Below are 45,933 nucleotides of genomic sequence, written 5' to 3'. Positions count from 1 at the left end.
GATGCCGCCCACCGCCCCTTCGAAGCTGTCGGCCATCGCCCGCATCGCCGCCTGGCGCTGCGCTTCCGCCCCGGCCCGCGCCAGGACCGTCTCCGCCTCGAGCTTGCGGGTCTGGAGCAGGTTGTCCCGGAACACGCTCACGGCGGCGGCCATGTCGCCGATCTCGTCGCGGCGGGTCCGGGACGGAATCTCCACGCCGGTGTCACCTCCGGCCAGCCTGCCCATGGTGCGCGTCATGCGCTCGATCGGACGCGCGACGCCGAACAGGCTGAACAGCATCGCGCCGAGGGCCGCCACCACCGAGATCGCCATCGCGATCCAGGCCGTGAGCATGGCCGAGCCGGCGCTGGCCATGCTCAGCGCGGTGCTGCGCTGGGCGCCCTCCCGGTTGAAGTCGACCGCCCGCTGCAGGGCCCGGATGGCGCCGTTGTTCAGGTCGGCCATCGCGGCGCTGGTGGTGAGCGCCAGGGCGTCGGCCTGGCGGCCGGCCTTCATGAGTTCGATGACTTTCTGCTGGCCCTCGGTGTAGCGCGACCACAGGGGCGCGAAGGTGTCGTAAAGCGCCTTCTCCTCGGCGGAGCTGATCAGCGGCTCGTAGGTCCGGCGCAGGCCGTCGAGGGTCTTCAGGGCGGTGTTCAGGCCCGCCTCGTTCTCGGCCAGCGCCTGCGGCGTCTCGGAGGCCACGACGAAGCGGTACAGCTTCACCCGCACGTCGCGCGTCGCCGTGCTGATCGTGTTCACGACGTTGACGGAGGGAAGCCAGTTCGTCGCGACCTCGTTCACCTCGCGCTCGATCGCCCTGAGCTTCACGACGCTGACCACGCCTTGACCCGCCGCGGCGACGCCGAGCAGAGTTGCCGAACCGATCAGGATGGATTTCAGGGATACGCGCATCGTTGAGGGACCGTCCGGATTTGCATTCCGACCGGAGGAAACAACTGCGTGCTTAACACGACGTTATCGGATTGGCGCAGAGAGTAACGATAACTGTTTTGTTATGTTTCCGATGTCCGATGCCGCCTCGGCGATGGCGTACAGGGTTGTCCGTTCAACGCGCGATGAAACTCGCTATACGGTCCAGTGGCGCCCGGATACACGCGCCGCGTGAGATCAAATGCCCGCGTACCAGGGGAAGCCGAGCTCGGCGACCATGCTGCCGCGCCCCTTGCCGAGCACGTCAACCCGGTCCACGGCCTCGATGGCGCTGATGTATTTCAGGCTCTTGTAGCCGAGCTGGCGCTCGACCCGCAGGCGCACCGGCGCCCCGTGCGCCACCGGCAGGGCGTCGCCGTTCATGCCATAGGCGAGGATGGTCTGCGGGTGGAGGGCGTCGAACAGGTCGTAGCTGTCCCACCAGCCGTCGACGCTGCGCACCACGATGAAGCGCGCCTCCGGCCGCAACCCGACCTGCGCCAGCAGGTGGGCCAGGGGCACGCCGGTCCAGCCGCCGATGGCCGACCAGCCCTGCTCGCAGGCATGAAGCGTGATCTGGGTGCGGGCCGGCATCGCCTTCAGGTCGGCCAGGGAGAAGGCGCCCGGGCGCGCCACGAGGCCGGTGACCGGAAGCGTCCAGTCGGAAAAACCCAGCGCCTTCGAGCGCCGGTAATCGGGGTTGTCCGGGTCGGTGGTGTTGATGGTCGGGAACACCGCCGAGATCGCCTCCGGCCCGAACTCGCGCACCAGGGGCTGGTGGCGCTGGAGCCAGCGCTGGACCGCGAAGGTCAGGCCGTTGCTCCAGTCGTAGGGGGTGGCGAGCCGCGACAGCGCCGGGGCGTCGCAGCCGCCGAGGAGGCCGGCGCCGATCAGGCTGCCCGAGCCGGTGAGGAGGCGGCGGCGCGAGAGGTCACGCATCGGGGGGCTCCGCAAAGGTCGCCCGGACCCTCTCCGGGGGAACCCGGAAGCGTCCGGTGATCATCGACCGCATCAGGTTGCCGGCCCCGCCGACGAAGACCTGGGCCACGTGGATGACGAGGAAGAGCACGAGGAGGCAGGCGACGGCGAAGTGCAGGGTGCGCGCCGATTGCCGGCCGCCGAACAGGGCGAAGAGTTCCGGGTAGGCCGCCGTGACCCCCGGCGACATGGTCAACCCGGTCAGCACCATCAGCGGAAACAGCACGAACAGGACGACCAGATAGGCGAATTTCTGCAGGGCGTTGTAGCGCAGGGCCTCGCGCCCGCGCGCCGGCTTGAGGCGGGCGTGGTCGGCGATCTCGCGGGCGAGGTGGCCCGGGGCCAGCTGATCGCGATCCGGCACGAGGTCGCGGGCGAAGTGACCGCCAACGAAGGCCACGATGAGGTAGACGATCCCGTTGAGGACGAGCACCCAGGCCGCGAGGAAGTGCAGGTTGCGGCCCCAGCCCGTCTGCTCGAGGTTCACCGGCAGCGGCAGCTCGAGGGCGGCCGGCGCCCCGTTGGCCCCAGTCTCGCCCCAGAACAGCCGCGGCAGGGCCAGCAGGATCGCGATGCCGCTGGCCAGGAGGGCGAGGAACGCGACGGCGTTGAGCCAATGGGTCAGGCGCACCCAGGCGGCGTGCCGGTGAACCAGGGACGGGCCCGGCTCCTCCGCCATCGGGGGCCGGCTCACGCGGGCGCCCGCAGCACGTCGAGGCGATAGCGCTCGGTGCGGCCCCTGCGGTCGGGTTCGAGGGCGCCGCGGGTGAGATCGATCAGCGTCTCCACCGCCGCATCCGCACTCAAGGGGAAGTTCGTCTCACCGTGCCAGTGGACCAGGATGACCTCGCCCCCCGGTTTCAGGGCCGCCACCAGGCGCTCGGCGATGCGGGCCAGATCGTCCGGCGTGAAGAAGTACAGCACCTCCGAGAGCACCACGAGGTCGAACCGGCCGGGGGGCCACTCCGCCGGCACCGCGGCGCGCCGGAACGCGACGTGGGGGCACGCCGCACAACGGGCGCGGGCGGCATCGAGGGCCGTCTCGGCCACGTCGAGGGCGAGCAGCCCCGCGCAGCGGTCGGCCAGCCGGCGGGTCAGCACGCCGATCGAGCACCCGACCTCCAGGGCCTCCGGGTAGGTCTCGCGGCCCAGCGCCGCCAGGGTGGCATCGTACTTGGCGTGCTCGTAGGGACTGGTGGTGAAGTCCCACGGATCGGGGTTCGCGGCGTAGAGATCCGTGAAGTAATCCGGCGGCAGCGTCTGCGGGGAGCGTCTCATCACCGTCACCGCCTAAAGATCGGCCGGAACCTCGTCGGGGCTCGGCGCCCCGGCGAGGTCGCGCCAGAGCCGGTCCGCCGGTCGCACATCGCCGAGGACGTGAGCCGCCGCGCTGGTGAGGGCCCGGTCGGGCCCGGGCTGGCGCAGGTAGGTCGCCAGGTCCCGCGCCAGGCGCTCCAGGGGATGCGGACGGAGGAAGGCCGCCAGTCCCACGGAGCGATGGGCCCGCTCCAGCACGTCGAGGCCGGCCCGCTCCACCGCGAGGCGGGTGAGGTTGACGTAGGCGATCACCCGGTCCGGCTCCGCCTCGGGGTCGGCGGCGAGGCGGGCGGCCTGGGCCACGAAGAGGCGGGCGCTCTCCACCGCGATCGCGGCCTCGCCGAGGCGGGCCGCCTGATGCGGGTCGCCGCCGCGTCCGGTGGACCGCAGATGCCCCCGCAGGACGTCGAACACCGCCTCGATGCCGCCGAGCTGCACCGCGGCGAAGCGCCAAGCGCCGCCGGAGAAATGCGGCTCCGCGAAGTAGTCGTCCGGGTCACCGATGAAGCAACCGGGGCCGGCGGGCAGGCCGGTGAAGTCGAGGAGACCGGAGGTCGAGGCCCGCATGCCCTGCGCCTGCCAGCCGGACAGGTCGGCCCGGGTCCCGGCCTCGAGATCGGCGACCAGCATCTGCTGGCGGCCGTCGGGTCGGCGCGCCGTGACCAGGGGGCGGGTGACCGAGCCGGCTCCGGAGGCGAAGGATTTGACCCCCCTCAGCATCCAGGCATCCCCGGCGGGTGCGAGGCCGCCGGCGTTCTCCAGGCTGAGGCCGCCGGTGTTCTCGAGGCTGAGGCCGCCGACTTTCTCGAGGCTGAGGCCGCTGGCCTGGGGCTGGGTATTCCACACGCCGAACAGGTGTCCGGCACGGACATCCCCGGCCAGTCGCTCGATCACCGCCGGCGCCGCATAGCGCAGGACCAGGGAGAGGGCGTTGACGTGCCCTTCGTAGAGGCGACCCAGGGCGAGGCTGCCCCGCCCGATCTGCGCGAGGACATCGGCGAGAACCGGCGCCATCGCGGGGGCATCGAGGCCGGCACCGCCCAGGGCCACGGGCAGCGGCGCGGCGAGCAGCCCGGCCCGATGCGCGTGGGCGATATCCTCGGCCGGAAAGCCGCCGTCCCGGTCGAGGGCATCGGCGCGTTCGCCCGCGCGGTCCGCAACCGCGCGGGCCGCGGCCTGGATGCGGGCGGCGTGGGTCTCCGAACAATCCTGAAGATGCCGATGCGGTGGAATGAAGTTCATCTCCAGCACATGGATCACGCCTGCGCGATCTCCAGTCGGTGTTTGCACACAGACGGCCGATTTTTCCCGCGTCGAAGGGCGCTGGCGTACCCGGATCGATCCACCGCGGACATCCGTGCCCGCTTGCCGCGGCCGGCCCGCAGGTCGGTCAGCAGGGCCCGCAGGGTCCAGCCCACCGTGACCAGGGTGAAGGCGCCGATGGCCACCAGCGGGGCCGCTCCTACCAGCATCTGGGCGGTCTCGACATCCACGGTCCGGGTTTTCGAAGACCGTCGCGCTTCGTCGCATTTCGCGACGAAAACCATGAGGATGGTCTCGAAGACGCGCCTCGGGCCCGGAGCCGCGCAGGCCCGCCCGGCGAAACGCCGCCCTGCATCGCTCCGTGTCCGGCTGGTACGGCCTCACACGGGGGGGCGGACCCGCCGTCGAGGCCGGCGGGTCACGCCGACCGGAATCGCGGGGCGTGCGATCGTGCTGGGGAGAGAGGATATTGCTTGGGCGAGCGCCGCAGAGCAAGCTTCCCCCGGACACGGGTCGAGCGGCCCGGGCTGTTTCGTTAAAGGTCCGGCGGCACACCCTCCGGTAAAGGAAGGCCTCCGCGAGGCGTGTTGAATCAAGGCTGCTCTGATGTTCGTCCTCATCCTGGATGATGCGCCCCTCAACAACATGCTGATGGTGGAGGCCCTTCGCGACCTGCCCGGCGGCACGGCCCGTGATTTCCTCCAGCCCGCCGATGCCCTGGCGTTCGTCCGCGAGAATCCGGCCGCGATCGGCGTTGCCATCTCCGACTTCGAGATGCCGGGCATGAACGGCATCGAGTTCATCCGCGCCGCCCGCGACATCCCGGGCTTCGAGCACGTGCCGGTGATCATGGTGACGAGCCTGGACCAGCGCGCCTTGCGCCGGGACGCTCTGGCCGCCGGCGCCACCGATTTCCTCGCCAAGCCCTTCGATCCGGTCGAAGTGCGCGCCCGTGTCTCGAATCTGCTGGCCCTCAACCAGGCGCGCCTGGCGCAGATCGACCGCGCAGCCTGGCTCGATCGCGAGGTGAAGGCCGCCACCGCCCTCATCGTCGCCCGCGAGCGTGAGATCATCAGCCTGCTGATGAAGGCCGTCGAACATCGCGACTCGGAGACCGGCAACCACGTGGCGCGGGTCGCCGAATATGTGGCCCGGATCGCCGAGGGATTGGGCCTTGCCGCGGAGGACGTGGAACAGCTCAGCCTGGCCTCCACCATGCACGATATCGGCAAGCTCAGCGTTCCGGATTCCATCCTGCTGAAACCCGGACGCCTGTCCGCGGACGAGCGCCGGACGATGGAGGCGCATGCCGAGCGCGGTCGTCGCATCCTCGAAGGCAGCGACTCGCGCCTGGTCCGCCTCGCGGCGGAGATTGCGGCCACCCATCACGAGCGCTGGGACGGCGGCGGCTATCCGGCCGGCCTCCGCGGGGAGGCCATTCCCCTGTCGGGACGGATCGTGGCCGTGGCGGACGTCTACGATGCCCTGACCTCCGATCGGCCGTACAAGACGGCGTGGTCGCACGCGGAGGCGTTGGCCCATCTCCAGGCTGAGGCCGGGCGTCATTTCGATCCGGCCTGCGTGGAAGCCTTCCTGAAATCTCGTACGCGCTGAACCGGACAGGTCGTGGCGCGGCGCCGACCTTCAGGAAGACTCCGGGATTCTACTCCGTGACCTTAACCTTGATCCCGTCTTCGGCTGAACACGGTGATTTTTCCGGGACGGTTTCAGGAGGTCGGTAACCCGTCCCTTGTAAGCGTAGCGGCATGACTCCCCTCCACACCGCCCAGCTTGCTGCCGGTTTCCGCACGGACCAACGTGGCGGCGTCCTCGTTCTGGTCGCCCTCCTGTTTCCGATCCTGACCGGCCTGAGCGCCGTGGCGATCGATTACGCCTCCCTGGTCAAGCGGCGGGCCGAGCTCCAGCGTGCCGCTGACAGCGGCAGCATCGCGGGCGTCAACCAGTTCAAGCTCGCCAATGCCGACGACGCGGCGGCGCTCCGCACCGCCAAGGCCATGGCCCTGGCCCAGGCCCGCAGCGGCAGCGCGGCGCCCCCGGCCGTGACGGCGGAGGTGCTCAACAACCATTCCGGTGTCCGCCTCACGCTCACCGAGCAGGTCGCCCTGTCCTTCGGCAAGCTCCTCAACACCCCGAGCCTGGAGGTGAGCGTCACCTCGACGGCGAAGCTCGCCGGCACCACGCGGCTGTGCCTGCTCGCCCTCGATCGTCAGGCGATGGGCGCCTTCCACCTGGAGAGCGCGGCCCGCATCACCGCCACCGACTGCTCGCTCTACTCGAACTCCGCCAACCCGGAGGGCATCCAGGGCGAGAACGCGGCGGTGGCCACCGCCCTCTCCACCTGCTCGGCCGGGGGCTATTCCGGATCGGGCGCCAACTTCACGCCGCCGCCGGCCACCGGGTGCCCCGCCCTGCGCGATCCCCTGATCGACCGGCAGGGCCCGACGCCGGGCTCCTGCGTCAGCCTCGGGTTCTTCGTCGATCCGAAGAAGTTCGTCGACGGCATCGACGACCCGACCTACGGCGTCAACGTCGTGAGCGGGATCGTCACCCTGCAGCCCGGCACCTATTGCGGCGGCCTGCACCTCACCAAGGGCGCGACCGTGACGCTGCAGCCCGGGATCTACATCCTCAAGGACGGCCCCCTCGTCGTCGACAAGGGCGCCAGCCTGAGCGGCGTCAACACGGGCTTCTACTTCACCGGGGTGCGCGGCGGCCTGCTCTTCGATGAGAAGAGCGTCGTCAGCCTCACCGCGCCGAAGGACGGCCTCCTGGCGGGGCTGCTGTTCTTCGAGGACCGCAACGCGACCATTCCGGCCACCCTGCCCCCGCCCCTCAGCGGCAAGGGCAAGCCCAAGCCCGCGCCCGGCGGGTTCGTCGCCCTGCGCGAGTACCGCATCATCAGCGACAACGCCCGCACGCTCCTGGGGACCATCTACCTGCCCCTCGGACGCCTGATCATCGATTCCAAGAAGCCGGTGGCCGACCAGTCGGCCTACACGGTGATCATCGCCCGCACGATCAATCTCTATGACGGCCCGAACCTGATGCTGAACGCCCGCTACGGCAGCACCGACGTGCCCGTGCCGGCCGGCGTCGGACCGAGCTCGGCCGACACGCAGCTCACGCAGTAGGTCGAGCGCCATCGGCTCCCGGCCCCCGGCCCCCGGCTCCTGCACTCGACCGGGCCGGCCGCTCAGCGCGGCGGGCAGGAGGCGCCGTTGCCCAGGACGACCTCGGGGCTCATGCTCGCGTAGCGCCGTCCGTACCGGACCGGCCACAGGGTCCTGCGGGTGATGACGAAGCCTGGGCCGCCATCGCTGAACAGGGAGGAGCCGGTCACCGGCTTGTAGGGGACGCTGATCTCCACGAGCAGCAGGCGCGTCCCCTTCGGCTGCAGGCTGTCGGCGACGGCGACGGGGGCCGGCGCCCCGGCGGTGCGGACCGGCGATCCCGCCGTGGCCACGCTGGAACAGATCTGCAGCGGGCCCGTCTCGGTGTCGCCCACCACCCCGACCGCGCTCACCGTCATCTGCAGCCCGGTGCCATCGAAGGGAGCGAGCACGATGGGTCCCACCTGGAACACGTCGTTCACCTCATCCGCCGTCGGCATCGTGCGCTGGGAGAGCGTGTCACCGATGGTGCGGGACAGGATGTCGACCTTGCGCACGTTGCGCATCACGCTCGTGATCTCCACGGTCCCGAAGTAGATGAGCAGCAGCACCGGGACGATCAGGGCGAATTCGACGATCGCGACGCCGTCCTCGGCCCGCGCGAAGCCCGCGGCGGCTCGCACACCCATCGGACGGATCGCGATCGCGGAGCGGAGGCGCGTGGCCAGCATGGCTCAACAGCCGCTGCCGCCGGTGGAATTACCCTCCAGCTGCAGCACGGACGTGGCGTTGATGAGCCAGCTTCCGTCCTGAAACTGGGTCTTCACGACGCCGAACTTCTGGAACGTGTGCTGCGCGAAGGCGGCCTGGACCACCACCACGCTGCCCTTCGTGAGACAGCCGTGCTGGGTGCCGAAATTCGCCCGCCAGGTTCCCGAGGCGGGGTCGATGGGGCTGGTCCGGTCGATCCGGGTGAAGCTGTCGTAGACTCCGATGTCGATCTTCAGGTTCTCGCAGCGGACGAACGGATTGACCTGGCGGCAGACCTCGCTGCGCACGGCGTCGAGGAGCGAGGTCGCCGAGGCGCCGGACTGGACGTAGAACTGCCGCATCGAGGCATCGAGGCCGTTGTCCAGCGCGGACGTGACCCAGAACACCAGCGCGTTCTCGATGACGAAGAAGATCAGGATGCAGAGCGGAAACAGGACCAGGGCGAATTCGACCGCCATGGCGCCCGACTGATCCTGCCCGAACCGCTGCGGACCGGATCGTGCCGGGACGATGCGCAGGCGCCTCCCGCCTCCGTCGCCGGGTGAGCGGCCGGGACCCGCGACGACGCGATCGGGACTTGCGAGCTCGGGATTTGCGAGCTCGGGATTTGCGAGCTCAGGACTCGCGGGCTCAGGACTCGCGCGATCAGGACCTGCGAGTTCGACATTTGCGAGTTCGGAATTTGCAGGTTCGGGTTTCGCGGGATCGCACATGGGGAGGGGCGGCATACGGATCGGGCGGCCGATCGGAACGCGTTCGAGGGGGCGTCGGCAGCCCTGCCCTGGTCTAGCGCCGAGCCCTTAAGATTCCGGCAAGCCAGCCTAAAAGGTTTCCCGCCCTGAATGCATCGACGCATTCGCCGCCGCACCACCGGGAGTTTGTGAGGGATCGTCTCTCCCGATGACCGAATCCGGAAGCAGAGGTTCAGCGCCTGAGCGCTGCTGGACTTTCGGTGCTCGCACTGGTTGCGGATGGGGTTGGCCGAATTCGTGCCTCTGGGCCCGTTCCGGCCGTGACGTGACTGTGCGCTCGGTGGACGATTAAGACCCTTCCAACCAACAGCCGGTACGCTGGCGCGACCATGACCGATCCCCGGCACGCGCCCGACCCGTCCCGCGAAACCCGTCCGTCCGCCCGGCGTCCGGGTCGGCAGCGCACCCTGGCCGGACGCCTGGCCCTGGCGATGTGCGCTTCCGTGGCGATCGCCTTCCTGGCCGGAACGCTGCTCTCGCTCTGGCAGGAGGTGAACCGCTACGCCGACGACAAGCGGGATGCCCTCGTCGCCATCGCCAACGTGCTCGCGGCGGCGAGCGCGGGGGCCACGGCGGCCGGGGACGAGGCGGCGGCGGCCCGCGTCCTGAACGCCATCGGCAAGACCCGCGACGCCAGGATCCTCAACGGCGAGACGAACGACGGCGAGACCCCGGACGGCAGTCCCGGAGCGGCCGAGCGGAGCGAGCTGGTCTATGCGGCCATCGAGCGGCCCGACGGCTCGATCCTGGCGGACCGGGGCCTCACGGCCCGCCTCACCGATGATTTCGACCTGCGCAAGGGGCAGTCGCCCCTGGCCCTCCTCGCCAGCCGGACCGCCCTGGTGGCGGTGACCGTCGAGGAGGCGGGCCGGACGGTGGGCAATCTCATCCTCGTCTCCGACCTGGCCGACCTCAACGACCGCCTGCTGGCGCTGCTCCGGACCTCGGCCTTGATCTCGAGCCTCGTCATGGTCCTGGGCTTCGCGATCTCCTACGCGATCCAGCGGGGGATCACCCAGCCGATCGCGGCGCTCGCCGGCACCATGGACCGCGTCCGCATCGAGCAGGACTACACGCAAGGCGCGGTGATCGCGCGCGACGACGAGGTCGGCGTGCTGGCGCGCTCGTTCAACGCGCTCCTCGACACCGTGCGGGAGCGCGACGCCCGCCTGGCGCAGCACATGCAGCGCCTGGAGGCCGACGTGGCGGAACGGACCGCCGACCTGCACGAGGCCAAGCAGGCGGCCGAGGCCGCCAACGCCGCCAAGTCGACCTTCCTGGCCACCATGAGCCACGAGATCCGCACGCCGCTTAACGGCATGCTGGTGATGGCCGAACTCCTGGCGGCCTCCGACCTGCCGCAGCGGCAGCAGCGCTACGCCGAGGTGGTCGCCCGCTCCGGGCAGAGCCTGCTGGCGATCATCAACGACATCCTCGACTTCGCGAAGGTGGAGGCGGGCAAGCTCGATCTGGAGCGGATCGCCGTCGATCCGTCCGAGGTCGTCGACACGGTGATCTCGCTCTTCGCCGAGAAGGCCGTCGAGAACGGCCTCGACCTCGCCGCCTACGTGGCGCCGGACGTGCCGCGCCACGTGATCGGCGATCCGGTGCGCCTCGGCCAGATCCTCAGCAACTTCGTCAACAATGCCCTGAAGTTCACCCCGTCCGGCTCGGTCCTGGTGCGGCTGGAGCGCGGCGCGGCCGGCATGCTGCGCCTCAGCGTCCGGGATACCGGCGTCGGCATCCCGGCCGACAAGGTCGGCACCCTGTTCTCGGCCTTCGCGCAGGCCGATCAGTCGACCACCCGGCGCTTCGGCGGTACCGGCCTCGGCCTCTCGATCGCCCATCGCCTCGCCCTCGCCATGGGCGGCCGCATGGGCGTCGAGAGCGAGCTCGGCGCCGGCTCGACCTTCTGGGCCGAGCTGCCCCTGGAGGCGGGCGACGCCGATGCGCCGACCCTCGTCCGGCGCACCGACGCGGTCGGAGCCGGGATCGTGCTCGCGCTGTCGGGCGAGGCCACGCGGGAGTGCCTCGGGCTCCGCCTCGCCGAGGCCGGGTTCACCTGCCTTCCGGCGGAGGCCGCCGAGGCCGGGGCGGCGCACTGGATCGCGGATGCGGCCACGATCCTGGCCCTGGGCCGTCGCCCGAGCGGGCCGGGCCGGGTCCTGGCCCTGGCGCGCCTCGGCGATGCCGCCGCGGCGCCGGTCCTGGAGGCGGGCTGGGCCGACCACCTCCTCGGCTGGCCGGTCGTCCAGGAGGAGTGGCGCGGTGCCCTGGATTCTTTGGCCGGCGGGACGCCGTTCGTCTCCGGCCCCCGCCTGTCCGCCCGCACGCGCCTGCCGCAATTCCCCGCCGCGCGCATCCTCCTGGCCGACGACAGCCCGGTGAACCGCGAGGTCGCCCGCGAGGCCCTGGCTCGCTGCGGCGTCACCGCCCTCACCCTGGTCGAGGACGGCCGTGCGGCCCTCGAAGCCTGTCGCGACCGGGCGTTCGACCTCATCCTGATGGACGGCAGTATGCCGGTCCTCGACGGCTACGCGGCGGCCGAGGCCATTCGGGCCGAGGCCATCGCGCAGGGCCGCGTCCGCACGCCCATCGTGGCCCTCACGGCGCACGTGGTGGGGGCCGGCGCCGAGGCGTGGCGCGAGGCCGGCATGGATGCCAAGCTCGCCAAGCCCTTCACCCTGGCGGCCCTCGCCGACACGCTGGCGGCCTTCCTCGTGCCCGAGGCCGAGACTGAGACCGCGGTCGCGCCGCGACGTCCCTCGCCCGACGCCGCGCCCCAGCCGGAGGCGGACGGCCTCTTGGACGAGGACGTGCTCGCGGGGTTGATCGACATGGCGGCCCGGGCCGGCGGCGATTTCAGTGCCCGCGTGCTCGGCCTCTATCGGGACCACGCGCCCAAGGCCCTCGTGGACCTCCCGGCGGCGGCAAGCCGCGGCGATGCCGAGGCGATCGCGCGCGCGGCGCACAGCCTGAAGTCGATGAGCCTGAACATCGGTGGCCGGGCCCTGGGCCTGGTGCTGGGAGAGATCGAGAGCAGGGCTCGCTCCAGCGCCGTCCTCCCGACGGACGCGGAGATCGCCGGTCTGTCGCCGCTCCTGGACCGGACCCTCGAGGCCCTCGAGGCCCGCCTCGGGCGGGCGCCCGATCCGGAGGAAGGGGCCGCGGCGCGGCGCTCCGCCTGAGGGACCCCTCCCCTGGAGCGGACGATGTCCGCGATGGGGTGCCGGCGGGTTCCATGCATGCGGGGCGGGACACCCGGTGGAACCCGCGTCTCGGTCCGCGCTCCGGCGCACCGAATCGGGCGTCGGGGGGGCGTCGTCGAGGAGGGTGCGTGTCGGCGTCCCGCCTCAGCTCCACGCGTGGAAGGGCGGGTTCACCCCATTGAGCGCGTGGTTGCCGACGATCGCGTATTTCCAGCGCACGGGGTCGTGGAGCGTGTGGGTGCGGGCGTTGCGCCAGTGCCGGTCGAGATTGTGCTCGGCCAGCGTCGCGCGGGTGCCGGCGAGCTCGAACAGGGTGTTGCTGGCGCCGAGCGCCACCTCGGTGGTGAGCACCTTGGCTTCCGCTACCGCGAGCTGCGCGGCCGCCACCGTCTCGGCATCCGGCGCCGCCACGGCGGCGTCGAGGGCGAGGCCGGCCCGGTCGAGCAGCGCCTCGGCGGCGTGCAGGCGGATCGTGAGGTCGCCGACGATGCGGATGGTGTGGGGGTCGTCGGAGGCGCGCGCCAGGCCGCTGTCGACCCAGGGACGCGACTTGGTGCGCACGAAGTCGATGGTCTCGGCGAGCGCCGCCCGGGCGATGCCCGCATCCACGGCCGCCTGGATGATCTGGAAGATCGCCCCGTCGGCGCTCGGCTGCGCGTAGCCCTTCCAGGCCGGCACCAGGTGGGTTTTCGGCACGCGCACGCCGTCGATCCGCACGGTGCCGCTCGCGGTGGTGCGCTGGCCGAAGCTCGACCAGTCGTCGATCACCGTGAGTCCCGGCGCGTTGCGCTCGGCAATGGCGTACCAGGCCCGGCCCTCGCCATCGAGGGCCACGATGGGCACGAGGTGGGCCAGCAGCGCGCCGGTGGCGTAGAACTTGGTGCCGTGCACCACCACGTGGTCGCCGTCGTCCACGAAGTGGGTCTCGAAGTCGGCGGCGCGCGGCGTGCCGATCTCCGAGAAGGCGTTGCCGAACCGGGTGCCGGCCAGGACGAGGCCGAACAGCAGGGCCTTCTGGGCCTCGTCCGAGACCGTGTCGATCGCCGCCACGATGCCGAGGTGGTTCTGGGCGATCTGCCCGATCGACGGGTCGGCGGCCGAGACGATGGCGATGACCTGCGCCAAGGTCCCGTAGGACAGCCCCGGCCCGCCATGGGCCCGCGGCACGTTGATGGACCACAGGCCGCTCTGCGAGAACGCGTCGAGCTCGGCCAGGGGTCGGCGCCCCGTGCGGTCGCGCTCGGAGGCGCCGACCCGGAACGTCGCCGCCAGGGCGTGGGCGACGCGCAGGGCCTCGGCCGCGTCGCGGATGACGTGGGCCGGCGCGGCCGGGCGCTCGGGGCCGGGTGCCCCGGCGGGCCAGCGATCGGTGTCCCGCGGGGGCGGACTGACGGCGATGTTCATGGGGTGTCTCCGGATCAGGGGGCGCGTTCGGGGACCGGCTCGGCTCAGGCCGCCTGCGCCTGTTCGCGGCGCGCCGCCTCCAGGGCGCGGACGCGCGGAATGACGTGTTCGCCGAAATACGCGACCTCCTCCTGGAAGTGCAGGAAGGCCAGCAGGGCGAGGTCGACGCCGACCGCCTTCAGCGCCACGATGCGCTCGGCGATCTGATCCGGCGTGCCGATCAGATTGGTCTTGAAGCCGTCGTTGTACTGGACGAGGTCCGCGAAGCTCGATTTGGCCCAGTTGCCCTCGCCCTCCGGCGAGGCCTGGCCGGCGTTCTTCGCCTCGTGCCCGAAGGCCTTCACGGCGTCCGGGTCGGCCTGGTCGATGATCTCCTGGAGGACGGCGCGGGCCTCTTCCTCGGTGTCGCGGGCGATGACGAAGGCGTTGACGCCCACCTTCACCGCGTGGCCGTTGGCGCGCGCCTTGGCTTGGACGTCGTCGACTTGGGCCCGGATGCCCTCGGGCGTGTTGCCGTTGGTGAAGTACCAGTCCGAGACGCGGGCCGCCATGTCGCGCGCCGCCCGGGACGAGCCGCCCTGGAAGATCTCGGGCTGCGGATCGGCGGGTTTCGGCTTCAGGGTGTAGTCGCTGTAGCGGTAGAAATCGCCCCGGAAGGTGAAGTTGTCCTGGGACCAGATTCCCCGCAGGGCGCGGATGAACTCCTCCGAGCGGCGGTAGCGCTCGTCATGGTCGAGCCAGGGCTCGCCGATGGCGCGGAACTCGCCCGAGAACCAGCCCGAGACCACGTTGATGGCGATGCGCCCCTCCGTGATCTGGCTGATGGTGGCGATCTGCTTGGCGGCGAGCGTCGGGTTCCAGGGCCCGGGCAGAAGGGCGGCAATCACCTTCAGCCGGGAGGTGGCCGCCAGCAGGGCGTGGCTGAAGGCGACGGATTCGTGCTGGTACTCGGCACCGTAGCCGGCCGTGAAGCGGATCTGCGTGAGGGCGTAGTCGAACCCGGCCTCCTCCGCGATCTGCGCGAGGCGTCGGTTATAGGGCGCGTCCCAGCTCGTGCGCTGGGCGATCTTGCTGATGACGAGGCCCCCCGAGACGTTGGGCACCCAGTAGGCGAAGCGGATCGGCTCGCTGCCGTCGCGAGTTCCTGTTTGAAAGGCCATGTTCCCACCCCTGCGTTGATCGGGCCGCGTGTTCCGGCAGGGCGCACGGAGTGCGCCCGATGTCGATCGGTTGACGGACTGAATACAAAAACCAGAGCGTTCACATGCTCGTGAATGCTGGTCTTGCCCGGATCTGTGTTTGGGTTCGTCGTTCTGTTCTTAAGATTGCTTGGTATTGATCGCGCGTCAAAGGAAGCAAACGGCTTTTTTCGGCCCGGACGGAAAAGCTCCTTCCCCGATCGCGGGCGCTGGCCGAAGGTTTGCGTCGTGGGCCCGAGCGCGAGGCGGGATTGCCCGCCCGGCCCGGGTCTGGGGCAAGCGGAGGCCTGCGGAGAGCGGAGCCGTCCGGTTTTCACCCCGGCGATGCCCTGATTCCAGGCGGCCATCGGGTATAAAATCCAGTCGACGCGGCCGACCTGCTTGGGGCGCTATCTTTTCAGGCAGGTCGATGCTGATAAGGCGGGCATTTCCTCCAAATTGCCGAACTTGTGTGCTTGTCGAGCAAATCGATATTGCCTCGTGAAACCGGTCGTTTAAGGACGCGTTAATTGATCGATCCTACCGTCGAACCACCGTCCACTTGAAAGCCGAAGCGCGCGAGATCGGTTTACCCAGGAAGTTCACGCATGATGCCCGCGTTCCGCCAACCGCTCGTGGTTCTCCTTGCCGGAGACGAGTTGACCCGCTCCATCACCACGAGCTGCCTGGAGATGTCGGGCTACGCGGTGCTCGGCGCGCGCACGGCCGGCGAGGTCGAGAGCCTGCTCCTCGCCCAGACCGGCGAGCGCCGCGTCGACGTGCTGGTGACCGATGCCGACGTGCGCGACACGGTGGACGGCCTTTCGCTCGCCGGCGTGGCCCGCTGTCTCGATCCGGCGGTGGGCGTCGTCTACACCGCCCGCTCCCTGCGCCGGCTCGACGGCGAGGCCCTGGAGCCGGGGGCCCTGCGCCTGCGCACGCCCTATCACGGGCATCAACTCGTCGCCCTGGTCGCCGAGCTCCTGGCCTCGGCCGCCGACCGGACCGATTTCGACCGCGCCGCGGCCTGATCCGCCGGGATTCCACCGCGCCGCCCCGGGTCGGCGGCGCGAATTCAGGATGCGCGGCCCGGGCCCGGCGGTGTATCAGGCGGGGCGCCGCCTCCCGGCCGGCGCCCGCCCGCAGCGTGGAAGAGCGGTGGCGGCGTTCCTGCCCGGGCGTCGGTCCCATCCGGAACGCGAGAGCCGATGATCAGCGCCTTCGACCTCTTCAAGATCGGGATCGGCCCGTCGAGCTCGCACACCGTCGGCCCGATGCTGGCCGCGCTCCGCTTCCGCGCCCGGACCGCGGGGTTGCCCGGGCTCGCCCGCATCCAGGCGGAGATCTTCGGCTCCCTGGCCTGGACGGGACGCGGGCACGGCACCGACACGGCGATCTTCCTCGGGCTCCTCGGCCACGACCCCCGATCCGTCGACCCGGACGGGGTGGCCGGCCTCGTCGCGGCCCTCGGTGCGGAGAAGCGGCTGGCCCCCGCGGGCCCGGCCTTCGACCCGGCCGCGGACCTCGCCTTCAACTTTACCGACGTGCTGCCCCTGCACACCAACGGCCTGCGCTTTCGCGCCCTCGATGCCGCCGGGGCGATCCGCGACAGCGAGATCTACTATTCCATCGGCGGCGGCTTCGTGGTGACGGAGGCGGAGGCGCAAGGGGGGGCGGGCGCGGAGGCGGATTGCCCCCTGCCCTATGCCAGTGCCGCCGGCCTCCTCGCCCTCTGTGTCGCCGAGGGCCGGACCATCGCCGAGGTGCAGTTCGCCAACGAGTGCGGCACCCGCACGCCCGATGCCGTGGAGGCCGGCCTCGACGTCATCCGCGACGCGATGTTCGCCTGCATCGACCGGGGTCTGCGCCAGGACGGCGAGTTGCCCGGCGGCCTCAAGGTGCGCCGGCGGGCCAAGCGGCTACACGAGGACCTCACCGCCGGGCGCCTGCGCAATGCGCGCGCCGCCCACGAGATCGTGGACTGGATCAGCCTCTACGCGCTGGCGGTGAACGAGGAGAACGCGGCGGGCGGACGGGTGGTGACGGCGCCCACCAACGGCGCGGCGGGGATCGTGCCGGCCGTCCTGCGCTACGCCCGGGACTTCTGCCCCGACTGGTCGGAGGCCCGCGCCCGGGAATTCCTGCTCACGGCCGCGGCGGTGGGCGGCCTGATCAAGACCCGCGCGTCGATCTCGGGCGCCGAGGTCGGCTGCCAGGGGGAGGTCGGTTCGGCGGCCGCGATGGCGGCGGCGGGCCTCGCGGCCTTCCTCGGCGGCAGCCCGGCCCAGGTGGAGAACGCCGCCGAGATCGCGATGGAGCACCATCTCGGCATGACCTGCGATCCCATCGGCGGGCTGGTGCAGATCCCCTGCATCGAGCGCAACGCCTTCGGGGCCAACAAGGCGGTGGTGGCCGCGTCCCTGGCCCTGCGCGGCGATGGCATTCACCGCGTCAGCCTCGACGAGGTCATTGAGACCATGCGCCAGACCGGCCACGACATGCAGGCGAAGTACAAGGAGACCTCGCTGGGCGGCCTCGCGGTGAACGTCGCGGCCTGCTGAGGATGGCCGGGAAAAGGAACGATTGCGTTTCCTGATCGCGGCGGAAGGGCGCTCAGACCGGCACGGTGCTTGGCTTGGACGTCGGCTGACCTGTCGGGGTCCCGTCGCGCCTGCCCGCCTGCAGGCGTGAGCCTGGCCAACGTTCGCCGGTCCGGACCGGAGGCTCTGCGAAAACTATGGAACGCAGCGGTTCCGATCCGGTTGTAACGCCCGAGGGGTCTACCGGACGGCAGATGCGGCCAGCGCGTGCGGCCCGCGTCCGATCCGTCCTGCCAAGACGCGGGACCGTGACACCATGACCTTCGCATCGCCGACCATCGGAACCGCCGGGCCGGACCGCGTCCGGGCGCTCATCCGAGGCGCTCCCCCGACCTGAGCGCGTCGCATCCTGCCGCCTTCGGGCGCAGCCCCGCGCCCGCGTCCGCCCGATTCCATAGTCGGTGCCGCCACGCGTCCGGCGGGCTCGAACCCCGCGATTTCCCGACCCCATCCCCTGACCGGAGACCCGCCATGCGGACCCTGACGCTCGCCCTGCTTCTCGGAGCCTTCAGCCTCGCCACGCCCCTCGCCGCCCAGGACCTGACGGGTCCCGGTCAGACGCCGCGCCCGACCCTGCTCATGCACGGGCATTATTGCGGCCCCGGCAACGACGGCATGGATGTGGCTCCGATCGACGCGCTGGATGCCGCGTGCCGCAGGCACGATGCCTGCACGCCCGACGGAGGCCTGCCCTCCTGCGGCTGCAACCGCGCCCTCAAGCGCGATGCCGGCCGCGTGGCGGCGAGCCCGCGCGAGCCGCAGGACCTGCGCGCCGTCGCCGGTCTCGTGGCGGGCGCGACCGACCTGATGCTCTGCAGCGACGACGTCGCCGGGCTGCGGCCCTGAGGCCGGACGCGCTCCGCGCCGGGGCGCGGAGCGCGGACCGGGCCGCTAGCGGCCGTCGATGCGCTCGCCGAGCAGCGCGATGGCGCGCTGGTAGACGGAGGCGGCGTTCCAGCCCTGGATGGCGGCGAAGTTCGGCTCGCCCGGCTGGTAGCCGGCGCCCGCGCGCCAGCCATGGCCCTTGAGGAAGTTCGCGGTGGAGTTGAGGGCGTTGGCCGAGCTGTCGAGGCTGCCGCCGACGCCGTAGTTCAGGACGTTCTTGGGCAGGAACTGGGTGTGGCCGACCTCGCCGTGGGCCGCGCCCCGGGTACTCGCGGTCAGGACGCCGCGATCCACCAGGGTGAGGGCGGCGTAGAGCTGATCGGTGAAGTAGGCCGAGCGGCGGCAATCGTAGGCCAGCGTCGCGACCGCCGAGAGCGTGTTCACGTTGCCCTTCACCGCGCCGAAGCCCGTCTCCATGCCCCAGATCGCCAGGAGCGGACCCGGCGGCACGCCGTAGCGCTGCTCGATCGAGTTAAACAGGGCGGCGTTCTGGGCCTTGAGGGCGCGGCCGCGGGACACGATGGTGTTGCCGCCGCGCTTGGCCAGGAACTGGTCCAGCGAGAGCTTGAAGCTCTTCTGGCCGCGATCGGCCGAGATCGTCGCCGTCGAGTAGGACGTGCCCATCAGGGCGGCGAGGCTCGCGGCGCTGGCCCGGCCGCGCGCCTCCTCGGCGAATTCCCGCTTCCAGGCTTCGAAGCCGGCCGCGCTGTTGCCGCATTGCGCCGCGTTCGCCCCGCCCGTCGCACAGACGAGCGCCGCGAAGGCCGCCGCGAGCCACGGCGTCCGATACCCACGTCCGATCATGTCAAAACTCCCTGGCCGTGCGGCGCCGCCCCGGGGCCGCACGGATCGATGGTGACCCCTTGCGCGGAGCAAGGCGGCAAACGCGGCCGTGAGTCGAGCCACATTGCGGCAATTTTGCTTGTGAACCAGGCCACGGACATCACTTCCCCGCGTTTGGTTACGCAGAGATGTCCGAATACAGCGCCGCGCCGTCGCGTCGACCTCGCCGCCGGGACGGTCCGAACCCTGCAGTTCAGCCCTAGACGAACGTCGAACTGTCCCGGGCCGCATCGATCATGTTCCGCATCAAGACACGCCGTCCTGGTCCGAACCGGCGCCCGCCCCTGGCGCTGGTGCTCGTTTCCTGCGCGACGGCCCTACTTCTGTGGTGGCCGATCTTGGCGCTCAGCGAGACGGCGGTCTGGTTCTGGTGAGGCCGCCGCGTCGTCAGGGGTCGTCGGCGCGGACGCGCAGATAGGCGCCGAGCAGGTAGCCGCTTTGCAGGGCACTGAGATGGGCGAGCAGCACGAGGCCGCCGATGCCGGAGGCGTCGCCCCGGGCGATCCAGACCACGACCGACAGGACGACCACGAGACCGGACAATCCGACGGCGGTCATGACCCGGCTGCAGAAGCCGATCGCGATCCCGCCCACGACCAGTAGCAGCGCGATCAGCATCGGCCGCCTCGCGGGCGATCACGCCGGTTCCGGCAACGCATAACGATCCTCCCTCGCCCGATCGTGGACGCGCAGCGCCGGCTTCGCAACGGCCGGTGGGTGCCGCGGCCAGGCCGGCGCGTCCCGATCACGCGGCGGTCCGCGGGGAGCGAGGCGTCGCCAGGGACCGCTTCCGCCCTCCGATCGGCGACGCTAGGCTCCCGACGGAACGAGGAGAGGAGACGACCCGCATGTGGTGCCGCCAGCGACGCTCCGGGGTTTTGCGCGGGCCTGCCGCCGCGATCTCTCTCATGGCCGCCCTGTTCCTGCTTCCGGAGGCGGGCCGTACCGCGTCGGCCGAGACCGCGGCCCCCGCCGCGGGTGCCGCATCCGGGGGCGAGGCGCAACCCCGCGCCTTCGGGCTGTGCACCGGGGCGATCGCCGCCGAAGCGGAGGCGCGTGGCGTTCCTGCGCGGGTGGCGGACGGCTTGCGCGCCCTCTCCCTCGATTCCGAGGTGGCCGCCGCGCCGCAGGCCCAGGCGGAATTCGTGACGCCGATCTGGTCCTACCTCGATGCCAACCTCACCGAGGCGCGGATCGCCGAAGGCCGGCGCAAGCTGGCGGAATGGTCCGCGACCTTCGATGCCATCGAGGCCCGATACGGCGTCGACCGCTTCGTCCTGGCGGCCTTCTGGGGGGTCGAATCGACCTACGGCAGCGTGCTCGAGGATCCCGGGATCGTCCGTCCCGTCCTGCGCGCTCTGGCGACGCTGGCCTGCACCGAGACGGCGCGGGCGCCCTATTGGCGCGCGGAGCTGATCGCCGCCCTGGAAATCCAGGCCCAGGACAAGGCGCCCCCCGGGCCGCTCACGGGATCCTGGGCCGGGGCCATGGGCCACACCCAGTTCATGCCGACCGTCTACCAGGCCTATGCGGTGGATTTCGACGGGGACGGCCGGCGCGACATCTGGACCTCGGTGCCGGACGCCCTCGCCTCCACGGCCAACTACCTCGTGGCGATGGGCTGGCGCTCCGGCGCGCGCTGGGGCAGCGAGGCCCGGCTGCCGGAGGGGTTCGACCTCGCCCTGGCCGACGAGACCACGGAGCGCAGCCTCGCGGATTGGCGCGACCGCGGCGTGATCCCGGTCCAGCCGCTCGCGGAGGCGGGCGGCCCGGCGACGCTGGTTCTGCCGGCGGGCGCGCGCGGGCCGGCCTTCCTGCTCCAGCCCAACTTCCGGGTCATCCTGCGCTACAACACCGCCCTCGCCTACGCGCTCAGCGTGGCGCACCTGTCCGACCGCCTGCGCGGCGAGCCGGGCTTCATCCGGGACTGGCCGCGCGACGCGGTGATGCCCAGTACCGGCGACGTCCGGGCGCTGCAGCTGCGCCTCGCCGAGCGCGGGTTTCCGGCCGGCGGCGCCGACGGCAAGATCGGCCCCCGGACGCGGGCGGCGATCCGTGCCTACCAGGCCGCCAACGGCCTGCCCCCCGACGGTTACGCGGATGCCCCGTTGCGGGAGCGGATCCTGGCCTCCCCGTGATCCGGACCGGATTTAGCGGTGGTCGCGCCGGAGGGGCCGCGATAGAGCAGCCCCGGGGAACCGAGGCCGCGCGGCGGCGAGACGGAAGGGCATGAGAGGGAATGAGTCGATCCGCGGCCATGCCCGTTGCGCCCGAGCGAACGCCACCGAGGACCATCGTCACCTACTGGGAAGGGCCGGTGACCTGGCTCGAACGGCTCAGCGCCGCCTCGATCGTCGCGGCCGGACACCCGCTCCACATCTACGCGCACGATGTCGCCGCCCTGCGCGCGCAGGGGCTTCCCGGCACGGTGATCGATGCCCGCGAGGGGATCGGCCCCAACGTCATGGCGGATCTCTACCGCAGCCGCGGGGTCCTCGCCTTCTACGCCGACTACCTGCGCCTCAGCCTGATCCGCGACGGCAAGGGCATCTGGTCGGACCTCGACTGCGTCTTCCAGCGCCCCCTCGAGACGCCCGCCGGCGCGGCCGAGTACCTGTTCGGCTGGCTCAACGCGAGCCGCCTCAACAACGCGATCCTGTCGGCCCCCCCGGAGTCCGAGCTCGTCACCCGCTACTGGGACGCGATCTCGACGGTGCCGATCCGGGCGCCCTGGGCGACCGGACACATCCGGGTCAAGCGCCGCCTCGAACTGCTGGTCGGCAAGCGCATCCCGTTCCACCCGGAGCGCCTGGCGATCGGCCCGCGCGCCCTCACCTACTTCGTGCGCAAGCTCCGCCTGGAGGGCCATGCCCGGGCGCGGGCGGTGTTCTATCCCCTCGGCGACGACGACGCCCACCTCCTGACCGAGGCGGACGACCGGGCGGCGCGCACGCTCATCGGGCCCGAGACGGTTTCGGTGCATGCCTGGCGCGGCAAGCTCTGGTCGATCGGCCGGGACGCTCCCCCGCCGCCCACCTCCTGGCTCGGCCAGCAGGCCCGGAGCCTCGGCCTCTGACCGGCCGGACACGCGATCCCTGGAGATGTCGATGCGTCGGGTCCTGTTCATCTGCGCGACGCCGGTGGCCTTCGGCCTCGACACGCCGCCCGCGATCGGCCTCGGCGGGATCGAGAGCACGAACATCGCCCTCTCCCGCGCCCTGGCCCGACGGGGCTGGGCTGTGACCCTGGCCACCCGCCGGAGCGGGACGGTGGAGCGGGACGGCGTCCGCAACATCCCCCTCGGCGAGGCGGCGGCCTGCGAGGCCGACGCGGTGGTCACCAGCAACGACCCCCGCCCGCTCCGCGCCCATCCGGGCCGGCGCGGCATCGTCTGGGTCCACAATCCGCTGAACGTCGAGAAGTCCGTGCGGAAGGGCTACCTCCTGCCCTTCCTGTCCCTGCGGCCGGAGGCCGTCTTCGTCGGCACCCTCGCGGCGCGGAACATGTCGCCGCTCTATCCCTTCCGGCGACGCCACGTCGTCCCGCACGGCGTCTCGCCCGTCTTCCTGACGCCCGAGCCGACGCGGGGCCGGAGCCGGGACTTCGTCTACGCCTCCCAGCCCCAGCGCGGCCTCGACCGGATGCTGCGGCTTTGGCGCAGCGCCGCGCCCCTGATCGCCTCGGGCGCGAAGCTCCACGTCTTCGGATCCGAACAGCCCGACTCGCCCGACGATCGCGGACCGGTGGTGTTCCACCCCCGCCGTGGGGCCGCCGCCCTGGCGGCGTTCTACGGCACCGCGCGCGCCATGGTCTGCCCCGGTTCCCCCGACGAGACCTTCTGCCTTGCGGCGGCGGAGGCCCAGGCCATGGGGCTGCCGGTGGTGACCGCCGGTATCGGCGCCCTCGCCGAGCGGGTGCAGCACGGCGTGAACGGCTGGATCGCCGGGACGGATGCGGCCTTCGCCGAGGCCGTCGTGAGCCTCGCCACCCAGGACGACCTCTGGTCGGAGCTCAGCGCCGGCGCGCTCCTCCAGCGCCGGGCCCTGACCTGGGAGCGGGCGGCGATCCTGTGGGAGGCGGTCCTCCGGGGGGCGTCCCAGGAGGGGGGCCGACGCGCGCCGGCCGGGTGACAGATCCGAGTCGGCGACACGCCTCCGCCCAGGCGCGACTGGACGCCTCCCCGCCGGGCGCGAATACTGTGTGCAAGATCGGATCAGAAAGATCTGATCGGCAACAGCCGATCATCAAGAGACGGTCGCCAAGGCCGGACGACATCGGGAGGAAAGCATGAGGCTTCGGCTTGGTCTGGCCGCGCTCGCGGTCGCGTGGGCGGGTGTGGCGTGTGCGGATCCGCTGACCTTCCAGGTCGATCCGGCCTGGCCGAAACCGCTGCCCCATCAGTGGATCATGGGTCAGGCCTCGGGCGTCGCCGTCGACGCGCAGGACAACATCTGGGTGGTGCAGCGCCCGCGCACCCTCACCGATGACGAGAAGGCCGCAAGCCTCTCGCCTCCCCGCACCAAGTGCTGCCGCCCCGCGCCCCCCGTACTGGTGTTCGACCAGGCCGGCACCCTGATCCGCAGCTGGGGCGGCCCCGGCGAGGGCTACGACTGGCCGCAGAACGAGCACGGCATCCACATCGACCACAAGGGCTTCGTCTGGCTTGCCGGGAACGGCGACACGGACGGGCAGATCCTGAAATTCACCACCGAGGGCCGGTTCGTCCTGCAGATCGGCAAGCAGGGCCCGCAGACCAACAGCCTCGACACCTCGCGGCTCGGCAAGCCGGCCGCGATGCAGGTCGATCCCGAGACCAACGAGCTCTACGTCGCCGACGGCTACTTCAACCATCGGATCATCGTATTCGATGCCGAGACCGGCGCGTTCAAGCGGATGTGGGGCGCCTACGGCAAGCCGCCCACGGACGAGACCCTGCCGGCCTACGACCCGGTCGCGGCTCCGGCCCAGCAGTTCCGCAATCCCGTCCACTGCGTGCAGATCGCCCGCGACGGCCTGGTCTACGTCTGCGACCGCACCAACGACCGGGTCCAGGTCTTCCGCCGCGACGGCACCTTCGTGAAGGAGTTCTTCGTCGAGGCGAACACCCGCGCCAACGGCTCCGTCTGGGAGCTGGCGCTCTGGCCCGACGCCGAGCAGAGCTACCTCCTGAACGCGGACGGGGCCAACAACGAGGTCCGCACCCTGAGCCGCGAGACCGGCGAGGTGCTCGGCGCTTTCGGCCGCAACGGCCGGATGGCGGGCGACTTCCACTGGGTCCACAACCTTGCGGTGGACAGCCACGGCAACGTCTTTACCACCGAGGTCGACACCGGCAAGCGCACCCAGAAGTTCCTGTTCCGGGGTGACCTGATCCTGCGCAAGCGCGCCGCCCTGCCCTGACCCCTCGAACCCGATGCGTTCGATCCCTCGGGGTGGCGGATTCGGGCTTCGCTTGAGCGTCGCACGGGCTTGCCGATCCGGTCTCCGCTCTGATCGAGCGAAGCCCGTATCCGCCCCTGGTTCCGCCGGACCCGGCCGCCACCGTCGCCCGAAGGCGTTCGGCCGGCGGGCTCCGGGTGCGGCGCTCGGCATCACCCGATGCCGCATCGGCATTGGCTTCGCGGCCCTGGATCGGGTTCAGTCCCGCACCGCGTTTCCCGTTTGAACCCAGTCCCGCCGGAGCCCGAGAGCCGATCGATGCAGGCCCGCACCCTCTACGACAAGCTGGTGGACGCCCACACCGTGCGCCGTCTGGACGACGCCGAAGGCCCCGGGGCCAGCGTCCTGCTCTACGTCGACCGCACGGTGCTCAACGAGTACACCAGCCCGCAGGCCTTCAGCGGCCTGCGGGCCGCCGGGCGCCGGGTCTGGCGGCCGGACGCCGCCCTGGCGGTGGTCGATCACGTCAATCCCACGGCGGCGGAGCGCGTCGCCGCCATGCCCGATTCCGGCGGGGCGCGGCAGGTCGCGTATTTCGACGAGAACTGCCGGGATTTCGGGATCGAGCTCCTCGACGTGCTGCACCCGCTCCAGGGCATCGAGCACGTGGTCGCCCCCGAGCAGGGCTTCGTCCTGCCGGGCATGATCGTGGCGGCGGGCGACAGCCACACCACCACCTACGGGGCGTTGGGCGCCCTCGGCTTCGGCATCGGCACCTCGGACATCGAGCACTACCTCGCCACCCAGACCCTGGTGTACCGCCGGATGAAGACCCTGCGGGTCACGGTCTCGGGCACCCTGGCGCCGGGCGTCACCGCCAAGGACGTGGTCATGGCCCTGATCCGCCGCATCGGCGCCGACGGGGCGACGGGCTACGCCGTCGAGTTCGCCGGCCCCACCGTGGAGGCCCTGTCCGTCGAGGGCCGCATGACGATCTGCAACATGGCCGTCGAGTGCGGCGCCCGCGGCGTCGTCATGGCCCCCGACCGGACCGTGCTGGACTACCTGGCGGACAAGCCCCGCGCGCCGAAGGGCGCCCTCTGGGAGGCTGCCGCGGCCCATTGGCCGAGCTTGCGCAGCGACGACGGGGCCGTGTTCGACCGCGAGGTCGCCCTCGACGCCGCCGCGATCGAGCCGATGGTGACCTGGGGGACCAGCCCGGACCAGGCGGGCCCGGTCAACGGCCGCGTGCCCGATCCGGCGGCCGAGCCCGATCCGGCCCGTCGCCGGGACATGGTCCGGGCACTGTCCTACATGGACCTCGTCCCGGGCACGCCCCTCGAGGCCATCCCGATCCAGCGCGCCTTCATCGGCTCCTGCACCAACGCCCGGCTCTCCGACCTGCGCGAGGCCGCCGCCCTCGTGCGCGGCCGGCGGGTCGCGCACGGCGTCCAGGCCATGGTGGTGCCCGGCTCCTCCAGCGTGCGCCGGGCGGCCGAAGCGGAGGGGATCGACCGGGTCTTCCGCGATGCCGGCTTCGAGTGGCGCCAATCGGGCTGCTCGATGTGCCTGGCCATGAACGACGACGTGCTGGCGCCGGGCGAGCGCTGCGCCTCCAGCACCAACCGCAACTTCGAGGGCCGTCAGGGTGTGGGCGCGCGCACCCACCTGATGAGCCCCGCCATGGTGGCGGCCGCGGCCATTGCCGGCCACCTCACCGACAGCCGCCGCTTCGCGCCGGAAAACCGCCTCGCGCCGGAGACCTGACCATGCAGCCGTTCACGATCGTCGCGGGCCCGGCCGCCGGCCTGCCCGGGGCCAACATCGACACCGACGTCATCATGCCCAAGCAGTTCCTCAAGGGGATCGACCGCGCGGGCTTGGGGGCGGCCACCTTCCACGACCTGCGCTATGCCGGCCCCGGCCAGCCGCGCCCGGACTTCGTCCTCAACCGGCCCGCATGGCAGGGGGCCTGCATCCTGGTGGTCGGCCCGAATTTCGGCTGCGGCTCGTCGCGCGAGCACGCGGTCTGGGGCCTGCTCCAGGGCGGCATCCGCGCGGTCATCGGCACCAGCTTCGCCGGCATCTTTGCCGACAACGCCGCCAATAACGGCCTGCTGCTGATCGAGCTGGCGCCCGGACCCGTCGCGGAACTGTCGGCCCGGGCCGCAGACCCCGCCCGGAACCATATGACGATCGACCTGCCCGCCCAGACCATCACCACCGCGGACGGCGCGGTGCAGGGCTTCGCCATCCCGGCCCGGCGCAAGGATCACCTCGTCCGGGGCCTCGACGCGATCGGGGCCACCCTCGACCACGCGGAGGCGATCCGGGCGTTCCAAGCCCGGCACCTCGCGGCCCAGCCCTGGCTCGCCTGAGCCGGCTCGGGGCTGCCGGCGGCTCAGTACACCCGCGTGACCCACCCGTGGGGATCGGGGGCGTTGCCGCGCTGGATGTCCACGAGGGCCGAGCGCAGGCGCTTCGTCACCGGGCCGGCGACGTTGTCCGAGACCGAGAATTCCCCGTCCGCGCTGCGCACGGTCCCGACCGGGGTGATGACCGCGGCGGTGCCGCAGGCGAAGACCTCGCGCAGCCGTCCGCTGGCGGCGTCCGCCTTCCAGTCGTCGATGGAATAGGGCCGTTCGGCGACCGTGATGCCGTCGGCCTTCGCCAGGGTCAGGATCGAGTCGCGGGTGATGCCCGACAGGATGGTGTCGCTCAGGGGCGGGGTGACCATCGAGCCGTCGTCGAAGACGAAGAAGATGTTCATGCCGCCGAGTTCCTCGACCCAGCGGCGCTCGACCGCGTCGAGGAACACCACCTGGGCGCAGCCATGCTCCACCGCTGCCGCCTGGGCGCGCAGGCTGGCCGCGTAATTGCCGCCGCACTTGGCCGCACCGGTGCCGCCGGGGGCGGCGCGGGTCTGGTCCCGCGAGACCCAGACCGTCACGGTCTCGGAGCCGCCCTTGAAGTAGGCGCCCACCGCCGAGGCGATGACGAGGTAGAGGTATTCCGAGGACGGCTTGACCCCGAGGAACACCTCGCTGGCGATCATGAAGGGGCGCAGGTACAGGCTGCCGCCCTCGCTCGACGGGATCCAGTCGCGGTCGGCGCTGACCAGTTGCTTGACGGACTCGACGAAGACGGCGTCGGGCAGCGGCGGCATCGCCAGGCGCTCGGCCGAACGGCGGAAGCGCAGGGCGTTGGCCTCCGGCCGGAACAGGGCGGCGCCGCCGTCGGCGGTGCGGTAGGCCTTCAGCCCCTCGAAGATCTCCTGGGCGTAGTGCAGCACCGCCGCCGCCGGATCGAGGGCGATCGGCGCACGCGCCTCGACGCGGGCATCGTGCCAGCCGCGCCCCTCGACGTAGCGGATCGTCACCATGTGGTCGGTGAACACCCGCCCGAAGCCGGGATCGACGAGGAGCTCGGCCCGGCGCTCCGGCGAGACGGGCGAGGCGTGCGGCTGCGTGGTGAAGGAGAGGTCGTCGGGGGCGCTCATCGTCAGTCCTTACTTACGTCTCGTCGGATCAATCAAGGGCCGGTGCGGCGCGGGCCGCCGGGCGCATCCGGACGACGAGACGTGGGCTGGTGCCCTGATACGACGATGTCCGCTTGCGATCAAACGGATTGCATCCTAATAATACGCAAACGAAAAGAGAACCGGATCGTCCACCGGTCGGTGTCACAGGAGCCTCACGCGTGCCGCCCCGAAAACCGTCCGCGGATCCGGCGCCGGTCGATGTGCCGCCCGACCGCCGCCTGGACCAGCTCCGCCTCGCCTACACGCACACCCTGCTCCTGACGGGGCGGCACTGGCGCCGCGCCGCCAACGCCGTGATGGAGGCGCACGGCCTCTCGGACGCCACCGCCGTGCCGCTGATCATGATCGCCCGTCTCGACGGCGCTCCGCGTCAGAACGCCCTCGCGGAGGCCGTCGGCATCGAGGGCCCGTCGCTGGTCCGTCTCCTCGACCAGCTCTGCGAGGCCGGCCTCGCGCTCCGCCGCGAGGACCCCACCGACCGTCGGGCCAAGGTGCTCAGCCTGACGCCCGCCGGCACGGCTGTGGTCGCCCGCATGGAGGCCGACCTCGCCCACCTGCGCGCCACGGTCTTCGCCGAGGTCGGCACCGCCGATCTCGAGGCGAGCCTGCGCGTCTTCGCGGCTCTGCAGGCCTGCGCGCCCCGCTGAAGGCCGCGCAACCGGCGTAGGCGTTCGTTCCGCGCCCGGGCTGCTGCCGAACGCCGCGTCCCCGATGACTTGAACGCGCGACGCCGCGCGCTCTTTCGGGCCTATGTCGATCCCATCATCCGACCGCCCGGTCTTATATTGCCTTCATTATCTCGGCGGCAGTGCCGGGACTTTCGAGACGGTCGCGCAACACCTCGCGGATGCCGTGACCTGCGTCGCCCTCGACCTGCCGGGCTTCGGCGCGGACGGTGCCGACGCCGGCCGGGACGTCGCCGCGATGGCGGAGGGCGTGGCCGCCCGGATTCGCGCCGACGCGCCGGAACGGTGGATGCTGGCCGGCAACAGCATGGGCGCCAAGGTCGCCCTGGCGGTCGCCCGGCAGGCGGAGGACGGCGCGCCCGGCCTCGAAGGCCTGACCGGCCTCGTGCTCATGGCGGGTTCGCCACCCTCCCCCGAGCCCATGGGCGAGGACAAGCGCGCCGCCATGATCGCCTGGATCGGCGCCGATTCCGAGACCCGGCAGCGGGAGGCCGAGGCCTTCGTCGCCGCGAACATCGCCCGGCCCCTCGACCCGGACCGGATGGCGCGGACGGTGGCGGATGTGCTGCGTGCCAGCCCCGATGCCTGGACGCTCTGGCTCACCGCGGGCAGCCGCGAGGACTGGTGCGCGCGCATCGGCGTGCTGCGCAGCCCGGCGATCCTCCTGGCGGGGGCGGAGGATGCCGATCTCGGCCCCGCCGCCCAGGCCGCGCTGACGGCGCCGCACCTCGCCCATCATCGTCTGGTGTCTCTCGCAGGGACCGGGCACCTCATCCCCCTGGAGCGCCCCGAGGCGGTGGCCGAAGCGGTGCGGAGCCTCGCGGCCGGAGCGGTCTCGAACGAAGCCGAGGCGCCCGCGATCCCGGATCCCTACGCGGCCCTGATCCGGTCCGACCGTGTGAATTCCCGCCTGCGCGCGGCCCTGCTGCAGCGCGCCGAGCCCGACGATCCGGCCTATCAGCCCCGGGCCCTCGATCCGGTCGGCCTCGCCATCCTGCGGGCCGCCTGCGCCCGGGTGCTTCCGCTGGACGGCGCCGGGACCATCGATTTTGCCGCCCGCATCGACGCGCGGCTGGCGAGCGGGGCGGGGGATGGCTGGCGCTTCGCCCGGCTTCCCCCCGACCCGGAAGCCTACCGGCGCGCCCTTCGCACCCTGGACGCTGCCGCCCGCGCCGCCCACGACGCGCCCTTCGTCGCCCTCGGGGCCGAAGCGCAGGACGCGATGCTCGGAAGCCTGGAATCCGGTGCGGTCTCCGGTGATCTCGATGCGGAGCAGATGGGCTTCTGGTTCGAGGACCTGCGCGCGGACGTGGCCCGCACCTATCTCGCCCACCCCGTCGCCCTCGCCCGCATGAACTTCGGCGGCATCGGCGCCGGCGGCGATACCGCCCCCCTGCCCGGCTTCCACGCCGTCGGCATCGGCCAGCGCGAGGCCTGGGAACCGAACGCCCCCCTGGAGACCGCCCGATGAACCTCGATGCGATGCGTCGCTTTGCTACCTCCGAGACCGTCGATGCGGTGGTGATCGGCACCGGCGCCGGTGGTGCCCCCCTGCTGGCGCGCCTCGCCCAGGCCGGCCTCTCCTGTGTCGCCCTGGAAGCGGGTCCGAATTTTGACCCGAAGGGATTCGCCTTCGACGAGACCCTGGCCGACGAGATCTACTGGACCGAGGAGCGGATCAGCGGCGGCTCGACGCCCGAGGCCTTCGGCGGCAACAACAGCGGCACCGGTGTCGGCGGTTCCACCTTGCACTGGGGCGCCTTCACGCCCCGGGCCGATGCCCGCGACCTGCGCCTCCACACCGAGACCGGCGAGGGCGTCGACTGGCCCCTCGACTACGCCGAGCTGCTGCCCTTCTACGCGCGCGTCGAGGCCTTCATCGGCGTGTCCGGCCCGGCCTCGTATCCCTGGGACGATGCGCGCAGCTACCCGCTCGGCCCCGTCGCCCGCAACGCCCCGGCCCAGGCCATGGCCAGCGCCTGCGCGGCGCTCGGCGTGCGCTACGCCGATGCGCCGGCGGCCGTGGTCTCGCGCGCCTTCGCGCAGGAGCACGGCCCGACCCGGCCCGGCTGCATCAATTGCGGCTACTGCCATCAGGGCTGCCGCACCGGCGCCAAGACCAGCATGGACGTCACCTATCTGCCGCTCGCCGTCCATCACGGCGCCGAGATCCGGGCCGAGGCCCGGGTCCACGGCATCGAGCGCGCGAAGGACGGCCGGGTGACGGCCGTGATCTATCGCCAGGGCGGCATCGACCATCGTCAGCCCTGCCGCACCGTCTTCCTCTGCGCCGGCTCGGTGGAATCCGCGCGTCTCCTGCTGCATCTCGACCTCGCCAACGGCAGCGGCCAGGTCGGGCGCAACTACATGGGCCACGTCGCCACCCAGGTCTGGGGCACCTTCGAGCCCGAGATGCGCATGAACAAGGGCTACCCGTCCTCGCTCATCACCGAGGACATGATCCGCCCGGCCGATGCGGACTTCGCCGGCGGTTACCTCGTCCAGAGCCTCGGTGTGGTGCCCCTCACCTTCGCCAATTCCCTGGCGCGGGGCCGCAAGCTCTGGGGGCGGGCGCTGGCCGACCAACTGTCCCGCTACAACCACATGGCCGGGATCGGCATCAACGGCGAGACCCTGCCCTGCGACGCCAACGTCCTGACGCTGTCCGACGAGGTCGACGCTCTGGGCATGCGCAAGGCCGCGATCAGCTTCGGCTACAGCCGGAACGAGGAGCGCCTCAACGCTCACGCGACCCGCTTCCTGAATCAGGTCTGGGAGGCGGCCGGGGCCACGGATCTCTGGACCCTGGAGCGCGTCGCCCACACCATCGGCACCTGTCGCATGGGCCGCGACGGCGACACGGCGGTGGTCGACCCCGTCGGCCGCAGCTTCGAGGTCCCGAACCTCTGGATCTGCGACGGCTCGACTTTCCCGAGTTCGCTCGCCGCCAACCCGGCGCTGACGATCATGGCGCTGAGCCTGCGCAGCGCCGAGGCCTTCCTCAAGGCCGGACGCTGAGAGTCGACTCGGCTCAGGCCACCGCTTGAGCCACAATGTCCGGGTAGCGGCCGATCACCCTGACATAGGCGATGGCGAAATCCGGTGCGGTCGCACGTGCCTGTTCCCAGTCGCGTAGGGTGCCGACCGGAACCCGAAATCGGCTCGCGAACTCGGACTGCGACAGACCGAGGCCGGTCCGCGTTCGACGGATGAGCCGCGCGCGCTGGCCTCGGTCCAAGGCCTCGGACGTCGCGTCGAAATCCTGATCGTCGGTCGGATCAGTCGGAAGCGCGATAGGCTCGTTCTTCACCCGTGTTGCTCCTTCTAACCGAAATGAAGCGGGGCTGACCGGACCGGCGGACGAAAACGCCCGTAAAGAGCTTATCGCCGACGATCCCGATCACTTTGAATCGTTCCTCTCCATCGATCTCACGGATGGATGGAACGATCACATGATCGTCGTCCGCGAAAATCCGATCCCCGAGTGCGAGCGAGACCCGGTGTTTCTCCAGGTTGGCTGCGTTCTTGACAGGGTCATACCGCTCCCGCGTCATCAGCCGTGAACATACGGAATTTCCGTACGGTCTGTAAAGTCTCTCAGCGGTATTCGCCTGCACAGCCCCTCAATACATCGGCGTCCCGCCCGTGACCGGCACCAGCGCGCCGGTCATGTAGCTGCCCTCCCGCGAAGCGAGGAGCACGTAGGCGGGGGCGAGTTCGGCCGGCTGGCCGGCGCGGCCGAGGGGCGTGTCGGCGCCGAGGGAGGCGATCTGCTCGGGGCTCTTCACGATGGGTTGGATCGGGGTCCAGACCGGGCCCGGGGCGACGCAGTTCACCCGGATGCCCTTCGGCGCCAGCAGGTTGGACAGGCCGATGGTCAGGCTCGCGATGGCGCCCTTGGTGGCGGCGTAGACCAGCATGGTCTTGTCGGCGATCTTGGCCTGCTGGCTTGTGGAGTTCACGATGGCAGAGCCCGGCTTCATGTGCGGCACGGCGGCCTGGGCGAGGTAGAGCATCGCGAACACGTTGGCGCGGAACGAACCCTCGAGATCCTCCGGCGTCACGTCGTCGAGGTCCTCGTTGACCACCTGCGCGGCGGCGTTGTTCACGAGGATGTCGAGCCCGCCGAGTTCGGACACGGTGCGGGCGACGAGGTCGCGGCAATAGGTCGGGTCGCGCAGGTCGCCGGGCAGGAGCAGGACGCGCCGGCCCGCCTTGCGCACCCATTCGGCGGTGTCCTCGGCATCGGACTGCTCGACCGGCAGGTACGCGATCGCCACGTGGGCGCCCTCGCGGGCATACGCGATGGCCACGGCCCGGCCGATCCCGGAATCGCCGCCGGTCACCAGGGCGACGCGGTCGGTGAGGAGCCCCTTGCCGACGTAGCTCGTCTCGCCGTGGTCGGGGGCCGGACGCATCCGCGAGGTCAGGCCCGGCCGTTCCTGTTGCTGGTCGCCGGGAAAGGGCGGCCGCGGGCCGGCGTCGCGGGGATCGATGGTCATCGGCGTCTGAGGCCTTCCGGGGCTGTCTTCAACAAAAAGGGGCCCACCGGGCGGCGGGCCCCGGGACGATCAGGCGTCCGCGTCGTCGGCCTCGAGAATGGTCTCGAGGTCGCCCGTGAGGGCATCGAGCTGGTCGGGCGTCGCGCGGATCTTGAAGGTGGTTCCGTCCTCGGCCTCGACCGCGATCTCCACGTGATCGTCGACGCGTGCGGCCATGGCCTGCTTCAGGATGTAGGTCGTCACGTCCGGATTGGTCGTGTCCGTGGTCTTGTTCGTGGTCTTGGCCATGCTGCCGTCTCCTGATGGGCTCCCCGGCAACGCGGCAGGGCCCTGGTCGGATCTGCGACCAAAGCTCCCGCCGGGCGCCGCAGTCATCTACAGGCTCAGGCCCGACAGGGTGGCGGCGGCCTGGATCAGGGCCAGATGGGTCAGCCCCTGCGGCAGGTTGCCGAGATAGATGCCGCTGACCGGGTCGGCCATCTCCGAATAGGTGCCGGAATTCCGGTCGAGGGCCTTCACCAGGGCCTCGAACGCGGCTTGCGCTTCCGCCGTCTCCCCGAGCAGGGCCCTGGCCTCCACGAGCCAGAAGGTGCAGGCGAGGAAGCAGCCCTCCTCCGCCTCGGCGCCGGTGTAGCGGTAGTGATAGGGGCCGCGTCCGAGCTCCCGGTCGATGGCCCGGCAGGTGGCCGCGAGGCGCTCGGGGTTGCCGAAGCGGAAGCGAACGGCCAGCGTCAGGGAGGCATCGAGCTTCTCCGTGCCGGGATACATGACGTAGGATTGCTTGGCCTCCGACCAGCAGTTCCGGTCGATCCAGTCCGCGACGCGGTCGCGGGCCCGGGCCCAGCGCTCGCGGCAGGTGCCCGGTAGGTGGCCGCCATCGGCGAGTTCCACCGCCCGGGCCAGCGCCTGCCAGCAGCTGATCTTGGAGCCGGTGTAGTGCTCGGCCTCCGGCAACTCCCAGATGCCCGCATCCTTGAGCTTCCAGGATTCGGCGCATTGGTCGGCGAGCTGGGCGAGCAGCGTCCCGGTGCGCAGGTCAAGCATGTTGCCGTCGGCCACGAAGCGCTCGGCGGTCTCGAAGATGTCGCCGTAGATGCCGTGCTGGTGCTGGCCCGTGGCGGCGTTGCCGGTGCGCACGGGGCGCGAGCCGCGATAGCCCGGCAGATCGATGTCGCGCTCGCCGGGCACGCAGCCGCCGTCGAGGGTGTAGAGCACCTGCGCCCCGTGCTCGCCGATGTGGCGCATCAGCCAGGACAGGGCCGCGTTGGCCTCGGCCTGGGCACCCAGGCGCAGGAAGGCCTTGATGACGTAGCCGGCATCGCGGATCCAGGCGTAGCGGTAATCGTAGTTCTTGGAGCCGCCGATGCCCTCGGGCAGGGAACTCGTGGCCGCCGCCGCGATGGCGCCGGTGGGCGAGTAGAGCAGCAGCTTCAGCGCGAGGGCGCTGCGCTCGACCTGCTCGGCATAGCGGCCCCGATAGGCGAGACGCTCGGTCCAGTCCCGCCATTCCTGGCACGAGACGTCGATGCGCCCGTCGATCTCGTCGATCGGCGCCACCACCAGGGGCTGGTTCTCGGCGGCCACGATGGCGACGACCTCGCGCTGACCCGCCCGCACCTCGACGGAGCCCGAGATGACGTGGTCGTTCTCCGTCTCGATCCGGATGCCGTCGCTGGTGCGGAACAGGCCCATCATGCCGGCCACGTGGAAGGCGGTGCCGTTGCTGTTGCCCGAGAGATAGGGGGCGGCCGTGTCGCCCCGCGTGCCGAAGACCAAGGCCACCCGGAAGCGCACGTGCCCCTCCAGACCCTCGATCCGGCGCGCGAGTTCCGCCCAGGGCAGGCGCCCGGCGGGGCCGCTGTTCAGGCTCTCGGTGAGGCGCGCGCGTCCGGTCTTCGTGGTGAAGACGGTCTCGTGGACGTTGCTGCCATCGCGGTAGCCGATCTCGGCGGTGAAGGGCTCCTCCGGCGTGATCGCGAAGTAGCCGCCCTCCTCCGGGCTGAGCATGCGGTCGAACAGCGGCGGCGAGTCGAGATTGGGACAGCACCACCAGTCGATGGAGCCGTCGGCCCCCGAGAGTGCCACCGAGCGGCCCTCGCCGATCGCCGCGTAGCCCTCGATCGGGAGAAATCCGTCGGTGCGGCCGACGGCACCGCCCTCGCGGGGGAAAGGCTTCAGCACGGTGCGGGCGACCTCGGGTGGTGAGCGGACGATACCGGCCGGGGCCGGGCGTGGCGCCACGGGCCGTCCGCGCACGTCGCGCGTGTCCGAACCGAGCCGACCGGGATCCTCCGCGGGGGTCTGCTCGAACCCGCGCGGCGGGCGGCCGTTCCGGTCCCGGCTTGCTTCATGTTGACACGGCGGCCCGCGGGGCAGGGCGCTCGTGGCCGTGAGACCCCATCGCCGTGCCCTTCCGCACGGACAGAATGAACGCTCATTGACCAGTGAATGAACATTCAATACGACGATGGTGTCGGTTGGAGGATGCGATGCAGCGGACGCACGAGGATTTCCCGTTCGAGGCGCTGGTGCGGAAGGCGCGGGCGCTCCTTGCGCCCGAGCACCTGCTGCTCGGGGCCGTGCTGGTGCTCGGCTGGGCCGCGCTCATCGCCTGGACCGGCAACGGCCCGGTCGGCTGGCAGGCCCGCCTCTGCGCCGATGCGGACGCCTCGGTCGCCGCCTGCCGGGTGGTCGCGCCGTCGGCGGACGGACGGGTCTCCTGACCATGGCCTCGCCGGTCGGCACCCTCATCGACGCCCGCGCCAGCCAGGCCGCGCGCCGGGAACAGATCCTCGACGCCGCCTGCGCCTGTTTCGTGCGCAACGGGTTCCACCGCACCACGATGCAGGACCTCGCCCGCGAGGCCGGCATGACGGCGGGCAACTTCTACCACTACTTCCGCTCCAAGGAGGCGCTGGTCCTGGGCCTCGTGGAGCGGGAACGGATCAGCGGCGCCCAGCTGGTGACGCGCCTCCAGCAGGAGGGCGACCGGCGCGGCGCGTTGTTCGGCGTGCTCGGCCAGTATTTCGGCGCCCTGACCCGGGAGGCGGCGGTGCTGCGCCTGGAGATCTGGTCCGAGGGCACCCGCAACCCGGCCATCGCGGCGCTCACGGCGAAGACCGAGGCGGAGGCCCGGGCCTGGTTCGAGGAGACCTTCGCCGACCTCGCCACCGCGCCGGATTGCGATCCGGTGGCCCTCTACGCCCTGCTGGCGCCCCAGTTGAAGGGGATCGTCCTGAGCCGGGCCATCCTCCCCGATTTCGACACGGGTCTCGCCGTGGCGCAGCTCCAGGCCCTGATCGAGGCCGGGCTCGCCGGCCGCGCCCCCCTCCCCGCCGTGGAACCCCGCCCATGACCGCCGCCCGCCTCGGCCTCGCCCTGCTCGCCCTGGCGCTGCCGGCCTCCGCAGCTCTCGCCGGCCCGGCCAAGCCGCCGGCAGGCTCCACCCAGCCGCCGGCCGGCGCGGCCCAGCCGGTCAAGGCCGGCCTCGTGCCGACGATCAGCGTGGTCGAAGCCAGGCGGCGCGAGATCGTCGAGTCGGTGGTCGTCACCGGCACCCTGGTCCCGCGCGACGAGATCCTGGTGACGCCCGAGATCGAGGGCTACCGGGTCACCGAGGTGCTGGTGGAGGAAGGTGCCCGGGTGGCCCGGGGGCAGGTGCTCGCCCGTCTCTCGCGCGACCTCATCGACCGTCAGCTCGCCCAGCAGGCGGCCCTGGTGGAGAAGGCCGAGGCCGCCGTGCCCCAGGCCCAGAGCAGCATCGAGCAGGCGGAGGCCGCCGAGACCGAGGCGCGCCTCGCCTTCGAGCGGGTGCAGCAGCTCCTGAAGACCGGCAACGCCACCGCGGCCGTGATGGAGGGCCGCACCGCCAGCCTGCGCCAGGCCGAGGGCAAGCTCGCCTTCGCCCGCAACGGCCTGCGCATCGCCCGGGCCGACCTCGCCCAGGCCCGGGCCGTGCTGGAGGAACTGAACCTGCGCCTGGCCCGCACGGAGATCCGCGCGCCGGAGGCCGGCATCGTCAGTCGCCGCACCGCCCGGGTGGGCCTGGCCGCCTCCGCCTCGGCCGAGCCCCTCTTCCGCCTGATCGCCCGGGGCGAGATCGAACTCGAGGGCGAGGTCATCGAGACCAAGCTGCCGCAGCTGCGCGAGAACGCCCCGGCCTGGATCGACCTCGGCGACGGTGTCCGCCTGTCGGGCAGCGTGCGGACCGTCTACCCGGAGGTCGACCGGGCGACCCGCCTCGGCAAGGTCCGCGTCCGCCTGGAGCCGGATCCGCGCCTGCGCATCGGCACCTTCGCGCGGGGCGCCGTCGAGCTCGCCCGGACCCGCGGCGTGACCGTGCCGCAGGCCTCCGTGCTCTACGGCGGGGGCAAGCGCAGCTCCGTCCTCGTAATCGCCGACGACGTGGTCGAGGCCCGCGAGGTCCGCACCGGCCTGTCCGACGACGACGACATCGAGATCCGCGCCGGACTCGCCGACGGCGAGCGCGTGGTGGCCCGCGCCGGCAGCTTCCTGCGCGACGGCGACCGGGTCCGCCCGGTGGCGCTGGCCGTGCCGGAGCCGGCCGTGGCCGCCGCCCCCTCCCCGCGCGAGACCGCCGAGGCCGGGACGCCCTGACCGGGCGCCGCCTCGTCTCCCGATCCGAACCCCCCATCGAGCCGACGCATGCGCCTGAACATCTCCGCCTGGGCGATCCGCCACCCGATCGCGCCGCTCGTGCTGTTCCTGGTGCTGATCGTGCTCGGTCTCGTCAGCTTCCGCAGCCTCGCGGTGACGCGGATGCCCAACGTCGACGTGCCGATCGTCTCGGTGACGATCACGCAGAGCGGGTCGGCCCCCGCCGAGCTGCAGACGCAGGTCACGAAGTGGGTCGAGGATTCCATCGCCGGGGTGCGCGGGGTCAAGCACATCACCTCGGCCATCACCGAGGGCTCCTCCGTCACCACGGTGGAGTTCCGCCTGGAGGTGAACACCGACCGGGCCGTCAACGACGTCAAGGACGCGGTCTCCAAGATCCGCATCAACCTGCCCCGCACCATCGACGAGCCGGTGATCCAGCGCGTCGAGATCACCGGCCTGCCGATCCTGATCTACGGCGTGACGTCGCCCGGCATGACGCCGGCCGAGCTGTCCTGGTTCGTGGAGGACAAGGTCGCCCGCTCGATCCAGGGCGTGAAGGGCGTCGGCGGCGTCGAGCGCGTCGGCGGCGTCGCCCGCGAGATGCGCGTCACCCTGCTCCCCGACCGCCTGCTGGCGCTGGGCATCACGGCGGCCGACGTGAACCGTCAGCTGCGCCTGACCTCCGCCGACATGGCGGGCGGCCGCGGCGAGGTCGGCGGGCGCGAGCAGTCGATCCGGACGCTGGCCGCCTCGCGCTCGCTGCGCGACCTCAAGGCCACCTCCATCGTGCTCTCCGGGGGCCGCAAGGTCCGCCTCGACGAACTGGCGACGCTGGAGGATGCCATCGAGGAGCCGCGCACCTTCGCGCGCTTCAACGGCGAGCCGGTGGTCGCCTTCGCGGTCTCGCGCGGCTCGGGCGCCAGCGACGCCGAGGTCGCGGCCGGTGTCGAGACGCGCATCGCCGCGTTCAAGACCGCCTATCCCGACATCCGGTTCGAGACCATCGACTCCTCGGTGGCGGCCACCATCGGCTCCTACGATTCGGCGATGCACACCCTGATCGAGGGGGCGGCGCTCGCCGTGCTGGTGGTGTTCCTGTTCCTGCGCGACTGGCGCGCGACGCTGATCGCCGCGATCGCCCTGCCGCTCTCGGTCTTCCCGACCTTCTGGGCGATGGACGCGATGGGCTTCACCCTGAACGGCATCAGCCTGCTCGCCATCACGCTGGTCACCGGCATCCTCGTCGACGACGCCATCGTGGAGATCGAGAACATCGTCCGGCACATGCGGCTCGGCAAATCGCCCTACCGCGCCGCCATCGAGGGCGCCGACGAGATCGGGCTCGCGGTCATCGCCATCACGGCGACCCTGATCGCGGTGTTCGCACCGGTCTCCTTCATGGGCGGCATCGCGGGCCGCTACTTCATGCAGTTCGGCCTCACCATCGCGGTCTCGGTGTTCATGTCGCTGCTGGTCGCGCGCCTGATCACCCCGATGCTGGCCGCCTACTTCCTGCGCGACCACGACCACGAGGAGGCGAAGGAGGGCCCGGTGATGCGCGCCTATGGCCGCGTCGTCGGCTGGTCGGTGCGCCACCGCGTCGTCACGCTGATCGTCGGCCTCGCGCTGTTCGCCGGCTCGCTGGCCTCCACCGGCCTCCTGCCCTCGGGGTTCGTGCCGAAGCAGGACAATGCCCGCACGCTGTTCATGGTCGAGCTCGCGCCCGGCGCCCGCCTGCCCGACACCGTCGCGGTCTCGGACCGGGTGGTGGCCCGCATCCGGGCCCTGCCCGAGGTGGTCTCGGTCTTCGTCGACGGCGGCCGCCAGGCCGGCGGCAAGAAGGAGACCCGGCTCGCCACCCTGATCGTCAACCTGACGCCGAAGAATCAGCGCTCCGCCAAGCAGGCCGCCATCGAGACCGAGATCGCCGGCCTGCTCGCCCAGGAACCCGACATCCGCTCCTGGACCCTGCGCGACGGCGGCCAGCGCGACCTCGCTCTCGTGGTCGGCGGACCCGATGTCGACGTGGTCACCGAGGTCGCCGCCCGGCTCCAGCGCGACATGGCGGCGATCCCCCACTTGGTCTCGGTGATGTCGACGGCCCCCCTCAACCGCACGGAGGTCCGCATCCGGCCGAAGGCGGGGGCGGCGGCCGATCTCGGCGTCTCCACCGACGCCATCGCCGAGACCGTCCGGGTGGGCACCATCGGCGACATCGGGCTGAACCTGGCGAAGTTCAACGCGCCCGACCGGCAGGTGCCGATCCGGGTGCAACTGCCGGAGAGCGCCCGCGGCGCGGTCTCGCGTCTCGAGAACCTCAAGGTGCCGGCCAAGAACGGCGCCGCCGTGCCGCTGGCGGCCGTCGCCGACATCGAGCTCGACCAGGGGCCCGGCGCCATCGAGCGCTACGACCGCGTGGTGCGCGTGGCCGTGGAGGCCAACATGGAGGGCTCCGACGCCCTCGGCTCCCTCATCGCCCAGGCGCTGGAGACCCCCACGGCCAAGACCCTGCCGCCGGGCGTCACCATCCGGCAGACCGGCGACGCCGAGATCATGGGCGAGGTGTTCTCGGGCTTCCTCATGGCGATGGGGGCCGGGATCATGATGGTCTACGCGGTGCTCGTGCTGCTGTTCGGCTCGTTCCTGCAGCCGCTGACCATCCTGTTCTCGCTGCCCCTCTCCATCGGCGGCGCGATCCTCGGCCTGCTGATCCTGAACATGCCGATCTCGATGCCGGTGGTGATCGGCATCCTGATGCTGATGGGGCTGGTGACGAAGAACGCCATCATGCTGGTGGACTTCGCCGTCGAGGAGATGGCCCGCGGCGTCGACCGGGTCACCGCCATCGTGGATGCCGGCCGCAAGCGCGCCCGGCCCATCGTGATGACCACCATCGCCATGGCGGCCGGCATGGTGCCCTCCGCCATGGCGCTGGGCATCGGCGGCGAGTTCCGCGCGCCGATGGCGGTGGCGGTGATCTCGGGCCTGATCGTCTCGACCCTGCTCTCGCTGGTCTTCGTGCCGGCGGTGTTCCTGCTCATGGACAGCCTCGGCGCCGTCCTCGGCCGGCTCCTCGGCCGCTTCGTCGGCGCGACGGACGAGGCGCCCCTCCCCGTCCCCCACGCCTGAGGTCACGCGGGGCGCCCCCGGGCAAGGGGCGCCCCGCGACGGATCAGTCGATCCGGTCGCTGCGGCGCAGCTGGGCCGGCAGGGCGAACAGGCTGATGGCGGCGGCCGCGAGGCAGAGCCCGGCGATCACCCAGATGGCCGGGGTGGTCGATCCGGTCAGGTCCTTGACCCAGCCCACCATGACCGGGCTGACGATGCCGCCGAACTGCCCGAGGGTGTTGATCAGGGCGATGCCGCCGGCGGCGCCGACCCCGGTGACGAGCTTCGGCGGCAGGGTCCAGAAGGTCGGGATCGAGGCGACGATCCCGGTGCCGACGAGGCAGAGGGCCAGCATCAGCGGCACGATCTGCCGGTCGAACAGGCCGGCGGCGAAGAAGCCCAGGGCCGCCGCGATGGCGAGGCCGGCCACGAATTTCGGTCGGTTCCCGGAGGCGTCGGACAGCCGCCCGATCACCACCATGCTGATCGCCCCGCAGATGTAGGGCAGCGCCGCCAGGAGCCCGACCAGGCCGGTGCTGGCACCGCTCGCCGTCCGGATCAGGTCCGGCCCCCAGAAGTTCAGGCCGTAGGAGCCGATCTGGAGCAGGAAGTAGATCAGCCCGACCTTGAGGAAGCCGGGGCTGCGGATGGCGCCCAGGAGCGAGTGGTCGCCGATCCCGCGGTTGGCCTCGGCGATCTGGCTCGCCACCAGGCTCTTCTCGGAGTCGGTGAGCCAGCGGGCATCGGTGACGCGGTCGTCGAAGCGGCGCATCACCAGGGCGCCGAGGAGCAGGCAGGGCAGGCCGCCGGCAAGGAACAGCCACTGCCATCCGGCCAGTCCCGCGACGCCGTTGAGCGAACTCAGGATCAGCCCCGAGACCGGGGCGCCGACGATGCCCGAGAAGGCCGAGGCCACGAACAGCATCGAGGTGATGCGCCCGCGGCGCGAGGCCGGAAACCACAGGGTCAGGTAGTAGAGGATGCCGGGGGCGAAGCCCGCCTCCATGGCGCCGATGAGGAAGCGCAGGGCGTAGAAGTGCCATTCCTGGGTGATGAACACCATGGCGGCGGTGGCGAGCCCCCAGGAGATCATGATCCGGGCGATCCAGCGCCGGGCGCCGACCCGGTACAGGATCAGGTTCGAGGGCACCTCGAAGATGACGTAGCCGACCACGAACAGGCTCGCGCCGAGGCCGTAGGCGGTGTTGCTGAAGCCGAGGTCGCTCTGGAGCTGGAACTTGGCGAAGCTGATGTTGATGCGGTCGAAGAAGGCGAACAGGTAGCAGACCATGATCAGCGGCATCAGCCGCCAGGCGATCTTCCGGTAGGTGGCGGCTTCGCGGGTCTCTGCGGGCGCGCCGAGGGCGGCCGGAGCGGCGAGGGTCATGGTGTCTCTCCCTGGAGGCGTCTCGATGGCGCGCCGCCCTTATCCGGGCGGTCTTGCGGGTTCTGCCGATCTTGCGTGTTGGGCTTGTCTTGCGTCGAACCCCCGCCTCAGGCCGCGATCCCGGGCGGCGGCGGGTGGAGGTCGCCGGGGCGCCCGGCCTGGGCCACCTGCCCCGGGACGGGATGGCCGACGAGGGCCGGCAGCCCGCGCGACAGGGCGATCAGCCCGTCGAGGTCGAGGCCGGTGGGGATGTCCATCTCGTGGGCCATGCTCACGAGGTCTTCGGTGCAGATGTTGCCGGTGGCCCCCGGGGCGAAGGGGCAGCCGCCGAGGCCGCCGAGGGCCGCGTCGAAGCGCCGGGCGCCGGCCGCCCGCGCCGCCAGCACGTTGGCGAGGCCGAGGCCGCGGGTGTTGTGGAAGTGGAGCGTCAGCGCCTCGGCCGGGACGAGCCGGAGGGCGCGGGCCACGCGGTCGCCGACCTGGCGCGGGTTGGCCATGCCGGTGGTGTCGGCCAGCGTGATGCCGTCGATCCCGAGGGCGCGGTAGCGCGCGACGATGTCGAGGACCCGCTCCGCCGGCTGGCCGCCCTCGAAGGGGCAGCCGAAGGCGGTGGCCACCGTCGCGTTGAGGCGCACGCCGGTGCCGCGCGCCGCCGCGACGATCCGCGCGAAGGCGTCGAGGGAGGCCTCGCGGGTCAGGCCCATATTGGCGCGGTTGTGGGTCTCACTCGCCGACATGACGAGGTTGAGCTCGTCGGCGCGGGCCGCGAGCGCCCGCTCGGCGCCCTTCAGGTTCGGCACCAGGGCGACGTAGAGCGTGCCCGGGCGCCGGGTGATCCGGGCCAGCACCTCGGCGGCGTCGCGCAAGGCGGGAACCGCCTTGGGCGAGACGAACGAGGTCGCCTCGATCCGGCTGAAGCCCGCCGCCGAGAGGGCGTCGATCAGCGCGACCTTGTCGGCGGTCTCGACGAAGGCGGGCTCGATCTGCAGGCCGTCGCGGGGCGCGACCTCCTGGACGATCAGGGGCGTCTCGTCGCCCGGGCTTCCGGTCCCGCTGCGCCTCAGGCCGCCGCTCACGCCACCGCTCCCGTGGTCCGCAGGGCCGCGATCGCCGCGGCGTCGTAGCCGAGATCCGCCAGCACCGCGTCGGTGTGGGCGCCGAGGGCCGGACCGGACCAGCGCACCTCTCCGGGGGTCTCGGAGAGCTTGGGCACGATGCCGGGCATCTTCACCGCCGTGCCGCCGGGCAGCGCGGTCGGCAGGATCATGTCGCGGGCCTGGTAGTGCGGGTCGGCGAGGATGTCGGCCACCGAGTAGATCCGGCCGGCGGGGACCTGCGCCGCCTCCAGGGCCTCCAGCGCATCGGCGATGCTGCGCGCGCCCGACCAGTCCGCGATGGCCGCGTCGAGCCGCGCGGCCTGGGCCGAGCGGCCGTCGTTGCTGCGCAGGGCCGGGTCGTCGGCGAGGTCGGGCCGGCCGATCGCCCGCATCAGGCGCCGGAAGATCGGGTCGCTGTTGCCCGCGATGACGACGTAGCCGCCATCCTGGGTCGGGTAGGTGTTCGAGGGCGTGATGCCCGGCAGGGCGCCGCCCGTCCGGGTGCGGACCTCGCCGAGGAGATCGTATTCCGGGACGAGGCTCTCCATCACGTTGAAGACGCTCTCCACCAGCGAGACGTCGATGACCTGGCCCTTGCCGCCGGCGGTCTTGACGTGGAGGAGCGACATCAGCGCGCCGATGACCCCGTGCAGGGAGGCCAGGGTGTCGCCGATGCTGACGCCGACGCGGGCGGGCGGGCTGTCCGGATGGCCGGTGGTGAAGCGCAGGCCGCCCATCGCCTCGCCGATGGCGCCGAAGCCCGGCCGGTCGCGGTAGGGACCGGTCTGGCCGTAGCCGGAGATCCGGACCATGACGAGGTTGGGGTTGAGGGCGGAGAGGTCCGCCCAGCCCAGCCCGAGCTTCTCCAGCCCCCCGGGGCGGAAATTCTCGATGACCACGTCGGCGCTGGTGGCGAGCGCCCGCACCACCGCGGCGCCCTCCGGCGCCTTCAGGTCGACGGCGATGGATTTCTTGTTGCGGGACTGGAGGTACCACCAGAGGGAGGTGCCCTCGTGCAGCTTGCGCCACTTGCGCAGGGGATCGCCCTCCCCCGGTGCCTCGACCTTGATCACCTCGGCACCGAACTCCGCCATCAGGCGGGCGGCGAAGGGGGCGGCGATGAGCTGTCCGAGTTCGAGAACGCGGATTCCGGCGAGCGGTCCGGCCATGAACGGTTCCTCCGGTGGTCTGTCGGCGACGGTCTTCTCGGATCGTCTTCCTGCCCATCGATAGCCGCGCAGGGCCGGCGAAGGCCAACCGTCTTTCGGCGACGACCGTTCGCGTCCGGAGAACGCTTCGCGGCTCAGGCCGCGTCGGCGGTGAGGCTCGCGACGAGGAGGCTCGCCGCCGGGGAGCGTTCGCCGGGGCGGGAGACGATGCGCAATTCGCGCTGGGCCCAGGGGTCGGTGAGGGGGATCGCGGCGAGGTCCATGGCGCTTCCCAGGAGGGCGAAGACCCCGAGGGGCACCACGCCGAGCCCCATATCGGCCTGGGCCATGCGCAGGACCGCGTCGAAGCCCGGCACGTGGACGCGCAGGCGCAAGGGGCGGCCGATGCTCTGCGCCTCGCCGCGCACGCTGGCATAGATCGAGCTCTCGGCGTGCAGCCCGACGAAGTCGTGGTCGAGGGTGTCCCGGAAGGCGAGTGCGGGCCGGTCCGCCAGGGGATGGTCGTGGCGCATGACCACGACGAGGCTGTCGCGGCGGTAGAGCACGCTGGTCAGGTCTCGGGCCGGGATACTGCCGGAGCAGATGCCGAGCTCGGCCAGGCCCGCCTCGACGCCGGCCACCACGCCGCCGCTCGGGCGCTCCTCCAGGCTGATCTTGATGGCCTCCTGGCGCGCCAGGAAGGCGCGCAGGTCCTCGGGCAGGAACTGCACGATAGCCGACAGGTTGGCGAACATCCGCACGATGCCCCGGACGCCCTTGGCGTGCTCGGCGAGCTCCACCACGATCTGCTCGACGTCGTGCAGCATGCGCCGGGCGTGATGGAGCAGGGTCTCCCCGGCCGGGGTCATCACCATGCCCCGCGCCTGGCGCGTCATCAGCTGGACGCCGAGACTCTGCTCCAGCTCGACCAGGCGCTTGCTGACGGCGGAGGGGGCGATCGCCGCCCGCCGGGCCGCCTGGGTCAGGGTGCCGTCCTCGCACATCGCCACGAACAGGCGCAGCGTCGTCGGATCGAGGCGCCGCAGGAGCGTCGGGGCCAGCATGTCCATCCCTCTCACCGGCCCCGACCGGCGCGGACTGCACCCCGGGGCTCCGGCGAGACTACAGCGCCGGACGGCCCGACGGACCAGCCCGGCGGCGGCAGATCGGCGCGTCCGTCTCCGAAGGCCCGGAGAACCGGCCTCCGGGGCCGATGGGTCGG

The 45,933-nt window shown here is 71.6% G+C and carries 41 protein-coding genes; 19 read left to right on the top strand and 22 right to left on the bottom strand.

The features are described 5' to 3' along the window. The 6 genes from ASF20_RS24775 to ASF20_RS01775 form a co-directional block, all read right to left on the bottom strand. The coding region (locus ASF20_RS24775; RefSeq protein WP_244476296.1) for an MCP four helix bundle domain-containing protein at positions 1-894 on the bottom strand (894 nt) is incomplete at its 3' end. A gap of 216 nt (positions 895-1,110) precedes the next feature. After that, positions 1,111-1,851 (bottom strand): molybdopterin-dependent oxidoreductase, encoded by a 741-nt coding sequence (locus ASF20_RS01795; protein ID WP_056270200.1) that lies wholly within the window; start codon positions 1,849-1,851, stop codon positions 1,111-1,113. After that, entirely contained in the window at positions 1,844-2,569 is a 726-nt protein-coding gene (locus tag ASF20_RS01790; RefSeq protein ID WP_056270198.1) for a cytochrome b/b6 domain-containing protein, read from the bottom strand. Before ASF20_RS01790 ends, ASF20_RS01795 begins: the two co-directional genes overlap by 8 nt. A gap of 11 nt (positions 2,570-2,580) precedes the next feature. Then, positions 2,581-3,168 carry a class I SAM-dependent methyltransferase gene (locus ASF20_RS01785; protein ID WP_056270285.1) on the bottom strand — a complete coding sequence of 196 codons (588 nt, stop codon included), beginning with the start codon at positions 3,166-3,168 and terminating at the stop codon, positions 2,581-2,583. A 12-nt stretch (positions 3,169-3,180) separates the two neighbouring features. Next, positions 3,181-4,467: an acyl-CoA dehydrogenase family protein gene (locus ASF20_RS01780; RefSeq protein ID WP_244476295.1), complete on the bottom strand. Its 1,287-nt coding sequence runs from the start codon at positions 4,465-4,467 to the stop codon at positions 3,181-3,183. Beyond that, on the bottom strand, positions 4,464-4,700 hold the full coding sequence (locus ASF20_RS01775; RefSeq protein ID WP_156647927.1) for a hypothetical protein: 237 nt from the start codon (positions 4,698-4,700) through the stop codon (positions 4,464-4,466). The genes ASF20_RS01780 and ASF20_RS01775 overlap by 4 nt, the downstream gene beginning before the upstream one ends. Positions 4,701-5,076: 376 nt before the next feature. Here ASF20_RS01775 and ASF20_RS01770 point away from each other — a divergent pair, with 376 nt between their 5' ends. Together ASF20_RS01770 and ASF20_RS01765 are read left to right on the top strand one after the other, a co-directional pair. After that, the gene (locus ASF20_RS01770; RefSeq protein ID WP_056270193.1) at positions 5,077-6,084 is read left to right on the top strand and encodes an HD domain-containing phosphohydrolase; all 1,008 of its coding nucleotides are present in this window, start codon (positions 5,077-5,079) and stop codon (positions 6,082-6,084) included. Positions 6,085-6,236: 152 nt separating this feature from the next. After that, a complete protein-coding gene (locus tag ASF20_RS01765; RefSeq protein ID WP_056270188.1) occupies positions 6,237-7,622 on the top strand; it encodes a pilus assembly protein TadG-related protein in 1,386 nt (461 codons plus the stop codon). Positions 7,623-7,684: 62 nt separating this feature from the next. Here ASF20_RS01765 and ASF20_RS01760 read toward each other — a convergent pair whose 3' ends face one another. Together ASF20_RS01760 and ASF20_RS23755 are read right to left on the bottom strand one after the other, a co-directional pair. Next, entirely contained in the window at positions 7,685-8,290 is a 606-nt protein-coding gene (locus ASF20_RS01760; protein WP_162242604.1) for a TadE/TadG family type IV pilus assembly protein, read from the bottom strand. A gap of 45 nt (positions 8,291-8,335) precedes the next feature. Beyond that, positions 8,336-8,830 carry a TadE family protein gene (locus tag ASF20_RS23755; protein WP_056270183.1) on the bottom strand — a complete coding sequence of 165 codons (495 nt, stop codon included), beginning with the start codon at positions 8,828-8,830 and terminating at the stop codon, positions 8,336-8,338. 623 nt (positions 8,831-9,453) lie between these two features. Here ASF20_RS23755 and ASF20_RS01750 point away from each other — a divergent pair. Next, a complete protein-coding gene (locus ASF20_RS01750) occupies positions 9,454-12,312 on the top strand; it encodes an ATP-binding protein (protein ID WP_082501122.1) in 2,859 nt (952 codons plus the stop codon). Between the two features lie 165 nt (positions 12,313-12,477). Here the strand turns inward: ASF20_RS01750 and ASF20_RS01745 are convergent, their stop codons facing one another. Both ASF20_RS01745 and sfnG read right to left on the bottom strand, forming a co-directional pair. Further along, positions 12,478-13,737, bottom strand: a complete 1,260-nt coding sequence (locus ASF20_RS01745) for an SfnB family sulfur acquisition oxidoreductase (RefSeq protein WP_056270180.1) — start codon at positions 13,735-13,737, stop codon at positions 12,478-12,480. Between the two features lie 44 nt (positions 13,738-13,781). After that, entirely contained in the window at positions 13,782-14,897 is a 1,116-nt protein-coding gene (gene sfnG / locus ASF20_RS01740; protein WP_056270178.1) for a dimethylsulfone monooxygenase SfnG, read from the bottom strand. A 626-nt stretch (positions 14,898-15,523) separates the two neighbouring features. Between sfnG and ASF20_RS01735 the strand changes: the two genes are divergently transcribed. The 3 genes from ASF20_RS01735 to ASF20_RS01725 all read left to right on the top strand — a co-directional run bounded on the left by ASF20_RS01735 (position 15,524) and on the right by ASF20_RS01725 (position 18,361). Next, positions 15,524-15,946, top strand: coding sequence for a hypothetical protein (locus ASF20_RS01735; protein WP_056270175.1), 423 nt, complete (start codon positions 15,524-15,526; stop codon positions 15,944-15,946). Positions 15,947-16,123: 177 nt separating this feature from the next. Then, positions 16,124-17,476 (top strand): L-serine ammonia-lyase, encoded by a 1,353-nt coding sequence (locus ASF20_RS01730; protein ID WP_056270172.1) that lies wholly within the window; start codon positions 16,124-16,126, stop codon positions 17,474-17,476. Positions 17,477-17,986: 510 nt separating this feature from the next. Then, positions 17,987-18,361, top strand: a complete 375-nt coding sequence (locus ASF20_RS01725; RefSeq protein WP_056215479.1) for a hypothetical protein — start codon at positions 17,987-17,989, stop codon at positions 18,359-18,361. A gap of 45 nt (positions 18,362-18,406) precedes the next feature. Here the strand turns inward: ASF20_RS01725 and ASF20_RS01720 are convergent, their stop codons facing one another. Beyond that, on the bottom strand, positions 18,407-19,204 hold the full coding sequence (locus ASF20_RS01720; protein WP_056270168.1) for a lytic transglycosylase domain-containing protein: 798 nt from the start codon (positions 19,202-19,204) through the stop codon (positions 18,407-18,409). Between the two features lie 426 nt (positions 19,205-19,630). After that, on the bottom strand, positions 19,631-19,861 hold the full coding sequence (locus ASF20_RS01715; RefSeq protein ID WP_056215483.1) for a hypothetical protein: 231 nt from the start codon (positions 19,859-19,861) through the stop codon (positions 19,631-19,633). 290 nt (positions 19,862-20,151) lie between these two features. On the opposite strand from ASF20_RS01715, the gene ASF20_RS01710 reads away from it, so the two are divergent. The 6 genes from ASF20_RS01710 to leuD all read left to right on the top strand — a co-directional run bounded on the left by ASF20_RS01710 (position 20,152) and on the right by leuD (position 27,000). After that, positions 20,152-21,381 (top strand): lytic murein transglycosylase, encoded by a 1,230-nt coding sequence (locus ASF20_RS01710; RefSeq protein WP_056270165.1) that lies wholly within the window; start codon positions 20,152-20,154, stop codon positions 21,379-21,381. A gap of 119 nt (positions 21,382-21,500) precedes the next feature. Further along, a complete protein-coding gene (locus tag ASF20_RS01705) occupies positions 21,501-22,319 on the top strand; it encodes a hypothetical protein (RefSeq protein ID WP_056379223.1) in 819 nt (272 codons plus the stop codon). Between the two features lie 31 nt (positions 22,320-22,350). Continuing rightward, positions 22,351-23,373: a glycosyltransferase family 4 protein gene (locus tag ASF20_RS01700; protein WP_162242603.1), complete on the top strand. Its 1,023-nt coding sequence runs from the start codon at positions 22,351-22,353 to the stop codon at positions 23,371-23,373. Between the two features lie 157 nt (positions 23,374-23,530). After that, positions 23,531-24,643 carry a hypothetical protein gene (locus ASF20_RS01695; protein ID WP_056270156.1) on the top strand — a complete coding sequence of 371 codons (1,113 nt, stop codon included), beginning with the start codon at positions 23,531-23,533 and terminating at the stop codon, positions 24,641-24,643. A gap of 297 nt (positions 24,644-24,940) precedes the next feature. Further along, on the top strand, positions 24,941-26,389 hold the full coding sequence (leuC, locus tag ASF20_RS01690; RefSeq protein WP_056270153.1) for a 3-isopropylmalate dehydratase large subunit: 1,449 nt from the start codon (positions 24,941-24,943) through the stop codon (positions 26,387-26,389). A 2-nt stretch (positions 26,390-26,391) separates the two neighbouring features. Further along, positions 26,392-27,000, top strand: a complete 609-nt coding sequence (gene leuD, locus ASF20_RS01685; protein ID WP_056215506.1) for a 3-isopropylmalate dehydratase small subunit — start codon at positions 26,392-26,394, stop codon at positions 26,998-27,000. A 23-nt stretch (positions 27,001-27,023) separates the two neighbouring features. Here the strand turns inward: leuD and ASF20_RS01680 are convergent, their stop codons facing one another. Beyond that, entirely contained in the window at positions 27,024-28,121 is a 1,098-nt protein-coding gene (locus ASF20_RS01680) for a branched-chain amino acid aminotransferase (RefSeq protein WP_056270149.1), read from the bottom strand. Between the two features lie 260 nt (positions 28,122-28,381). On the opposite strand from ASF20_RS01680, the gene ASF20_RS01675 reads away from it, so the two are divergent. From ASF20_RS01675 to ASF20_RS01665, 3 genes are all read left to right on the top strand, one after another. Further along, positions 28,382-28,810 (top strand): MarR family transcriptional regulator, encoded by a 429-nt coding sequence (locus tag ASF20_RS01675; protein ID WP_056270278.1) that lies wholly within the window; start codon positions 28,382-28,384, stop codon positions 28,808-28,810. Between the two features lie 103 nt (positions 28,811-28,913). Beyond that, entirely contained in the window at positions 28,914-30,320 is a 1,407-nt protein-coding gene (locus tag ASF20_RS01670) for an alpha/beta fold hydrolase (RefSeq protein WP_056270147.1), read from the top strand. Beyond that, entirely contained in the window at positions 30,317-31,867 is a 1,551-nt protein-coding gene (locus ASF20_RS01665) for a GMC family oxidoreductase (protein WP_056270144.1), read from the top strand. The genes ASF20_RS01670 and ASF20_RS01665 overlap by 4 nt, the downstream gene beginning before the upstream one ends. 13 nt (positions 31,868-31,880) lie before the next feature. Here the strand turns inward: ASF20_RS01665 and ASF20_RS01660 are convergent, their stop codons facing one another. From ASF20_RS01660 to ASF20_RS01645, 5 genes are all read right to left on the bottom strand, one after another. Beyond that, positions 31,881-32,159 carry a helix-turn-helix domain-containing protein gene (locus tag ASF20_RS01660; protein WP_056215521.1) on the bottom strand — a complete coding sequence of 93 codons (279 nt, stop codon included), beginning with the start codon at positions 32,157-32,159 and terminating at the stop codon, positions 31,881-31,883. Further along, positions 32,128-32,403 (bottom strand): BrnT family toxin, encoded by a 276-nt coding sequence (locus ASF20_RS23010; protein ID WP_082501120.1) that lies wholly within the window; start codon positions 32,401-32,403, stop codon positions 32,128-32,130. Before ASF20_RS23010 ends, ASF20_RS01660 begins: the two co-directional genes overlap by 32 nt. 69 nt (positions 32,404-32,472) lie before the next feature. Further along, the gene (locus ASF20_RS01655; RefSeq protein WP_056270141.1) at positions 32,473-33,351 is read right to left on the bottom strand and encodes an SDR family oxidoreductase; all 879 of its coding nucleotides are present in this window, start codon (positions 33,349-33,351) and stop codon (positions 32,473-32,475) included. Between the two features lie 69 nt (positions 33,352-33,420). Further along, entirely contained in the window at positions 33,421-33,639 is a 219-nt protein-coding gene (locus ASF20_RS01650) for a hypothetical protein (RefSeq protein ID WP_056270138.1), read from the bottom strand. Between the two features lie 87 nt (positions 33,640-33,726). Beyond that, positions 33,727-35,607, bottom strand: coding sequence for a glycoside hydrolase family 15 protein (locus tag ASF20_RS01645; protein ID WP_244476294.1), 1,881 nt, complete (start codon positions 35,605-35,607; stop codon positions 33,727-33,729). A 233-nt stretch (positions 35,608-35,840) separates the two neighbouring features. Here ASF20_RS01645 and ASF20_RS01640 point away from each other — a divergent pair, with 233 nt between their 5' ends. Genes ASF20_RS01640 through ASF20_RS01625 form a run of 4 tightly spaced genes read left to right on the top strand, consistent with a single transcriptional unit; the run spans position 35,841 to position 41,100 of the window. After that, the gene (locus ASF20_RS01640) at positions 35,841-36,074 is read left to right on the top strand and encodes a hypothetical protein (protein WP_056215530.1); all 234 of its coding nucleotides are present in this window, start codon (positions 35,841-35,843) and stop codon (positions 36,072-36,074) included. 2 nt (positions 36,075-36,076) lie between these two features. Beyond that, positions 36,077-36,706, top strand: a complete 630-nt coding sequence (locus ASF20_RS01635) for a TetR/AcrR family transcriptional regulator (RefSeq protein WP_056270134.1) — start codon at positions 36,077-36,079, stop codon at positions 36,704-36,706. After that, a complete protein-coding gene (locus ASF20_RS01630; protein ID WP_082501119.1) occupies positions 36,703-37,968 on the top strand; it encodes an efflux RND transporter periplasmic adaptor subunit in 1,266 nt (421 codons plus the stop codon). Before ASF20_RS01635 ends, ASF20_RS01630 begins: the two co-directional genes overlap by 4 nt. A gap of 48 nt (positions 37,969-38,016) precedes the next feature. Continuing rightward, the gene (locus tag ASF20_RS01625; protein ID WP_056270132.1) at positions 38,017-41,100 is read left to right on the top strand and encodes an efflux RND transporter permease subunit; all 3,084 of its coding nucleotides are present in this window, start codon (positions 38,017-38,019) and stop codon (positions 41,098-41,100) included. 43 nt (positions 41,101-41,143) lie between these two features. Here ASF20_RS01625 and ASF20_RS01620 read toward each other — a convergent pair whose 3' ends face one another. From ASF20_RS01620 to ASF20_RS01605, 4 genes are all read right to left on the bottom strand, one after another. Further along, positions 41,144-42,466 (bottom strand): MFS transporter, encoded by a 1,323-nt coding sequence (locus ASF20_RS01620; RefSeq protein ID WP_056215539.1) that lies wholly within the window; start codon positions 42,464-42,466, stop codon positions 41,144-41,146. 107 nt (positions 42,467-42,573) lie between these two features. Beyond that, entirely contained in the window at positions 42,574-43,542 is a 969-nt protein-coding gene (locus ASF20_RS01615; RefSeq protein ID WP_244476293.1) for a hydroxymethylglutaryl-CoA lyase, read from the bottom strand. Next, positions 43,539-44,732, bottom strand: coding sequence for a CaiB/BaiF CoA-transferase family protein (locus ASF20_RS01610; RefSeq protein ID WP_056215542.1), 1,194 nt, complete (start codon positions 44,730-44,732; stop codon positions 43,539-43,541). Before ASF20_RS01610 ends, ASF20_RS01615 begins: the two co-directional genes overlap by 4 nt. A gap of 134 nt (positions 44,733-44,866) precedes the next feature. After that, on the bottom strand, positions 44,867-45,775 hold the full coding sequence (locus ASF20_RS01605; protein WP_056215717.1) for a LysR substrate-binding domain-containing protein: 909 nt from the start codon (positions 45,773-45,775) through the stop codon (positions 44,867-44,869). Positions 45,776-45,933: the final 158 nt, after the last annotated feature.

It is taken from the genome of Methylobacterium sp. Leaf88 (assembly GCF_001422795.1).
Classification (GTDB): domain Bacteria; phylum Pseudomonadota; class Alphaproteobacteria; order Rhizobiales; family Beijerinckiaceae; genus Methylobacterium.
This window is presented reverse-complemented; position numbering and strand designations above follow the sequence as displayed.

Excerpts from the sequence above, each read along its gene's own strand:
- ASF20_RS01795 (WP_056270200.1), bottom strand. The coding sequence starts at position 1,851 with ATGCGTGACCTCTCGCGCCGCCGCCTCCTCACCGGCTCGGGCAGCCTG.
- ASF20_RS01790 (WP_056270198.1), bottom strand. The coding sequence starts at position 2,569 with ATGGCGGAGGAGCCGGGCCCGTCCCTGGTTCACCGGCACGCCGCCTGG.
- ASF20_RS01785 (WP_056270285.1), bottom strand. The coding sequence starts at position 3,168 with ATGAGACGCTCCCCGCAGACGCTGCCGCCGGATTACTTCACGGATCTC.
- ASF20_RS01770 (WP_056270193.1), top strand. The coding sequence starts at position 5,077 with ATGTTCGTCCTCATCCTGGATGATGCGCCCCTCAACAACATGCTGATG.
- ASF20_RS01765 (WP_056270188.1), top strand. The coding sequence starts at position 6,237 with ATGACTCCCCTCCACACCGCCCAGCTTGCTGCCGGTTTCCGCACGGAC.
- ASF20_RS01760 (WP_162242604.1), bottom strand. The coding sequence starts at position 8,290 with ATGGGTGTGCGAGCCGCCGCGGGCTTCGCGCGGGCCGAGGACGGCGTC.
- ASF20_RS23755 (WP_056270183.1), bottom strand. The coding sequence starts at position 8,830 with ATGGCGGTCGAATTCGCCCTGGTCCTGTTTCCGCTCTGCATCCTGATC.
- ASF20_RS01750 (WP_082501122.1), top strand. The coding sequence starts at position 9,454 with ATGACCGATCCCCGGCACGCGCCCGACCCGTCCCGCGAAACCCGTCCG.
- ASF20_RS01745 (WP_056270180.1), bottom strand. The coding sequence starts at position 13,737 with ATGAACATCGCCGTCAGTCCGCCCCCGCGGGACACCGATCGCTGGCCC.
- sfnG (WP_056270178.1), bottom strand. The coding sequence starts at position 14,897 with ATGGCCTTTCAAACAGGAACTCGCGACGGCAGCGAGCCGATCCGCTTC.
- ASF20_RS01735 (WP_056270175.1), top strand. The coding sequence starts at position 15,524 with ATGATGCCCGCGTTCCGCCAACCGCTCGTGGTTCTCCTTGCCGGAGAC.
- ASF20_RS01730 (WP_056270172.1), top strand. The coding sequence starts at position 16,124 with ATGATCAGCGCCTTCGACCTCTTCAAGATCGGGATCGGCCCGTCGAGC.
- ASF20_RS01725 (WP_056215479.1), top strand. The coding sequence starts at position 17,987 with ATGCGGACCCTGACGCTCGCCCTGCTTCTCGGAGCCTTCAGCCTCGCC.
- ASF20_RS01720 (WP_056270168.1), bottom strand. The coding sequence starts at position 19,204 with ATGATCGGACGTGGGTATCGGACGCCGTGGCTCGCGGCGGCCTTCGCG.
- ASF20_RS01715 (WP_056215483.1), bottom strand. The coding sequence starts at position 19,861 with ATGCTGATCGCGCTGCTACTGGTCGTGGGCGGGATCGCGATCGGCTTC.
- ASF20_RS01710 (WP_056270165.1), top strand. The coding sequence starts at position 20,152 with ATGGCCGCCCTGTTCCTGCTTCCGGAGGCGGGCCGTACCGCGTCGGCC.
- ASF20_RS01705 (WP_056379223.1), top strand. The coding sequence starts at position 21,501 with ATGCCCGTTGCGCCCGAGCGAACGCCACCGAGGACCATCGTCACCTAC.
- ASF20_RS01700 (WP_162242603.1), top strand. The coding sequence starts at position 22,351 with ATGCGTCGGGTCCTGTTCATCTGCGCGACGCCGGTGGCCTTCGGCCTC.
- ASF20_RS01695 (WP_056270156.1), top strand. The coding sequence starts at position 23,531 with ATGAGGCTTCGGCTTGGTCTGGCCGCGCTCGCGGTCGCGTGGGCGGGT.
- leuC (WP_056270153.1), top strand. The coding sequence starts at position 24,941 with ATGCAGGCCCGCACCCTCTACGACAAGCTGGTGGACGCCCACACCGTG.
- leuD (WP_056215506.1), top strand. The coding sequence starts at position 26,392 with ATGCAGCCGTTCACGATCGTCGCGGGCCCGGCCGCCGGCCTGCCCGGG.
- ASF20_RS01680 (WP_056270149.1), bottom strand. The coding sequence starts at position 28,121 with ATGAGCGCCCCCGACGACCTCTCCTTCACCACGCAGCCGCACGCCTCG.
- ASF20_RS01670 (WP_056270147.1), top strand. The coding sequence starts at position 28,914 with ATGTCGATCCCATCATCCGACCGCCCGGTCTTATATTGCCTTCATTAT.
- ASF20_RS01665 (WP_056270144.1), top strand. The coding sequence starts at position 30,317 with ATGAACCTCGATGCGATGCGTCGCTTTGCTACCTCCGAGACCGTCGAT.
- ASF20_RS23010 (WP_082501120.1), bottom strand. The coding sequence starts at position 32,403 with ATGACGCGGGAGCGGTATGACCCTGTCAAGAACGCAGCCAACCTGGAG.
- ASF20_RS01655 (WP_056270141.1), bottom strand. The coding sequence starts at position 33,351 with ATGACCATCGATCCCCGCGACGCCGGCCCGCGGCCGCCCTTTCCCGGC.
- ASF20_RS01650 (WP_056270138.1), bottom strand. The coding sequence starts at position 33,639 with ATGGCCAAGACCACGAACAAGACCACGGACACGACCAATCCGGACGTG.
- ASF20_RS01640 (WP_056215530.1), top strand. The coding sequence starts at position 35,841 with ATGCAGCGGACGCACGAGGATTTCCCGTTCGAGGCGCTGGTGCGGAAG.
- ASF20_RS01635 (WP_056270134.1), top strand. The coding sequence starts at position 36,077 with ATGGCCTCGCCGGTCGGCACCCTCATCGACGCCCGCGCCAGCCAGGCC.
- ASF20_RS01630 (WP_082501119.1), top strand. The coding sequence starts at position 36,703 with ATGACCGCCGCCCGCCTCGGCCTCGCCCTGCTCGCCCTGGCGCTGCCG.
- ASF20_RS01625 (WP_056270132.1), top strand. The coding sequence starts at position 38,017 with ATGCGCCTGAACATCTCCGCCTGGGCGATCCGCCACCCGATCGCGCCG.
- ASF20_RS01620 (WP_056215539.1), bottom strand. The coding sequence starts at position 42,466 with ATGACCCTCGCCGCTCCGGCCGCCCTCGGCGCGCCCGCAGAGACCCGC.
- ASF20_RS01610 (WP_056215542.1), bottom strand. The coding sequence starts at position 44,732 with ATGGCCGGACCGCTCGCCGGAATCCGCGTTCTCGAACTCGGACAGCTC.
- ASF20_RS01605 (WP_056215717.1), bottom strand. The coding sequence starts at position 45,775 with ATGCTGGCCCCGACGCTCCTGCGGCGCCTCGATCCGACGACGCTGCGC.